The sequence below is a fragment of the Candidatus Leptovillus gracilis genome, from assembly GCA_016716065.1.
GTDB lineage: Bacteria > Chloroflexota > Anaerolineae > Promineifilales > Promineifilaceae > Leptovillus > Leptovillus gracilis.
The window spans coordinates 1-57,671 of sequence record JADJXA010000011.1; the positions used below are offsets into that span (position 1 = coordinate 1).

Annotated in this window: 48 protein-coding genes and 2 tRNA genes (1 of these 50 running past the window's edge); 26 read left to right on the forward strand and 24 right to left on the reverse strand. The window is 57.0% G+C overall.

What is annotated here, in order from left to right:
- The first annotated feature begins 132 nt into the window (after positions 1-132).
- Both IPM39_21130 and IPM39_21135 read left to right on the forward strand, forming a co-directional pair.
- Positions 133-462 (forward strand): hypothetical protein, encoded by a 330-nt coding sequence (locus IPM39_21130; protein ID MBK8988540.1) that lies wholly within the window; start codon positions 133-135, stop codon positions 460-462.
- 294 nt (positions 463-756) lie between these two features.
- The gene (locus tag IPM39_21135; GenBank protein ID MBK8988541.1) at positions 757-2,034 is read left to right on the forward strand and encodes a COX15/CtaA family protein; all 1,278 of its coding nucleotides are present in this window, start codon (positions 757-759) and stop codon (positions 2,032-2,034) included.
- Here the strand turns inward: IPM39_21135 and IPM39_21140 are convergent.
- The 3 genes from IPM39_21140 to IPM39_21150 form a co-directional block, all read right to left on the reverse strand.
- Positions 2,000-2,383, reverse strand: a complete 384-nt coding sequence (locus IPM39_21140; protein MBK8988542.1) for a hypothetical protein — start codon at positions 2,381-2,383, stop codon at positions 2,000-2,002. The two genes, IPM39_21135 and IPM39_21140, sit on opposite strands and share 35 nt — an antisense overlap.
- The gene (locus IPM39_21145; protein MBK8988543.1) at positions 2,344-2,814 is read right to left on the reverse strand and encodes a hypothetical protein; all 471 of its coding nucleotides are present in this window, start codon (positions 2,812-2,814) and stop codon (positions 2,344-2,346) included. Before IPM39_21145 ends, IPM39_21140 begins: the two co-directional genes overlap by 40 nt.
- 83 nt (positions 2,815-2,897) lie before the next feature.
- Entirely contained in the window at positions 2,898-3,137 is a 240-nt protein-coding gene (locus IPM39_21150) for a hypothetical protein (protein ID MBK8988544.1), read from the reverse strand.
- Positions 3,138-3,351: 214 nt separating this feature from the next.
- On the opposite strand from IPM39_21150, the gene IPM39_21155 reads away from it, so the two are divergent.
- The 3 genes from IPM39_21155 (at position 3,352) to IPM39_21165 (ending at position 5,988) form a co-directional block, all read left to right on the forward strand.
- The gene (locus IPM39_21155; GenBank protein MBK8988545.1) at positions 3,352-3,783 is read left to right on the forward strand and encodes a hypothetical protein; all 432 of its coding nucleotides are present in this window, start codon (positions 3,352-3,354) and stop codon (positions 3,781-3,783) included.
- A gap of 375 nt (positions 3,784-4,158) precedes the next feature.
- Positions 4,159-5,151 carry a SurA N-terminal domain-containing protein gene (locus IPM39_21160; GenBank protein ID MBK8988546.1) on the forward strand — a complete coding sequence of 331 codons (993 nt, stop codon included), beginning with the start codon at positions 4,159-4,161 and terminating at the stop codon, positions 5,149-5,151.
- A 63-nt stretch (positions 5,152-5,214) separates the two neighbouring features.
- On the forward strand, positions 5,215-5,988 hold the full coding sequence (locus tag IPM39_21165; protein ID MBK8988547.1) for a hypothetical protein: 774 nt from the start codon (positions 5,215-5,217) through the stop codon (positions 5,986-5,988).
- Positions 5,989-6,134: 146 nt separating this feature from the next.
- On the opposite strand, the gene IPM39_21170 is transcribed toward IPM39_21165, so the two are convergent.
- The 5 genes from IPM39_21170 to IPM39_21190 form a co-directional block, all read right to left on the reverse strand.
- Positions 6,135-6,464, reverse strand: coding sequence for a hypothetical protein (locus tag IPM39_21170; GenBank protein ID MBK8988548.1), 330 nt, complete (start codon positions 6,462-6,464; stop codon positions 6,135-6,137).
- Positions 6,443-8,251, reverse strand: a complete 1,809-nt coding sequence (locus IPM39_21175; protein ID MBK8988549.1) for a PPC domain-containing protein — start codon at positions 8,249-8,251, stop codon at positions 6,443-6,445. Before IPM39_21175 ends, IPM39_21170 begins: the two co-directional genes overlap by 22 nt.
- A 44-nt stretch (positions 8,252-8,295) precedes the next feature.
- Positions 8,296-9,732, reverse strand: a complete 1,437-nt coding sequence (locus IPM39_21180) for an LCP family protein (protein ID MBK8988550.1) — start codon at positions 9,730-9,732, stop codon at positions 8,296-8,298.
- 186 nt (positions 9,733-9,918) lie between these two features.
- A complete protein-coding gene (locus tag IPM39_21185) occupies positions 9,919-10,899 on the reverse strand; it encodes an aldo/keto reductase (GenBank protein ID MBK8988551.1) in 981 nt (326 codons plus the stop codon).
- Between the two features lie 35 nt (positions 10,900-10,934).
- Positions 10,935-11,258: a cupin domain-containing protein gene (locus IPM39_21190; GenBank protein MBK8988552.1), complete on the reverse strand. Its 324-nt coding sequence runs from the start codon at positions 11,256-11,258 to the stop codon at positions 10,935-10,937.
- 163 nt (positions 11,259-11,421) lie between these two features.
- Here IPM39_21190 and IPM39_21195 point away from each other — a divergent pair, with 163 nt between their 5' ends.
- The 4 genes from IPM39_21195 (at position 11,422) to IPM39_21210 (ending at position 15,260) form a co-directional block, all read left to right on the forward strand.
- Positions 11,422-12,594 (forward strand): MFS transporter, encoded by a 1,173-nt coding sequence (locus tag IPM39_21195; protein ID MBK8988553.1) that lies wholly within the window; start codon positions 11,422-11,424, stop codon positions 12,592-12,594.
- Between the two features lie 148 nt (positions 12,595-12,742).
- Positions 12,743-12,985, forward strand: a complete 243-nt coding sequence (locus IPM39_21200) for a hypothetical protein (GenBank protein MBK8988554.1) — start codon at positions 12,743-12,745, stop codon at positions 12,983-12,985.
- Positions 12,986-13,045: 60 nt separating this feature from the next.
- Complete coding sequence (locus IPM39_21205; GenBank protein ID MBK8988555.1) at positions 13,046-14,203, forward strand: hypothetical protein; 1,158 nt, start codon at positions 13,046-13,048, stop codon at positions 14,201-14,203.
- A 100-nt stretch (positions 14,204-14,303) separates the two neighbouring features.
- On the forward strand, positions 14,304-15,260 hold the full coding sequence (locus IPM39_21210; GenBank protein ID MBK8988556.1) for an alcohol dehydrogenase catalytic domain-containing protein: 957 nt from the start codon (positions 14,304-14,306) through the stop codon (positions 15,258-15,260).
- A gap of 94 nt (positions 15,261-15,354) precedes the next feature.
- On the opposite strand, the gene IPM39_21215 is transcribed toward IPM39_21210, so the two are convergent.
- The 6 genes from IPM39_21215 to IPM39_21240 form a co-directional block, all read right to left on the reverse strand.
- Positions 15,355-15,792: a response regulator gene (locus IPM39_21215; protein MBK8988557.1), complete on the reverse strand. Its 438-nt coding sequence runs from the start codon at positions 15,790-15,792 to the stop codon at positions 15,355-15,357.
- Positions 15,793-15,986: 194 nt separating this feature from the next.
- Positions 15,987-18,446, reverse strand: a complete 2,460-nt coding sequence (locus IPM39_21220) for a leucine--tRNA ligase (protein ID MBK8988558.1) — start codon at positions 18,444-18,446, stop codon at positions 15,987-15,989.
- A gap of 124 nt (positions 18,447-18,570) precedes the next feature.
- Positions 18,571-18,643: transfer RNA gene (locus tag IPM39_21225), tRNA-Ala, on the reverse strand.
- Positions 18,644-19,103: 460 nt separating this feature from the next.
- Positions 19,104-19,176 (reverse strand) — tRNA-Ala (locus IPM39_21230).
- A 92-nt stretch (positions 19,177-19,268) separates the two neighbouring features.
- Complete coding sequence (locus tag IPM39_21235) at positions 19,269-20,618, reverse strand: hypothetical protein (protein ID MBK8988559.1); 1,350 nt, start codon at positions 20,616-20,618, stop codon at positions 19,269-19,271.
- A complete protein-coding gene (locus IPM39_21240; GenBank protein MBK8988560.1) occupies positions 20,611-21,189 on the reverse strand; it encodes a GNAT family N-acetyltransferase in 579 nt (192 codons plus the stop codon). The genes IPM39_21235 and IPM39_21240 overlap by 8 nt, the downstream gene beginning before the upstream one ends.
- A 211-nt stretch (positions 21,190-21,400) precedes the next feature.
- Between IPM39_21240 and IPM39_21245 the strand changes: the two genes are divergently transcribed.
- On the forward strand, positions 21,401-23,149 hold the full coding sequence (locus IPM39_21245) for a hypothetical protein (GenBank protein ID MBK8988561.1): 1,749 nt from the start codon (positions 21,401-21,403) through the stop codon (positions 23,147-23,149).
- A gap of 82 nt (positions 23,150-23,231) precedes the next feature.
- On the opposite strand, the gene IPM39_21250 is transcribed toward IPM39_21245, so the two are convergent.
- Positions 23,232-25,295 carry a hypothetical protein gene (locus IPM39_21250; protein ID MBK8988562.1) on the reverse strand — a complete coding sequence of 688 codons (2,064 nt, stop codon included), beginning with the start codon at positions 25,293-25,295 and terminating at the stop codon, positions 23,232-23,234.
- 97 nt (positions 25,296-25,392) lie between these two features.
- On the opposite strand from IPM39_21250, the gene IPM39_21255 reads away from it, so the two are divergent.
- Positions 25,393-26,115 carry a beta-phosphoglucomutase family hydrolase gene (locus tag IPM39_21255; GenBank protein ID MBK8988563.1) on the forward strand — a complete coding sequence of 241 codons (723 nt, stop codon included), beginning with the start codon at positions 25,393-25,395 and terminating at the stop codon, positions 26,113-26,115.
- A 97-nt stretch (positions 26,116-26,212) separates the two neighbouring features.
- Positions 26,213-26,830, forward strand: a complete 618-nt coding sequence (locus IPM39_21260; GenBank protein MBK8988564.1) for an SDR family oxidoreductase — start codon at positions 26,213-26,215, stop codon at positions 26,828-26,830.
- A gap of 44 nt (positions 26,831-26,874) precedes the next feature.
- On the opposite strand, the gene IPM39_21265 is transcribed toward IPM39_21260, so the two are convergent.
- On the reverse strand, positions 26,875-27,540 hold the full coding sequence (locus tag IPM39_21265; protein ID MBK8988565.1) for a TetR/AcrR family transcriptional regulator: 666 nt from the start codon (positions 27,538-27,540) through the stop codon (positions 26,875-26,877).
- 156 nt (positions 27,541-27,696) lie between these two features.
- Here IPM39_21265 and IPM39_21270 point away from each other — a divergent pair, with 156 nt between their 5' ends.
- The 3 genes from IPM39_21270 to acs all read left to right on the forward strand — a co-directional run bounded on the left by IPM39_21270 (position 27,697) and on the right by acs (position 31,339).
- Positions 27,697-28,236, forward strand: coding sequence for a polyisoprenoid-binding protein (locus IPM39_21270; protein MBK8988566.1), 540 nt, complete (start codon positions 27,697-27,699; stop codon positions 28,234-28,236).
- Positions 28,237-28,431: 195 nt separating this feature from the next.
- Positions 28,432-29,286 carry a VOC family protein gene (locus IPM39_21275; GenBank protein ID MBK8988567.1) on the forward strand — a complete coding sequence of 285 codons (855 nt, stop codon included), beginning with the start codon at positions 28,432-28,434 and terminating at the stop codon, positions 29,284-29,286.
- Between the two features lie 148 nt (positions 29,287-29,434).
- On the forward strand, positions 29,435-31,339 hold the full coding sequence (gene acs / locus IPM39_21280) for an acetate--CoA ligase (protein ID MBK8988568.1): 1,905 nt from the start codon (positions 29,435-29,437) through the stop codon (positions 31,337-31,339).
- Positions 31,340-31,413: 74 nt separating this feature from the next.
- On the opposite strand, the gene IPM39_21285 is transcribed toward acs, so the two are convergent.
- Positions 31,414-32,178 carry a hypothetical protein gene (locus tag IPM39_21285; protein ID MBK8988569.1) on the reverse strand — a complete coding sequence of 255 codons (765 nt, stop codon included), beginning with the start codon at positions 32,176-32,178 and terminating at the stop codon, positions 31,414-31,416.
- A gap of 326 nt (positions 32,179-32,504) precedes the next feature.
- Here IPM39_21285 and IPM39_21290 point away from each other — a divergent pair, with 326 nt between their 5' ends.
- From IPM39_21290 to ndk, 4 genes are all read left to right on the forward strand, one after another.
- Complete coding sequence (locus IPM39_21290; protein MBK8988570.1) at positions 32,505-34,799, forward strand: sodium-translocating pyrophosphatase; 2,295 nt, start codon at positions 32,505-32,507, stop codon at positions 34,797-34,799.
- 172 nt (positions 34,800-34,971) lie between these two features.
- Positions 34,972-36,006 (forward strand): histone deacetylase, encoded by a 1,035-nt coding sequence (locus IPM39_21295; protein MBK8988571.1) that lies wholly within the window; start codon positions 34,972-34,974, stop codon positions 36,004-36,006.
- Positions 36,007-36,126: 120 nt separating this feature from the next.
- Positions 36,127-40,821: a tetratricopeptide repeat protein gene (locus tag IPM39_21300; protein MBK8988572.1), complete on the forward strand. Its 4,695-nt coding sequence runs from the start codon at positions 36,127-36,129 to the stop codon at positions 40,819-40,821.
- A 1,074-nt stretch (positions 40,822-41,895) separates the two neighbouring features.
- Entirely contained in the window at positions 41,896-42,345 is a 450-nt protein-coding gene (gene ndk / locus IPM39_21305) for a nucleoside-diphosphate kinase (GenBank protein MBK8988573.1), read from the forward strand.
- Between the two features lie 66 nt (positions 42,346-42,411).
- Here the strand turns inward: ndk and rsfS are convergent, their stop codons facing one another.
- Positions 42,412-42,759 carry a ribosome silencing factor gene (gene rsfS / locus IPM39_21310; GenBank protein ID MBK8988574.1) on the reverse strand — a complete coding sequence of 116 codons (348 nt, stop codon included), beginning with the start codon at positions 42,757-42,759 and terminating at the stop codon, positions 42,412-42,414.
- 170 nt (positions 42,760-42,929) lie between these two features.
- Between rsfS and IPM39_21315 the strand changes: the two genes are divergently transcribed.
- From IPM39_21315 to prfB, 6 genes are all read left to right on the forward strand, one after another.
- The gene (locus IPM39_21315; protein MBK8988575.1) at positions 42,930-43,406 is read left to right on the forward strand and encodes a DNA-3-methyladenine glycosylase I; all 477 of its coding nucleotides are present in this window, start codon (positions 42,930-42,932) and stop codon (positions 43,404-43,406) included.
- 9 nt (positions 43,407-43,415) lie between these two features.
- Positions 43,416-44,642 (forward strand): exodeoxyribonuclease VII large subunit, encoded by a 1,227-nt coding sequence (xseA, locus tag IPM39_21320; protein ID MBK8988576.1) that lies wholly within the window; start codon positions 43,416-43,418, stop codon positions 44,640-44,642.
- Between the two features lie 199 nt (positions 44,643-44,841).
- Positions 44,842-45,216, forward strand: a complete 375-nt coding sequence (locus IPM39_21325) for an NUDIX domain-containing protein (GenBank protein MBK8988577.1) — start codon at positions 44,842-44,844, stop codon at positions 45,214-45,216.
- A gap of 33 nt (positions 45,217-45,249) precedes the next feature.
- On the forward strand, positions 45,250-45,474 hold the full coding sequence (locus IPM39_21330) for an exodeoxyribonuclease VII small subunit (GenBank protein MBK8988578.1): 225 nt from the start codon (positions 45,250-45,252) through the stop codon (positions 45,472-45,474).
- A 114-nt stretch (positions 45,475-45,588) separates the two neighbouring features.
- A complete protein-coding gene (gene ftsY, locus IPM39_21335; protein MBK8988579.1) occupies positions 45,589-46,506 on the forward strand; it encodes a signal recognition particle-docking protein FtsY in 918 nt (305 codons plus the stop codon).
- Positions 46,507-46,735: 229 nt separating this feature from the next.
- Complete coding sequence (gene prfB, locus IPM39_21340; GenBank protein MBK8988580.1) at positions 46,736-47,782, forward strand: peptide chain release factor 2; 1,047 nt, start codon at positions 46,736-46,738, stop codon at positions 47,780-47,782.
- Between the two features lie 276 nt (positions 47,783-48,058).
- On the opposite strand, the gene IPM39_21345 is transcribed toward prfB, so the two are convergent.
- From IPM39_21345 to IPM39_21360, 4 genes are all read right to left on the reverse strand, one after another.
- Positions 48,059-49,186: a sodium ion-translocating decarboxylase subunit beta gene (locus IPM39_21345; protein ID MBK8988581.1), complete on the reverse strand. Its 1,128-nt coding sequence runs from the start codon at positions 49,184-49,186 to the stop codon at positions 48,059-48,061.
- 55 nt (positions 49,187-49,241) lie between these two features.
- Entirely contained in the window at positions 49,242-49,676 is a 435-nt protein-coding gene (locus IPM39_21350; protein MBK8988582.1) for an acetyl-CoA carboxylase biotin carboxyl carrier protein subunit, read from the reverse strand.
- Positions 49,673-50,002 carry an OadG family protein gene (locus IPM39_21355; protein MBK8988583.1) on the reverse strand — a complete coding sequence of 110 codons (330 nt, stop codon included), beginning with the start codon at positions 50,000-50,002 and terminating at the stop codon, positions 49,673-49,675. Before IPM39_21355 ends, IPM39_21350 begins: the two co-directional genes overlap by 4 nt.
- Positions 50,003-50,073: 71 nt before the next feature.
- Positions 50,074-51,627, reverse strand: coding sequence for an acyl-CoA carboxylase subunit beta (locus IPM39_21360; protein ID MBK8988584.1), 1,554 nt, complete (start codon positions 51,625-51,627; stop codon positions 50,074-50,076).
- 453 nt (positions 51,628-52,080) lie between these two features.
- Between IPM39_21360 and rpoC the strand changes: the two genes are divergently transcribed.
- On the forward strand, positions 52,081-56,424 hold the full coding sequence (gene rpoC / locus IPM39_21365) for a DNA-directed RNA polymerase subunit beta' (GenBank protein ID MBK8988585.1): 4,344 nt from the start codon (positions 52,081-52,083) through the stop codon (positions 56,422-56,424).
- Between the two features lie 105 nt (positions 56,425-56,529).
- Here the strand turns inward: rpoC and IPM39_21370 are convergent, their stop codons facing one another.
- Both IPM39_21370 and IPM39_21375 read right to left on the reverse strand, forming a co-directional pair.
- Positions 56,530-57,555, reverse strand: coding sequence for a polyprenyl synthetase family protein (locus tag IPM39_21370; protein ID MBK8988586.1), 1,026 nt, complete (start codon positions 57,553-57,555; stop codon positions 56,530-56,532).
- A 56-nt stretch (positions 57,556-57,611) separates the two neighbouring features.
- A protein-coding gene (locus tag IPM39_21375; GenBank protein MBK8988587.1) for a type 2 isopentenyl-diphosphate Delta-isomerase crosses the window boundary here: on the reverse strand, positions 57,612-57,671 show its 3' portion. 1,032 nt of this gene lie beyond the right edge of the window; the window shows 60 of its 1,092 coding nt (coding positions 1,033-1,092); its start codon lies off the right edge, out of view; its stop codon occupies positions 57,612-57,614.

Sequence of the window (57,671 nt, forward strand, 5' to 3'; positions counted from 1 at the left end):
AAAACGGGGCGTGGCAGGTCGGCTTAAATTCGATTTTGGCTATAATGCGCCGGAAATCGGGGCCAATCAGGCTTCACCGGCTCCATCCCCGACCCGCGCTCTACGGCCTACGACATCTTGTCGGCGCGTTACGTGGTTGCGCCGGTTCCGTTGGATGATTACATAGCGGGTGAACGGCCGTTAACCCTCATCGGCAACAGGGGGGCGGCCTGGGTGTATGAGCGGGCGCGGGTGCTGCCTTTGGCGCGGCTGGTGGGCAGGGTGGAAGTGATCGGCGACGAGGCGGCGGCCATCGCCCGCGTCCATGCGGCCGATTTTGACCCGGCGGTAACGGTGATTTTGGACACGCCGCCGCCGTGTGTCGTGGATGCGGGCGGAGGGCACGGCCGTCATCCGGGAACAGCGCGACGGCTACTGGCAAATCGAAACGGACAGCCGCCGTGGCGGTGCTGTTGGTCCTGAGCGAGACCGATTACCCCGGCTGGCGGGTGACGGTAGATCGGCCGTCCGGCCCAATCATTAACGGCGTATACCACCATCCGCGCCGTGTGCGTGCCTGCCGGGGCGCACGTTGTGGAATGGTCGTTTGTGCCGACGGTGTATGGCTGGGGTGGGCTGTTGACGTTGATGGGATTGGTGGTGGTGGGAACGGCCGTCTGGCAAATCCGCCGCCGACAATAGAGCATTTTGGGAGCGCAGGCGTCTGGCCTGCCAGGAGCGGGCGGGACGCCCGCGCTCCTATTTTTCGAGGAGTCTATGCAACATCATTCAAGTAGAGCGATTACTATTTGGCTGACGATCGTTGGTTTTTTGGTAGTGTTTTTGGTGCTGTTTGGCGGCTGGGTGCGCCTGACACGCTCTGGGTTGTCGATTGTGGAGTGGAAGGTGATCACCGGCATCCTGCCGCCGCTGACGCAGGAAGCGTGGGAGCGCGAGTTTGCCGAATATCAGCAAACGCCGGAATTCCAGAAAATTCACTACGCCATGACGCTGCCAGAGTATGAGTTCATCTATTACAACGAGTATATCCATCGCCTGGTGGCACGGCTGACGGGGCTGCTGTTTGTGCTGCCGCTGTTTTACTTTCTGTGGCAAGGCATCATCCCCTGGCGCAAGTCGGGTATTTATTTGCTGATTGGGCTGGGTTTTGCCTTCCAGGGATGGTTGGGCTGGTACATGGTGAGCAGCGGGCTGGTTGACCGGCCCAGCGTAAGCCATTACCGGCTGACGGCCCATTTGCTGGCGGCGCTGACGCTGTTGGCGCTCTGTTTTTGGGCAGGGTTGGACAATGTGTATGGCCGGGAACGGCCGTTAGACCGTCCCCAACGTCGCAGCGCCCAGGCATTGGCCGTATTGATGGTCGCTATTTTGCTGCTGCAAATCGCTTATGGCGGGCTGGTGGCCGGTCTGAAAGCTGGCCATGCCTCCAGCACCTGGCCGTTGATGTTTGGCCGTCTTATCCCGCCCGGTCTGCTATCTTACGTGGAACCCTGGTGGAAGAACCTGGTCGAAGTGCCGGTGACGGTGCATTACGTTCACCGCTGGTTGGCCTTTGTTGTGCTGCTGGCGGTATTTCTGGTCTATTGGGTGGCGCGCAAACGGGGATTTTATACGGCCGTGCGCCAGGGGCTTTTCTGGTTGTTGGGATTGGTCAGCCTGCAGATCGCCCTGGGCGTCAGCGTGATCTGGTTCCGCGTGCCGGTTTGGTTGGCTTTGGTCCACCAGGGCACAGCCATCACCCTGCTGCTGCTGGCCCTGTACCTGAACCATCGAATTCGGTATGCTCAACCCTGTCCCAGCCATCGCGACCGGCACCGGTCGCCGCCCGGCCAGAAGTGTGTCGAAAAAGGTTGGACGCAGATTTGCGATTTGGCTTTTGAAATGGTCACGATTTGGCCAAATCACCTTCGACAGACAAGGACAGTTCCGAGGGAGTTCGTCACCGCTCCGGCTATGCGTCCTTTTCCTTCGAAGACTCGTCAATGCAGTCCACAAACGGTTAAAAACCCCGCCGGGCGGCGCTTTGCTGGCTGACGCGCACGGTAGACATGGAAACCATGTGGAAGAGGCGGCGCAGTTCTGATTGATTCAATCCGGCGCTGAGCGCCTGGTAGAAACCGATTTCGTCGGCCAGCTTTGCACTTGGCTTGGGCGCTGCTGGCGGCTTGCCTTTGGTTTTGAAGCCCAACGCCGGTTGGTTCAGCCCATCGACAAAACCCACATAAGCCAGGGTGTACAATTCTTGCTTCAACAATTCGCGGGCGGTGCGGGCCACTTCCTGGGCGCGCTGCCGGGAGGTGTTGTCTTCGCCGTCTGAGTAGACGATGACGATGCAGCGTACCATTACCCCACTTTGGCGTAACTGCTGCGTGTAGAGCAGCATGTTGGCCAGCCCGCCAGCCACGGCGTCGTACAGGGCGGTGCAGCCGCGGGTCTAAAGACTTGGCGCGTCCAGCCGGGGGCATCCGGCAGCCCGACGTACCCGTGAAGCAGCTTGACGCTGTCGTTAAACAGGATGGTGCTGACCAGGATGTCTTCGGCGTCCAGGGAATGGCTCAGGGCCGCCAGGTAGTCGTCGTTGTAAGCCTGGATCAGGTCGGCGGCGTGTGGGGTCATCGAGCCGCTGACGTCGATGATGTTCATCGCCAGGGTGACCTCGTTGGTTGCCAGTTGATCGAGGGGGACGCCAACGGCCGTGGCCATTGTCGGCCCGTGCAAATTCGCCACCACCAAATCCAGCGTATCCTCCGTCAACCCGTCATCCAGCGCTCCGGCGAATAAGTCCTTTAAGTTACCAAGTCCGTTGTTGTTCATGTTATCTCCGTGGTCCGTAATCCGTAATCCGTGGTCCGTAATCCGTGGCCCGTGAACCGTATTCCGAAATCCCAAATCCGAAATCAAAACGGCAGTTTGTCCGTGCTGTTGATAAAGTTCACGCCTTGCTGCTCGAAGTCGGCGAAGCGCTTCAGGGCGATGGCGTGAAAATCCACGTCCGGGTGGACGACCGGCGAGGTGCAGTCGCGCAGGAAGTAGATTTTTTGCAGCGCGTCGGGCTTGGCGCTGAAATCTTCGACCAGGTCTTCGACCGTTTCCAGCACACAGTGGCTTTCCGCTTCGCCGGCCATCAAGTACCACATCGGCGTCGGCCAGGGTGTCCAGGAAGGCTTTGTTTTTGCCGCCCAGCGGGTGATTGGGCACGGGCACTTCCGGCTGGATGATGGAGTAATGTTCGGTCAGCGGGATGCTGCCCTTGGTGAGCCAGGTGGGCTGTGTTTTGCGCGCCAGGCTGTGCCACATCACCGCGGCAAAAAGTTCCGGGTCTAGCGCGTTGCCGATGCTGCCGATCATGACGTGATAGGGCCAGATGGTGAGGGTCTTTTTGGCCTCCTCTTCCAGCTGCTTGACATAATTGGTGGACTGCACGGGGGCGACCAACGGCCGCCATTTGCCGTCTTTGATGTCCTGGTAGGTAATCATGGTAAAGGGCGGCGGGTGATGGCCCTGGTCGTCGGCCCACCAGGCCGGATGGAAAATCTGGTGCGGCAGGTGCGAATCCAACGAACAGGTGATGTTGGTGATACGGTCGGCGTGAGTGTAGATGAACTCGATCAGCCGCTGAATGTCGCCGGCAGCGCCGGGAACGTGCAGGCTGCCCTGGGCATGGCAAAAATCGACCTGCATGTCGATGATGACCAGGTGGATTTTTTGTTTGTCCTCTGTAGCTGGGGGCAAACCGCTCTGTTGGGCGGCCGCAGCGATGGTGGCTACGTCGGCGTAGTATAATGTTCCAATGCGGTTGGGGTCGTAGAAATCGGGAAAATTGTTCATGGGACGGTCACTCCTTTGATAGTGTTTTTATTACACTAATTGATATACGGCCAGTATAGTGTATATCTGACACTTTGTCAACTATCAAGTTTCATCATCGCCAGAACCAGGTGAGCGATGGATATCCCAGTACGTGAGTTTATGATGTGAAAAGAGGGTTGTCTGGGATGGGGAAGGGTTGGTCAATTTGCTGACCAGATATGCCTGGGTATAATCTTATCAGACATATAGATGAACATTATGTCATTTTTGGGTAACGAGTTGGGCAGGCGGCTGAAATGCGCTGAGGGTTTTTTGCACTCGGATACCTCATTTATACGAGTAATGAACATGCAACGATTCTATCATATCTTTTTTGTGGGGTTGATGGCCCTTTTGTTGGTCGCTTGTGGGCAAGATGATGCCACTCCGATGCCGACTAGCCTGCCTACGGCCGTAACTGAAAACCCTTCTGTCGCCGCCGTGTCTTCAGAAACTGTGCCATTGGCTGCGCCCGCGGATACGGCCGTGCCCCCCACACCCACACCCAGCGCTCCGTTAGCGGCTACTGTGAATGGCGCGCCGCTCTATTTGTCGGATTATGAAGAGGAATTGGCTCGTTATGAACAGGCCCAGGCCCAAACCGGGCTAACAGGCGACAACGCTGATTACCGTGACACTGTTTTGCAGGTCCTTATCGAACGCCTGCTGATCTTGCAGGCCGCCGAAGCCGCCGGCATTGTCGTATCGCCAGAGATGGTGGATAACAAACTGGCCGAACTGCGCGCCTCTGCGCGTGGCGACGACAACTTTAGCGCCTGGCTGGAAGCCAACCGCTGGACAGAAGCGCAGTTCCGCGAGGCGTTGATGGCCGAAATGGTCGCCGGGCTGATGCGCGACCAGGTGACGGCCGACGTGCCCCGCGTGGCCGAACAGGTAAACGCCCGTTACCTTCAGGTAGATGACGCCGCGCTGGCTCAGGAATTGTGGCAGCGCGCCAAAAATGGCGATGATTTTGCCTTTTTAGCCCGGCAAAACTCGTTGGATCGGGTGACGGGTGAGTTGGGTGGCGAATTGGGCTTTTTTGCCCGCGGTTGGTTGTGGGTTCCCCAGGTGGAGGAAGCGGCGTTTGCTTTGCAGCCCGGCGAAGTGAGTGATGTGATCACGGTGACGGGGGAAGACGGCCGTCAGACTTTCTATTTGGTACAGGCGATCGCCCGCGAACCACAGCGCGCTTTAGACTCGAACGTGCTGTACACCCTGTTGTTGGCCGACTTTGAAGCGTGGCTGGCCGATTTACGGCAGCAAGCGGATATCGTGTTGTTGGTGAATCCCAACACCTGATAGTATTGGAAAAAGGAATTGAGCCGAACAAACAAACAGCGGACAGGATGTGTTGGTAGTTTTTTGAATGTACTCACAGCGGCGCTGCTGTTTATGGCGCTGCTGTTGATGGTTGGTTTTGCCCTTGTTGTATTCTGGCCTGGCGGACGAGCGGCGGCGGTAGACCTGACGGCCGTTGTCCGGCAGCGATGGCAGGAAGCGGCGGCTACCACCACACCCCTGCCCACCGTCGCTGGCCTGGCTTTGCTGCCCACGCTGACGCCCACGTCATTGCAACCTACCTGGACCCCCCAGGCTCCAGACGCCACAGCAACGCCGCAGCCCACCACAACGGCCCGGCCCACTTATACGCCATCGCCTGTGCCCACATTTCCCACGCGCACACCGACGCCCACCCAAACGCCGACGCCAACCAACACTCCCACAGAAACGCCGCCCGGCCCTTCGCCCACAGCCAGCGCCACGCGGTCGCAGTATCTTTTCACCAGGTCAGATAACAGCCCGTTTTACCTGCAAAATTATGCCAACGCCGCTGGCTGTGGTTGGATGGGCGTTGCCGGAGAGGTGTTGGACCTGAATCGGAATCCGGTACCGCCGGGCAGCTATCAGGTTCATGTGTGGGGCAGCGGCGTAGATGTGCGGCTGCAAGTAGGCAGCTCGCCGGCGTACAGCCCGTCTGGTTGGGAGCAGTTTTTATTTGATTCGCCGGTGATTCGGGATTATGAAGTGCAGTTAGAGTCGTCTAACGGCACGGCCGTTTCTCTCGCTTATCGGGTGCAGACCCGCGCTAGCTGCAACCAGAACCTGGTTCGTATTGATTTTGTACAAAACCATTAGTACCCGTATTCGGTAATCCGTATCCAGTATTCCGTTTCTGGCAAATGCCACCGGAAAACCGTATATGGACTTCGGTTTGCGGTTACTAGCGGCAGCCGGGAGATGAAGAAGACACCGGCAGATCTCCGTCCTCCATGCCGTTGTGCCTAACGGGAGATGGTTAAGGTATAACGGCCGCCTTCGTCGAAAAATTCACTGAGAACAATGCCCCAACGGCCGTTTTCCGGCAATGAGATGGTGTAGCTCTCTGGCTCGCCGGCCTGTCCCTGGTCTATGCGTAGATAGGCACGGCCGTTAGGCGACAGCAGGGTTAGGCTGAAGTCGCTGGTAGCCGTTTCTGTGGTTACGTCCAGGGTAATGGTTTCGTTTTGACTGCCATCAAAGTAGTAAACCAGGCTTTGTTTGGGTTCCAGCGTGCCGGAGACAGGGCTGCCGAAAGCCAAAACACCCCCATTTACCGGCGCGGCGACAGGCATGGCCGCCAGCCGAATTTCATAATTGCCAGCGCGCCATTAAAATCGCGCACCAGGATCAGGTATTGTCCATCACCGGGCAGGGTCACATCAATCAGTTCATTTTCGTTTTGCAGGAAATTGTCTTGGGTAGCAAGGCGGTTGATAGATTCGTCCAGCAGCCAGAGTTCCAGGTCCAGCGTAGGGTTTAGCGGTTTCACTTCAATCATCACCAGGTCGCCGCTCTTGCCGCTGAAGAACCAGGCGTGGGCTTCGTGGGCGCGCAGCGTTTCTTGCCGCAGGTCGCCATAGGTCAGGTCCCCGGCGTCGTAGAAATTAGCTGTGCTTTCGCCGCCTTCGTTTAAGGAAAGGGTGTACGGGCCGCTGTTGCCGGCGAAGCTTTGCACCAGGATGGTGTATTCGCCGCTGGCCGGTAGTTCAAACCCGGAGATGAGTTCGGCGTCACCGCTGAACCCTTCGTCCAGGGCTACCAGTTGACGGCCGTCTGGACCGTACAAGTTGAGCAGGGCGTCGAACCCCTGGTTGGGGGTGACGACGATGCTGATCAGCGTTCCGGCTGTGCCGCTAAACGTCCAATAATGCTGGCCGTTGGGCGGCAGATCGCTTTGGATGCTTTGCCCGGCGCGAATTTGCCCACCGCCACCATAGATGGGGCTGTTGGAGAGGATGAGGTCCAGCACATAACGGCCGGACTCGCTGAAAAATTCGCTGACTTCGATGAGGTAACGGCCGTTATCCGTCAGCAGCAGGTCGGCGGCCGTTTCAATGTCTCCGGCATACCCATGATCAATACGGGCGACGGTTTGCCCGGCCGGGTCTATCACGGTTAAGGTGAGGTCCAGGTTGTTGGTCGCCGGCCGCAGCGAGATGGTGGCGTAGGCTGGCCCGGAATTGGTGAAGGTCCAGACATCGTTGGTGGTGGGTTCTAAACGGCCGTTGACCGATTCGCCGCTGGCTATTTCCCCCACCACCCGCAAACGGCCGCTGCTGTTGGGCAGGCCGCTGTCCAGATCATGGACCAGGATGGTTTCCATCATCTGGCTAAACAGGGTTTGATAGCGTTCCCATTCTGGCAGGGTGGCGCTGAAAACGTAAATGGCCTGGGTGTTGTTGAGCGGGGAAACGGCCGTGTCGTCGGTGGTGAGAAACAAAATGCGGGTGACAAGATTTTGCCCCCGTTCCGGTGGGAACAAAATCGGGTTCCCCAAAATATCCACGTAGGCCCCGGCTATGCCCGGCAGCAAGACGGGCGTGATCTCGCTGACCCGCCGGTCTGCGGCCTGAATGTCGGCCAGAATCAGTTCCAGGGCGGCCGCCGGTTGGCCGGGCGGTAGATTGAGGTTAGTGACCAGCCCGGCCAGAAAGGCGCCGGTCTGGATGTCTTTACCGGCCAGCACGCTGCTGCCCACGCGCTGCGAGTTGGCAGCCATCAGGTTGATCAGACCCAGGGGGCTGTTGAGTACGGTGCTGTCTAGCTGCAAACTGCCGGAAAGATTCTCCCATTCTGGCGGGATGGCGATTTGCAAACCGGTGGTATCGTTGCCCAGGCGCTGCCAATTTTTCAGAAAGCTGCTGGTTGGTTCGGGGGTTGGTTTGGGCGGAGGGCTGGGGGTTGGTTTGGGGCTGTTGCTGGTGGCGGTTGGCTGTTGGGCAACGGCCGTTGTCCCGGCTGAACTGGTGACGGCTGGTTCGAGAAAGGCCTGGCTTCCGTTTCTATCGGCAATTGGTTGGCAGGCTATCGTTGTGAACAGGAGGGCAATAACCAGGCCCGACCAGCCCTTTTTGTGCATCGATCTCCTCTGCTAAGGTGTGCAATTTTGTCGCAGACAGGCAGTTATTGTCCGGGTACTTGCCAATCGCTGCCTAGAATAATCAGCAAATCATAATCCCCGTCTGGGCTGCTGCCGCTGCTGACGTTCAGCGGCGGGATGCCCATCAATTGAATCAGGAAGCGTTGGGTGTGTGGATGGTTCCCATAATCAATGATTTGCGTCGCGCGATAGGTGGCTGCATCTGCGTTGCCCACCGCAGTGACGTTGACATTTTGCGTTTTCAGGTAGGTTTCGGTCAGGCTGGCCAGACCAAAAACAGGCGTGCCGTTATAAACGGCCACCCGCGCATTTTCGGCGGCCATCAGGCCAGGGAGATTCTGGATTTCCGGCGTGGGTATAACTGGCGGTGTGAACAGCTCGTTCCGCAGCTGGCGGATATTTTCGCGGTTGGGCACTAAAACCTGACGGCCGTCTGGCGTTGTTTCCGCATAGACATAATCGTAATTGATCACCGAGGTTTTGATGCTGCTGCGCGGGATGTCTTGTACCAGCAGCGCCAGTTGCAGCGCTTCTTCCAGCGACATATCGGTGCGCACGTTGGCTTGCAGCGCCTGCCACAAAACCGGCGCCCTGCCGACCAGGGTTGGCAGCATATTCAGGCTTAAAATGCGGTCGCGCACGGCCAATACCACCGCTTGCTGGCGGCCGGCGCGGTCCACGTCACCGCCAAAGGTCGCCCGCGTCCGGGCATATTTCAGGGCGCTCGCACCATCCAGATGTTGGTCCCCAGCTTCAATCTGAAATGGCTCATACCCGTAACAGCGGTCAGGATAGGTCGGATCGTCAATAGCTTCCGGCACAACAATGTCAATGCCGCCAATTTCGTTCACCACGGTCACGAATCCGTCAAAATTAACGGTCGCATAATAATCTATCTTAACGCCCAAAAAGGCCTCGACCGTTTCCACCGCCAGCGCCGCGCCGCCGCCGGGATATTCATAGGCTTCGCCGTAGTAATTAGCTTGGTTGATGCGGTCCACCCCTACGCCGGGGATTTCGACCCACATGTCGCGGGGCAGCGAAAGGATACCCGCCGAAAGCCCTACCGGGTCTACCGTCACCAGCATCATGCTGTCTGTATGATTGGGGCCATCTTCGTCGCAGCGTTGGTCAATACCCAGCATCAAAATGGTCACCCGCTCCTGTCCACTCCAGGGCTTGACGGCATCTGTTACCAGATTGATGGGAGACGTGTTATTACCAGGGGTTGCAGGAATAGAAGCGTCGGCCGCCGTTTGTGGCTGGTTGGCTGCTTCTTCTACCAGTCCAAAATCGGGGTTGGTCACTTCCCAGGAAGAGGTCATCTCGCGGACTGTACGGAACAACCAGATAGAACTCCCTACCACAATGACCAGAAGCGTCAGCCCAATGAGGGCGACGGCCCAAAGAGGCAGTCGTACCCCAGATGGGGATCGGCGTTTAGGTGTACTTGATGTCATATCATTTCAAACCTTAAAGCAAATCTGCGGCAGGCATTATAACATAAAATGTGAATGTGGCAGACAAAGGGTAGTCTTGCCTGTGCGCGGCGTGGTTGAATGGGTCTGGATGGCAAACCCTTGTGGTAAATAAAGGCGAATGTGGGGGGGTGAATTCAATCGTCTGTCTATTTTGGTGAACGGCCGTTAGCCATGCCCCAAAACCGGGTGGGGTTGGTAAGGTTCCACCAGGTGCTGCAGCTCTTCGCCCGACAGGATGATTTCGCTGGCCGCCACTGCTTCTTCCAACTGATACATCTTGCTGGCGCCGATGATCGGCGCGCTGACGCCCGGTTGGTGCAGCAGCCAGGCCAGGGCGATTTGTGCTGGTTTGACGCCCCGTTCTTCGGCCACCGATACCACCCGGTCCAGAACGGCAAAATCGGCATCGGCGTAATACATGCTTTGGGCGTACGCATCGCTTTTTGCCCGTTGGGTTGAGCCTTGCCCTTTCACGCGCCGGTTGCCGGCCAGGAAGCCCCGCGCCAGCGGACTCCAGGGGATAATTCCCACACCCTGGTCAATGCAGAAAGGAATCATTTCTCGCTCTTCTTCCCGATAAACCAGGTTGTAATGGTTCTGCATCGCCACAAAGCGCGTCCAGCCGTGTAAATCGGCCGTATATTGCGCTTTGGCGAACTGCCAGGCAAACATGCTGGATGCGCCGATATAGCGGGCTTTTCCGGCCTTTACCACGTCGTGCAGCGCTTCCATCGTTTCTTCGATGGGGGTGTCGTAGTCCCAACGGTGAATCTGGTACAAATCCACGTACTCCATGTCCAGCCGGCGCAGGGAATTGTCTATGGCTTCCAGGATGTGTTTGCGCGACAACCCGCCGCCATTGGGTCCTTTGCCGATGGGGAAGTAGACTTTGGTCGCTACCACCACTTCGTCGCGCTGAGTCATCTCTTTGAGTAATCGCCCGGTTACTTCTTCGCTGACGCCCAGCGAATACATATCGGCCGTGTCGAAGAAGTTGATGCCGATTTCCAGAGCGCGTTGGATAAACGGCCGTGCCGCCGCCTCGTCCAACACCCAATCCCGCCACGTTGGCGTGCCATAGGTCATCATTCCCAAACAGATACGCGAAACCTTTAATCCCGTTTGTCCCAATCGAACGTATTTCATGACGCTATTCCTTGGCGAAAATGCCGGATACTGGCCTATGGTTGGCGGCGGGCTTCCAGGCAGACGACACCATCTGGCCCAACGGCCGCGTTGTGGCGCACGCCGGCCGGTAAGTCCAACCGGTCGCCGGGTCGCAAGATGGTGGGGTCATCTACAACAGGAAAGCCAAAGGTGATGGAACCAGACACCACGTAAACCACTTTGTGGTAATCGTGAACATGGGCGTCGTAATAATCGCCCGGATTGTTGGACCAGCGATATGGTTCCAGGTTCTCGCTCAGCATGAGCTGGCGCAGTTCTTCCTCGGTTGGCTGGTGTTTGTAAGGCCATTTGGCGACGTGAATGATATTGTCTTGCATGTTGTGCCTCGTCTCATGGGTGAACCTTGTGACCCCTTGTTGGTCTAGAGGATTATAACCCCTGGCTTCTTTCCTGGGCAACTTTGCTGCTGCCTTGATGGGTTGGGCCGCTGTTTTGGGGGTTAACTGTTGTTTTGTTTGCTTGTTGGTTACACTTCCGTTTGTGAATCAATCAAATGCACCTCGATTTCGCTGGCAGTTGGCAGCCATCACCCTGGCCCGCCTGTTTTTGAATACCGGTTTGCGCATGGTGTATCCCTTTGCCCCAGCCTTTGCGCGGGGGTTGGATGTGCCGGTGACGGCCATCTACCGGCTGATTGCTGTGCGCAACGTCGCCGGTTTTTTTAGCCCGGTCTTAGGACCATTGGCGCTGCGATACGGCCGTAAAGTCATGATGATGGCTTCCGTGCTGCTGTTTGCGTTGGGCTGTCTGTTGGTGGTGGTCTGGCCTGCTTATTGGTCTCTGGGGGTTGCCCTGACGCTGTTGGCGTTTGCCAAAGTCATCTTTGATCCAGCTATGCAATCTTATGTGAGCGATGCTGTGCCTTATCAGCAGCGCGGCAAGGCGTTGGCCGTTACCGAGTATGCCTGGTCGCTGGCTTTTATTGTGGGCGCGCCGGCCGTCGGGCTGGCGATTCAGGCGCAGGGTTGGTCGGCCCCGTTTTTTTGGTTGGGGGTGTTGTCGTTGACGGCCGTTTTTATTCTCTGGCGTATTCTGCCGCGCCGGGTGCGCCGGGTGCGCGAAGGCGCTGGTTGGCGTGAAACGGCCGTTGCGCTGCGCCGTAACCCGGTCATCTGGCTGGCTTTTGTTTACATTACCCTGGCTATTGCCGCCAATGAAATTTTGTTTATTGTCTATGGCGACTGGATGGAGAGCAGCTTTAACCTGACACTGGCCAGCCTCGGTCTGGCTTCCGGGGTAATTGGCGGCTCGGAGATTGTCGGCGAAACGTTTGCCGGGTGGTCGGTAGACAGGTTTGGCAAACGGCCGGTTATCATTACGACAGCTATTTTGAACAGCCTGCTCTACATCCTCATCCCCCACACCAGCGCCAGCCTGATGGCGGCGTTGATCACCCTCTTTTTTCTATTCCTTACCTTCGAGATTACGCTGGTGGGCGGGATGCCGTTGATGACTGAATTGGTCCCTCAATCGCGCGGCGTGGTGATGACGATAGTTCTGGCGGCCATGTCCATGGGGCGTTTGTTGGGTTCTACCATTGGCCCGCTGATTTGGGAGCATGGTGGGTTTGTGTGGAGCGGGCTGGCGTCTGGGGTGATTATGGGCACGGCCGTTTTCATCCTCTACCGCTGGATTCGTGAGGGGGAAGCGTGATGGCCGGGCTGTGAAGGGAGGGCGATTTTCCCAACCGCCCTACTCTGGGAAATGTCACCCTGCTGGTTTTGTGTTATGCTTTTAGCTGGTATACGGTAACGGCCGTTGGCCGCCTGTCTATCTTGTTTTCAGCAAGCGGCGCATAGTGATGGTTGTGAAATATTGTTACATCTGTAACCAAAACCCAGACCAGCGCGGCGACGAAGCCGCACTTGCCGCCGGTGAATACTGCCCTATTTGCAACCAGCCGGCCTGCCGCCGTCACCTTTCTGTGGTGCGTTGGCGTTGGCGCGAGACCGGCGCTCTGGGTTCGGCCCTGGTTTGCAAAGAGTGCGTGCGCACGTATGCTCACCGCGGTTGGGATGTGTTTCGCCGCGATTGGATTACCTGATGCCTGCTGGCTGTCAGGTGGTTGCTCGGCCTGGCACGGCCGTCAGATGGGTGAGAGAAGATGAAAAACCAGCAGCGTTTGCTTCCAGGCTCTATCGTGTTGAATGTCGTATTGCTCCTGGCGGTCATCTATTTATGGCTGCGTCCCGCGCCACCGACGGCGACGCCCATTGCTCAGGCGACTTCCGCTCCATTGGCCGCCACCGCCACCTTTACGCCATCACCATCGCCCACCCATACACCCTTGCCAACTGAAACGCCGCCGCCCAGCCCAACGGCCGTTGTGCCCACAGAGACGCCGCAGCCCAGCCCAACGGCCGTACCCACAGACATCCCGCTGCCAACCGAAACCCCACTTTCCACCGCCCCGGCTGAACCTACCATCGCCCCCACCATTGCCAGCGAAACCGTTACTGGCCCTGGTTGGCTGCGTTACGCCAATCAGTTCCGCCTCCAGGGCGGCGTGTCGCTGCTCTCCGAAAATACACTCTGGACGGCCGGCAGCCTGGCTCACAGCCGCTATATGGTCTTGCACAACATTGCCACCCACTTCCAAGACCCTGAACTCGAGGGGTACAGTTTGGAAGGGGCCCAAGCAGCAGCCAACGGCAATATCGCCATGAGCGGATCGGCCGGCGTCTCCCTTATCTGGCCTTTTGATTATTGGATGTCTGCTTCCTTCCACGCTTTGCCGATGCTGGATCCGCAGTTGCAGGATGTTGGTTACGGCGATTACCGGGACGCCAGCAGCGCCGCTGGCCTGACGGCCACGCTAGATGTTAAACGAGGCATCAACCAGTCGCTAACCGATTTCCCTTATCCGCTCACCTTTCCTAAAGATGGGGGGCAAACCTGGGTGACAACCTTCAACTTGCCGGAGTTTCCCGACTCGGCGGCCGGCTGCGCCGGATATACGCGGCCTCTGGGCGCGCCCATCATCGTGCAAATTGGCCCCGGCGACCAGACGCCAAATGTCAGCCAAACCGAACTACTGCGCGGCGGCGTATCGGTCCCCCACTGTGTGTTTACGGAGACCACCTATACCAACAGCAGCCCGTATTGGCAGGGTATTGGGCGGCGTATTTTGGATGAGCGTGACGCAATTGTTATTTTGCCTCGCTCACCGTTGGAAGTGGGACAGCGCTACACGGTGACGGTCGTCAATGGGCAGACGATTCAGTGGCAGTTTGACGTGGTGACGCGGCCAACGGACTATTGAATGCTGCGGAAAGGTTTGGTGACTGGTTTGATGGTTTGTTTGCCAGCCCACCAATAAATTAACAAACCAACCGACTGAGTAGTTACCAGGAGTTACACCGATGCAAGCAGTATGGTTGACCAACGGCCGTCTTGAATTTCGCACCGATTATCCCCAACCCGTACCCCAGGATGGCGAAGCGCTCGTCCGTGTCTTGTTGGCCGGTATTTGTTCGACGGACCTGGAGATGGTGAAGGGGTATAAAGGCGCTTTTAGCGGTGTACTGGGACACGAGTTTGTGGGAGTGGTGGAAAGCGCCCCAGATGCCGTCTGGCACGGCCGTCGTGTAGTGGGCAGCATCAACAGTGGCTGTGGGCAGTGCGACGTGTGCCGCAGCCAGGGGGCGGAACATTGCCCGCGCCGCCGGGTGCTGGGCATTTTGGACAAAGATGGTGTTTTTGCCGACTATGTGACCCTGCCGCAAAGCAATCTGCTGGCCGTGCCGGACGCCGTGTCGGACGAAGCGGCCGTTTTTACCGAACCATTGGCTGCTGCCCTGCGCATTCGGGAACAGGTGCAGGTACGGCCGTCGGCGCGCACGGCCGTACTCGGTCCGGGTCGCCTGGGGCTGTTGGTGGGGCAGGTATTGGCGCTGGCTGGCGGCGACGTGGTGATGCTTGGGCGCAGTCGGCATTCGTTGGAACGGCCGTTGGCTTTGGGCCTGGCCGCCGGCCTGGCAGATGAGTTCGCTGATCACAGTTTTGACTTTGTGGTGGAGGTGACGGGCAATGAGGCGGGGTTGGCGACGGCGCTGAGAGTGGTACGGCCGTTGGGCACAATCATCCTCAAAAGCACTTTCGTCGGTCGGCCGGCCGTCCATTGGAACGACGTAGTGGTTAATGAAATAACCCTCGTCGGCTCGCGCTGCGGCCCTTTTGCCCCGGCGCTGCGTCTGCTGGAGCAGGGCAAAATCAACGTGCAAGCCCTGGTGGAGGCAGAATACCCACTGCGGCAGGGACTTGTGGCTTTTGCCCATGCCGGCCAGCCAGCGGTGCGGAAGGTGCTGCTGCGGCCGTGATAACCGTCAACAGTTCATTGCGCCGGAGACGGCCGTCTCCCCCTCCACAATCCCAAATCGGGTGGGAAACGGCCGTATCCAACTAACCAACCAATCAGCTTCTATTCCGCGTCGCCACGTCAAAAATAACGGCAGCTGCCAGCACCGCGCCGCGCACCATATACTGGTAAGAAATGCCAATGCTCATCAAATTCATGCCGCTCGTCAGCGAAGCCATGGCAATGGCGGCTCCCGCTCTTAAAAGGCCCTGGACGTAAATGTCGTCGTCGTAGGCGCTGACAATGAGAATGCGCAGATGGGGATATTGGGTGCGGATGTGGTGGATTTCGGCCAGGGGTTCAAAACCGGGCATGTTGATGTCCATGATGAGCAAATCGGCCGGCTGCCCGGCCAGCGCCTGCATCAATTCCACCCCGTTGCCCACCTCGGCAATGATGGCTAGATTGTCCAGGTCTTGCAGCGCGTTGCGGATGCCAGCACGGACCAGGTCGTGGTCATCGGCCAGAATAATGCGGGTGGCTTGTTCAGTCATGGTTTGGTCATGCTGGGTGTGAGTGGAAGAATTTGTCGGCGGTCATCCGCGGCAAAGTTTCCAGACGACCTGATTGGGGCGGGGCTGTGGTCATTTCACACCGTCCTGCGCCAAAACTTAGAGGCGCGCAAGGCTGCCAGCCAAACGATATTGCAGCATAGAATTGGCAACGGCCGTTGCCACACCCCCGCCGCCTACATCACAATATTCACCAACCGCCCCTTCACCACAATCACCTGACGCGGCGATTTCCCCTCCAGGTAACGCTGCACATTCTCCGCCGCCAGCGCCGCCACCTTGATTTCCTCGTCGGGCGTCCCGGCGGGAACCGTCACCCGGTCGCGCACTTTGCCGTTCACCTGCACCGCGATGGTTATCTCTTCTTCTCTGGCGATGTCCTCGTCCCAAATGGGCCAGGGCTGTTGGTGGATGCTGTATGCCCCGCCGCGCTGCGCCCACAGCTCTTCGGTGATGTGCGGCGCAATGGGGGCCAGCAGCAGCAGCAGATTCTCGATGGCTTCGTTCCAGGCAACGGCCGTCACATGTTGGTGGCGTTGGGCTTCACCCAACAGATTGCGCAGTTCCATCAGGGCGGCAACGGCCGTGTTGAACGAAAAGCTCGCCATATCCTGTGTCACCTTGCGGATGGTCTGGTGGGTCTTGCGGCGCAGCCCCTTGGCTGCCGCCTCATCCACCTGGCCCGCCTGATAGGCGTGTATGCCCACCGACCACACATCATTCAATAAACGCTGCGGGCCGCGAATGCCATCGTAATTCCAGGGGCCGCCCTGGTCCCATTTGGTGAAGAACATCAAATAGGCGCGCACCGTATCCGCGCCATATTTTTGCACCAGATTGTCCGGGGCCACCACATTGCCGCGCGACTTCGACATCTTCTCGTTGTCTTCGCCCAGCACCATGCCCTGATTGTGCAGCGCCAGCATCGGCTCATCGAAGGCCACCAGCCCCATCTCGCGCATCGCCTTGGTGAAAAAACGGGTGTAGATCAGGTGCATGGTGGCGTGTTCAATGCCGCCGGTGTATTGGTCCACCGGCAGCCAATACGCTCCTTCGTCCGGGTCAAATGGTCCGTCGTCATAATCGGGACTCAGATAACGGTATTGATACCACGAGGAACACATAAAGGTGTCCATGGTATCCGTCTCGCGCAGGGCCGGTCCGCCACAGGTGGGGCAGGTGGTATGGATGAACGACTCGTGGAATTTCAGCGGGCTTTCGCCGGTGGGCATAAACTCAACGTCTTCCGGCAGCATCACTGGCAGTTCTTCGTCGGGCACGGGCACAGCGCCGCAGTTGGCGCAGTAGACCACCGGGATGGGCGCGCCCCAATAGCGCTGGCGGCTGATCAGCCAGTCACGCAGGCGGTAGTTGATGGCTTCGTCGCCGGCGTTGTGGGCCGTCAGCCAATCAATGGCGGCGGCGATGGAGGGATTTTTGCGACCTTTGTCATCGGTAACGGCCGTGCCATTAATTGCCGCACTGTTCACCATCACACCGGGGCCGATATAAGCGGCCGTCATCTCGTCGGCATTCAATTCGCCTGTCTCCGGGGCAATCACCGGGATGATGGGCAGGCCAAAGGTACGCGCAAACTCAAAGTCGCGCTGGTCGTGGGCCGGCACAGCCATAATCGCGCCAAAGCCATAGCCCATCAACACATAATCGGCCACCCAAATGGGGATGCGCTGCTCGTTGACCGGGTTGACGGCATACGCACCGGTGAAGACGCCGGTCTTGTCCCGGTCGGCCGCTTCGCGGTCTATATCTGTCAGGCGCTGCGCCTGTTCGCGGTAGGCGCGCACGGCGGCGGCCTGTGTTGGCGCGGTGATTTTATCCACCAGGGGATGCTCCGGGGCCATCACCATGAAGGTTGCCCCCCACAAAGTGTCCGGCCGGGTGGTGAAGATGGGCATCTCGTCACCAAATTCCGTCTTGAAGACGACGTTGGCCCCTTCAGAACGGCCGATCCAGTTGGTTTGCATCACCTTCACCCGCTCCGGCCACTCTATGCCGCTGAAGTCCAACAACTCTTCGGCGTAATCGGTGGTCTTAAAGAACCACTGCTCTAGCTCTTTTTTAATGACCGGTGTACCGCACCGCTCGCAGTGGCGGTCGTCGCCCCACACCTGTTCGCGGGCCAGGGTGGTATTGCAGTGGGGACAAAAATCTACGGCTGCTTTTTCGCGGTAAGCCAGCCCCAACTCAATGAGCTTTTTGAAGAACCACTGGGTCCATTTGTAATATTTAGGGTCGGCGGAGACCGCTTCGCGCTCCCAGTCGAACATGGCCCCCATGCTGCGCAGTTGGCCGCGCATCCGCTCGATGTTGGCGTAAGTCCATTTTTGCGGATGGACGTTGTTTTTGATGGCGGCGTTTTCGGCCGGCAGGCCGAAGGCGTCGAAGCCCATCGGGAACAGCACGTTGTACCCCTTCATGCGCATGAAACGGGCGCGGGCGTCGCTGGGCGTCATGGCATACCAGTGGCCGATGTGCAAATCGCCCGATGGATAAGGCAGCATGGTCAGGGCGTAATGCTTTGGTTTGCTTTTGTCCACCACCTGCCGGTACAGGCCCGTCTCTTGCCACTTTGCCTGCCATTTGGGTTCCAATTCTTGCGGGTTGTAGCTGCTCATTGCCTCTCCTGAGAATTTTGGATTTTGGATTTCCACACGCCGAAATTCCAAATAAAAAGCTCCTTTTTCGTTCAGAGACGAAAAGGAGCTTCCGCGGTACCACTCTGATTGATGGAAAATTAAATGGACCTGAAGGGGTTCGAACCCTTGACCTCCACAATGCCATTGTGGCGCTCTCCCAATTGAGCTACAGGCCCTAAATGATTTACAATTTGCGATTTCGGATTTACGATTGAGGATTTTACCCATAATTCCTAAATCGTCAATTCAGAAAACCGCAAATGGATTATCCATCCACTCTAGCACGTAACGGGTGCGACTCGGCAGGGGCTAATGTGCGTATTCGGTAATCCGTAGTAGTGTCCAGAAGCCAGTATTCAGTATTCAGTTTTCAGTGCGCGTTTTCCAGCGTTAACGCCGACTGAAAACTGGTCACTGGTCACTGGTAACTACTGCTTTCTTTCACCCCAGCAGCTCCCAGGCGAGTTCGGCGATTTGTTTGTTGCGCTTTCAGCCGGTGGCGCAACTCTCTACCGTTCACAATTGGCAATTGACCATTCACAACTGCCTATTTCTCCACGCTTACTACTCCTGTTCACAGCTTTTGTGTATGTGGTTGTCAAGAAAAACCGGGTTTGTTGCTAAAACCCGGTTTAATGGACCTGAAGGGATTCGAACCCTTGGCCTCTACAGTGCGATTGTAGCGCTCTCCCAGCTGAGCTACAGGCCCTTAGGCGAGCGGTATGTTAGCCCAGGCTGGGCGAGTTGTCAAGCGGTGATTGCCTTGTAGAGTGGCGGAATACGGCCGTTTCCATCCAGTTCTTATGGCGTAGGCGAAGGGGCAATGGTGGCGGGGGGCACGGCCGTTTCCCTCGCCTCAGGCAGGCCAATCAGGTCGGCCCACAAAGCGTCTAGCGTGGCAAATATGGCGTTGTCCGGCAGGGTCGTCCATTGACCATCCAGCAAGCCCGTTGGCCCACGCACCACCAACACCGTTTGTGGCGATGTGGCCGTCTGGCTGGTATTGAAGGTGCGCAAGCCGGGTTGCAGCAGGTTGCTTTTCACCAGTGTGGTCGTCAGGCTGATGGGGGATGTGGCCGTTAGTGTGCCGGTGAAGACGACCCCGGCCGTGTCCACGCCAATCAAAGCGCCATCGGCCAACAGCGTCAGCCTGGCGCCATCGGCGCGGCGGTATTGCACCAGGGCGTCCAGCGGGAAGAGGCGGTCCGGTTGGGGCAGGGCGCTGGGTTCTATTTTGGCCGCCAACCGCTCGTCCAACCACAGATACAAGGGCAGCAGTGTGTCTGGCAAGGCCAGTTCCGGGCAGGTGATCAACCCCTGCCAGGTTGTTTCGCCATAGGTTACGGCCAGTGTCTCCAATGGGCTGCCCAAACATTCGACGGTGTATTCACTTTGCCAACCGGCCGGCGATTGGTCGGTTAATCGCTCTAGTGGCAGGATGGGTGGGTTTTCCGGGGTGGGCGGGCTGATTTGCGGTTCGGTTGCCAGCCAGGTCCAGACACGGCCGTCACTTGTCAGGGCAATGGAATGGGTCGGGGCATAGGGCGAGGCCGAGCGGCGCAGTCCGACGATGGTATCGGGCGGGAAGTGGGGGCCTAAAGCGGCCGTCAGGTAGTTTTCAATGCTTGCCAAAAGGACGGAGTCTTGCAGCCAGCCTGCGCCGCTGAGTCCCTGGTTGGGCAGGCTGTATTCGACATAAACACAGGTATCGCAGCCTTCGGGCAGCGGCGCCAGGTCCATTTGCGGCAGGGCGCTGTTTAGCTCTAGCATGATGCCCGCCTGGTTGGTACGTTTGCGCGCTGCGCCAGTTGCCTCGTCCACGGTGATAATTTCGGCGGCGATGCTGCCCTGGAGCCGCCGGTCCAGGCCCAGGGCGGGGATCTGGTAGCGCAGTTCAACGGCCGTATCGCCAAAGGGGATGGGGGTATTGGGTACGGCCGTTGGCCGGGCCGGCGGCGGGGTAATGGTTGGCAGCGGACCGGCGGTGGGCTGCGGCGTAAAGGTAGGTTGCAGCGTCACAGGTGGACGCGGCAACAGCGCGCCCACCGCTTGTTCATTGGCATCCGGCGTAGCTGAATTGGCGCAGCCACTCAGCAGACCGGCGGCCAGCAGGAGCGCCAACCAGAATAACATACCGGGTTGTCTACGCATGGATTTCATCATCGGGAAACCTGACAAAAATCATTGAGTCGCGCAGTTCATGGGTGATGTGATTGCGCCGTTCGTGGCGCAGGGTGGCTTCGTGGACAAAGTTGGCGCGGCGGGCGACGGCGATGCTGCGGCTGTTCAGGGCGTCGCAGCGGATTTCTACCCGTTTGGCGCCAAGGGTGTGGACGGCAAAATGGTAGACGGCCGTTACCGCTTCCGCAACATATCCCTGGCCGGTGTATGGTGTACTCAGCCAGTAGCCAATCTCAAATTTGGGCACGTCCCAATCAATGCGGTGCAGCCCGCTGCCGCCGATGATGGTGTTGGTCCCTTTCAACAGCAGCATCAGCCACAGGTCTTCGCGGGTCAAAAAGCGGGCGTAACCGCGCCGGACATTGGCCTCGCTAGCCTCAAGGGTCGGTTCTTCCATTGCCCAGGGCATCCACGGCCGTAATTCCGGCAAGGATTCACGCACGGCCGCGTTCAAAGATGGCCCGTCTCCAGGCAAAGGGCAGCGGATCAGCAGTCGCTCTGTCTCAAATTCATGGGGGAAGTCGCGTAAAACAGGTTCCATACCGGCAATTGTCCCCTAAATTGTCACCGCCGCCAATGATGAATACGGCCGTGGGGTAGAAGCGTATAATCATTCGCCCCACCTCATAAAGTCGCAAAGACCCCTTAAGCGAAATGGACAGTTTACGTCGTTAAACTTTGGCGCTGTGGCGGTGCGTCAATGCCATGTCGTCATGTATACCCTGGCAGGGAGCGTCATTAAGCGGTTGAAAATGTCTGATTTCCCACTGTTCGCCAAAAAAGAGCCGGTGATGGTTGTGATTCTATGCACGCCACCGCTGTTTTTTCTGCTGCTCATCTTACTGCCGGCGCTCGATTCATTTCTCTGGATCAACATGCAGTTTGACCGGTATATCCATTATTACCTGACGGCTTTTTCTGGATTTGTCGCGTTAAACATCGCCCTTTATTCTAGCGGCGTTTTTGGGCAGCGCATACGGGCGCGGATGCAGTTTATCACCCTGGCGTTCAGCCTGATGGCCGGGCTGCTGCTGTTGAGTGGGTTGGCGACGCCGGGTGTGTTGTTTGCCGAAGCGGATGTTCAGGTTTCTCTCTGGTCTTTGTATCTCAGTTTACCGGTGGGGGCGCTGTTTTTTACGCTGGCGGCCATTCGTTGGTCGCCCCAGGCTGAGGCATGGCTGGCGCGCTGGCGATGGTGGTTGGTGACGGCCGTTTTTTTGTTGTTTGGCGGGTATGTCTGGCTGATTACGGCCGTTCCCCTTTCCTTCCTTTTCAACCTCCGCCTGGCTCGCATGGCCGGTTTGCTGCTGGCTGGTGTCACCATCGCCCTTTATCTCTGGTCGGCAGCGCGTATCCGGGTAGATTTTGACGCCCGGTACACCTTTAGCCAACGGCTTGCCCTGACGCTGGCGCTGCTGGCCGAAGCCCAATTCTTCCTGTGGATCGGCCGGTCGGAGGCATTGAGCAGGCTGTTTTTTTACCCGGTTACGCTGTTGGCGCTTTTGGTGGCCGTGTGGGCCATTTTGTCTACGCTCAGAGATACAGAAGATTTGCAGGTTTCCCGTTATTTTGCCGCGGCCGGCAGTGTTTTGATCGTCGGTTTTTCCCTGTTAAGCGCAGAATTTATCATTCGGGTGTTTGATCTGGAATCACACCGCCCGGTTGTCTTGTTTATGCTGCTGATGCAGGGCGTGTTGGGCTTTTTCATTCTTTATATTATTGTCGCCCATTTGGACCGGTTGGTGCATTGGCGTACAGATGAACTACAGCGCGAACAGCGGCTGCGCGCCGAATTGACACAAATGGTCATTCATGATCTGAAAAGCCCGCTGACGGTGATTCGCAGTGGCATTGGCATGTTGTCTAAAGGGCATTTGGGCGCAATAACGGCGCGGCAGCAGCAAGTTTTGGTACGAGCCGATGAATCCAGCCAGCGTATTTTGCAGTTGATAGATAATTTGCTGGACGTGGAACGTTTGGAGGCTGGCGCGCTGCCGCTAAAACTGCGCCACATCGAGAGTACAGATTGGCTGTGCAACGCCCTGACCCATTGGGAGGTTGTTTCCGAAGCTCAGGGTAAAAATTTGCGCATCACCATCCCGGAGGACCTGCCGGCGCTGCGCGGTGACCGCGAATTATTGCAGCGGGTTCTGAACAATCTGCTGACCAATGCGCTCAATTATGCGACGTCGGTCGGCGTTGTGGAAGTCCGGGCCTACCCCGCAGAGAAGCAGCTTGTGGTGGAGGTAATTGATGATGGGCCAGGCGTGGCGGATGCCGATAAGTTGCGTATTTTTGATAAGTTTGCCCAGGTTGATGGCACGCAGCGGCGCGGGACAGGCTTGGGGCTGACGTTTTGCAAGATGGTGGTGGAAGCCCATCAGGGCGGGCTGGCGGTGTCTGATAATCCAGACGGCGGCGCGATTTTCCGGCTGGCACTGCCCATTTGCGTGAATGGTACGGCAGAGGCGCTGGCCGACGAAACCACAATTAATTTCTGAGCTTTTGTGGTTGAACGGAAGATTGGACAAATCTCAGAAGATTTGTCCAATCTAAACGTGTAAATTATTCAGATCTCGTTCCTCAGCGACCGACGATGGGCAGGTAGGCGTGCTGGTCCAGGATGGGCGCGACTACGGTAACGGCCGTTCCCCCGCTTACATTCCCCGCACGGTCTCGCCCCAAAATCTGAAACGTGTAGGTGTGCCCCATTTGCAGCGGATAGACCCCAGACACGGCCGTTGTGCCCATCAGCCAGGTTGCCGGTAAACTGCCATCTTTGATCACAAACACATCATAATTCGCCATGCCGCTGCCCCAATCTTGCCCAAACCAGCTCACCTCAACCGCAACAGCCGCTGTTGGCGGCGCGTAGGCCATCACCTCCGGTGGCAGGGTGTCGGCCTCAATCAGCAGATACGGCCGTCCGCCGATGGGGTTGATGGGTTGGTCGGTGGGTGTGTTGGTGTTGCTGGCCGCCGGCAGCGTGATGGTAAAAACGCTGTTGGTGGCGGTGATCGTCTCCGTCAGGCCGTCTGGGTGGACCAGCAGGCCGGTCTGGGCGCTGTTGGTGGTGGTAATGACCGCCGTTTCGCTAACGGCCGTCAGCGCCCACAACCCCACAATACGCGCCTGCGTATCCGGCCGGTAAAAGGCCACCCATTCTTGCCCGCCCCCCGGCCGCAGCCGCCACAAAGCCTCGACATTGCGAAAATGGGTCGTCAGCGCCTGGAAAGCGGCCAGGCCAGGCCGGGCGATGCCCGGTTGTGGGTGGTGGGAATAACAGGCGTCGCCGGGCAAATTGGAGAAAAACCCAAAAGCGTCACCGGCATAATTGGGTGGTGGCGGTCCCGCGGCGCACTGCTCCGGCGGGAAATAGTCAGGATCAATCGCCACGTTACCACAGTCGTCGTAAAGCTGGAAGAAAAAAAAGTTGTCCGCCCCGGCGTAGGTGGCATACAACGCGCTCTGGATGATAAAGGCGGATTGTTCGTTCATGGTGGCGCGGAAAGGGCTTGTTGGGTCGCAGACCGGGCCGGGATAATCATCCCAAACCGGCACGCCGGTCTCGTTTAGCCAGATGGCTTTATCCAGATCGCGGGCGGCCAGACGGCGTTCGGCAATGTAGACGGCGCGCCAGGAGCGGTAGGCGTAGCTGTAGTTGTGCAGCGCCAGCACGTCGTGGTAGTAGCCGTGCTGCGCGGCGGCCGGGTCCTGGTCGAAGACGTTCAGGACGGCGCTGAGAAAGGGGATGTCGCTGGGGTCATAAACGACGGCCAGCCCGCCGAAAATAATCTGGGCGGCAGGGTCGTTGTTTTTGGCGGCCAGATAGCCAACCTTTAGCAGGCGGGCATAATCGGCGGCGGAGCCGTCCCAAAAATGGAGCAGGTCGGGTTCGTTCCACATTTCCCAGTGGGTCACGCCGACGCCGGCCGCCCAACCTTGCTGTTGGGCGATGAGGCCGCCTGGTTTGTAGCGAGCAACGACCGTATCTACAAAACGCGCCCACACGTTGGCCGGGTTGATGCTTTTGCCGGGGCCGGGGGTGTCGCTGCCATCGCTAAAGATGGGGGTATACAAGCCCAGCGGTACACCGGTATTGGGCGCGTTCAGGGCAAAGGGAGAGGTGGGCTGCTGCGGCGATCCGGCGGCGGTGGAACCGCCACCTTGTTGGTCGGTGCGGTAGAAACCGGGCGTGCCCAGCAAAATGGCGTTTAGTTTCAGGCCGTGGGCGATGTCGGCGCTGACGGCCGTATCCTGATAAGCCCAGGCAAACATGCCGGGCTGCTGCTCAATGTCGTGCCAATACATCGGCCAGCGGTTCCAACTGGCGCCTGTGGCCAGGCCGTTCTGATAGCGCTGCTCGCTGACCGGTTGGGCCGCCGGATAGCTGATATGGTTGACGCCGTAGGCAGGCAAGGTGTCGGTAATAGCAATGGCGGCCACGGCGTTGGCCGCTACGGCGTTGGCCGCCAACGCCGTGGTTTGAGCGGCGGCCGTGAATCCGCGCGCCGGGTCCAGCGGTCCGGCGGCCGAATCCAGCCAATATACCGTCAACGAGATGCACATCAGCAGGGCCAGCAGAAACGGCCGTGCCACTAACCAGATGTTTCGCGGCGCGTTGGTGAATTGAGAAGGGGTTTCCATGAGGCTAAGTTTAGCCTAGAATGGGGTTGGTGTCATCGGTCAAACGTCAGATGGATAATGGTTGACGGCCGTCGCTGCCGCTGTTACAGTTTCGCCCATGAACCAATACGAAGCCTTTATTTTTGATATGGATGGTACGCTGATTGACAACATGCCGTACCACATCCGAGCCTGGCTGTCGCTGTTTGCTCAATTGGGCCTGGAAATGACCGAAGCGGAGTTTCATCACCGGTTAAGCGGCAAGACCAATGCCGAAACGGTGCGTGAAATGTTGGGGACCGACGCGCCGACGGCGGAAATAGCGCGGCTCACCAAGCAGAAAGAGCTGCATTATCGGGCGATTTATGCGCCACAGCTACGGCCGGTGGCCGGGCTGCTGGCCTTTTTGCAGCGCAGTCGGGACGCGGGGTTGAAAACGGCCGTTGCCACTTCCGCCGGGCCGGACAACATCACGTTTATCCTGGAAAGGTTGGGATTGATGGAGACGTTTACGGCCGTTGTTGGCGCCCACGACGTGCAAAACGGCAAACCCCATCCCGACATCTTCCTGACAGCGGCGCAGCGGCTCCGGGTTGACCCGGCTGCTTGTCTGGTGTTTGAAGATTCCCACGCCGGCATCGAAGCCGCCCGCCGCGCCGGCATGGATGTGGTGGTTATCACCACCGGTCTGACAGACCAGGAAGCCCGCGCGTATCCCCACGTCATCCACAGCGCCGCCAATTATGAAATGCTGCCACCCGGCTGGCTGAACGGCCGTAAGGCGATTCAGCACGCCGACGCGGCGATAAGTGAAACAGATCGGCCAATGGCCAGGGCCTGAGCGCAAGATGAGGGTTCCTGCCGTCTGATACCCCGATTTGTTAGAATCCGATTCGTTACCATTCCATAGTTCATCAAACAAAATTGGAGAGTATACGATGAAAATTGCACTTTTCGGCGGCAGCCGCGGCGTGGGGCGTCGGGCGATGGAACAGGCGTTGACGCTGGGCCACGAAGTCCGGGCGCTGCTGCGCCAGCCCGACGGATTCGACTTCACCCACCCTGGTCTTACCATCATCCAGGGCAATGTATTACAGCCCGACGACGTGGCCGCTTGTCTGGCGGGAACCGACGCGGTGGTATGCAGCCTGGGGGGCACGTCCAACAATCCGGGCAATGTGGTCTCAACCGGAACCGGCAACATCATTGCCGCGATGCAGGCCAGCGGCCTGAAGCGGCTGGTGGTGGTCAGCTCCATCGGCGTGGGCGACAGCAAAGATCAGGTTCCTTTGGCATTCAAAATGCTGATGAAAACGGTGCTCAAAGCGGCGATGGAGGAAAAAGAGAAGCAAGAGGACCTGGTGCGCGCCAGCGGGTTAGATTGGGTGATTGTGCGGCCGGGTGGCCTGACCGATGGTCCGCTTACGGGCAGCTATGCCGCCGGCACGGAAAAAACGATTAAGGCGGGGCAAGTGTCTCGCGCTGATGTGGCCGATTTCGTGCTGAAGCAGTTGACCGACGACACCTTTTTGCATCAGGCTCCGGCCATTTCCTAATAGCAATGAGGCTGGAGACGCTAACGTTTCCAGCCTCATTGTTTTTACTCGCAAAAGCGCAGGCCGCTGACCAGAACGCGCAGCCCTTCGCTGATTCGCTCGATAGAAAACCCCCGTACCTGGCGCTGAAATTGAAAAATGTCTGCTGTTACCGGGGCTAAAATGGCGTCGGACAGGTAGGCTACGTCCAAAGCCTCAGGGATTTCGCCGGCTTTCACGGCCGTTTGCAGCAGCCCATTCACCGTCATGTATTGCCAGAAGTGGGGCAGCTCGGTGTGGTGATCCTCTTGAATCAGCCCGGCTCGCTGCACTTCGCTCAGCAGCGGCGCGTGGATTTCCGTAAAGCGCACCAAAGCGTCCAGGAAAAACTCAAGTTGGGTCATGTAGGGTACACTGCCGGCCGTCATTTGGCGGAACTGGCTGAGCATCTGGTTTTGGAAAGCCGACATCTGTTCATCCATCAGCCCCAGGCATAATTCCGCTTTGCTGGCGAAGCGGCGGTACAGCGTGCCTTTGCCCACGCCGGCCGCCTGGGCAATGTCGGCCATGTTGACGGCGGGTACGCCACGCTCGGCGAAAAGCGCTTCGGCCGTCTGCAGAATGAGGAGGCGGTTGGCCGCTGCGTCGCGCCGTTCTGTTCTCTGTCCGTCGTCAATTTGATCTAAAAGGATGTTGTCTGAAAACGGATCGTTTGTTGGGCGTAAGTTCATCTAAATTTCCTGCTTATAGGTGATTTCGCGGATTTGGTGTCAACAAATCCTTGACAAGTGGACTCTAGTCCGGTATTATTCTAACAGAAATACGGACTGTAGTCCATTTATTGACAGACGGACAGAGAAATTACCAATACGAGGAGATTATAACAAATGAACTGGCAAATTGATTACTCACATTCATATATCTATTTTACGGCGCGGCACATGATGATTTCGAAGGTACGCGGCCGTTTTGAAAAATGGGAAGGCAGTGTGGCTTTTGATGAAAACAATTTGGAGGCTACGGCCGTCTCCGTCACCGTAGACCTTGCCAGCCTCAACACCCGCGATGAACGGCGCGACGGCCACCTGGTTTCGCCAGATTTCTTTAACGTCGCCGAGTTCCCGCACATGACCTTCCAAAGCACTCGTGTCGAGAAAATTGACGATAAGACGGGTAAACTGTATGGCGACCTGACGATTCGCGGCATCACCAAACCGGTGGTATTGGACGTGGAATACGCCGGCCAGGCCAAAAGCCCGTGGGGAGCCGTCAGCAGCGGCTTTTCCGCTTCGGGCAGCATCAACCGCACAGATTGGGACCTGACCTGGAACCAGGCATTGGAAACCGGCGGCATGTTGGTCGGCGAAAAAATCAATATCGAGATTGAACTGGAACTGGTGCAGCAGCCGGAAGCCGTAGCGGCCTAAGCAATTTGGGTCTCTGATGAATTCTGTGGTTGCCCCCTCCCTAGCCCTCCCCCTCTGGGGGAGGGAACCGGCTCCCTCTCCCTTTGGGAGAGGGTTGGGGAGAGGGGTTTGTCACAGGAAAGCTCAGACAACCAGTATTCTTACAACAGACCTCACAGGCCGCGAAGACCTGTCAGGTCTATAATACCCATCCCTATGACCCACCAACTCCCCTCCACCGCTCATATGGGCCGCGTCGCTCTAACCGTAGCCGACTTGTCCCGTTCGCTGGCTTATTACCAGGAGCAAATTGGGCTGCAACTGCTGGCGCGCGAAGGGGAAACGGCCGTACTAGGCGCATCCCAACGCCCGCTGCTGGTTTTACAGGGCCAACCCGGCGCACAGCCGACCCGCCAAAACAGTGGCCTCTACCACTTTGCCCTGCTGCTGCCGTCGCGGCTGGCCCTGGCGCAAACCCTCTACCATTTCATTCAATCCCAAACGGCCATCGGCGGCGCGTCTGATCATGGCGTCAGCGAGGCGTTGTACCTGACCGACCCTGACGGGCACGGTATTGAGATTTACCATGACCGGCCGCGCGCTGAGTGGCCGATGGCTAACGGCCGTTTGGCGATGACCACCGAGCCATTCGACGTGGATGGGGTATTGGGCGAACTGTCGGCGGATACGGCCGTCTGGTCTGGTTTGCCCGCCAACACACTGATGGGCCATATTCACCTGCATGTCAGCCAGCTTCGGCCGGCGGTTGATTTTTATACTACCATTCTGGGCTTTGACCTGGTGATGTATCATGGCGGTACGGCCGCTTTTGTCGCCGCGGGTGGCTATCACCACCACCTGGGGTTGAACACCTGGGCCGGCGTTGGCGCGCCCCCGCCCACACCAGACAAGGCCCGGTTGCTGTGGTATGAAATACTCTTGTCGGATGAAACGGCCGTAGATGCCCTGGCTGGACGATTAACAGCCGCGGGTATGGGTTATGACTGGAACGGCCGTGTCCTCCACCTGCAAGACCCCTCCGCCAACCACCTCCGCATCCACGCCGGCTAAACGACGAACCCTCCCCAAAGCGTTTTACACTTTGCGATTTTGCCAATATACTTATATCGCTCTGCGTTTGACCGCACTTAATTCCCAAAACCAGCCAGGGCACTCACCCAACAAAACAATCTAAAGCAAACGTGAGGAGGACGACGCAATGGCAGACGATAAACAGATGGTTGGCGAAGTCTACTATCCGGCTCCAGAAGTGGTGGCCCAGGCACATATCCGCGACTATGATAAAGTTCACGCGGAAGCCTCCGCCGATCTGTCCAAATTTTGGGGCAAGATCGCGGCCGAAAACTTTGAATGGTATCAGCCCTGGGAAAGGACGCTGGATGACGACAACGCTCCCTTTTACAAATGGTACAAGGGCGCAAAAGTGAATATCATCCATAATGCGCTAGACCGGCACATGCGCACGGCCGTGCGCAACAAAGCCGCCCTTATCTTTGAAGGGGAAGCAGGTGATACGCGCGTTTACACCTACCAGCAGCTAAACTACGAAGTGTGTAAATTTGCCAGCGTCCTGCGATCCATGGGGGTTCACAAAGGCGATTGCGTTACCATTTACATGGGCCGCATCCCCGAATTGGTGATCGCTATGTTGGCCTGCGCCAAAGTTGGGGCCATGCACTCCGTGGTTTATGGCGGCTTCTCCACCGAAGCCTTGCACGAACGCATAGACGACAGCCGCTCTAAAGTCCTCATCACCTGCGATGGCGCCTGGCTGCGTGGTACCATTATCGAGCTGAAGAAAATCGCCAACGAAGCGGCTGAACGCTCGGAAATGGTGCAATCTATTATTTGCGTTAAGCGGACGGGAACGGCCGTAGACATGGTAGATGGGCGCGATTACTGGTATCACGACCTTATGGCCCTGGCGATTGCCGACCCCCACGCAGCCACCGAAGTTATGGATGCCGAAGACCCCCTTTTCATCTTATACACCTCTGGCACCACCGGCAAACCCAAAGCCATTTTGCACACACACGGCGGCTACATGGTCTGGACCGCCACCACTCTAAAGTGGGTGTTCGACATCAAGCCAGAAGATGTGTGGTGGTGCGCCGCCGATCCCGGCTGGATTACCGGCCACAGTTACATTGTCTACGCACCACTCATTTTAGGGACCACCAGTCTCATGTACGAAGGTGCGCCCACCCATCCATACCCGGACCGCTGGTGGTCGCTGGTTGCCAAATATGGCGTCACCATTCTCTACACCGCGCCCACCGCCATCCGCGGCCTCATGCGCTTTGGCGAAAGCTGGCCCGAAAAGCACGACTTGTCTTCCCTGCGCCTGCTTGGCACCGTCGGCGAACCCATCAACCCCGAAGCGTGGCGCTGGTATTACCGCGTCATCGGCAAAGAAAAATGCCCGGTCATGGACACCTGGTGGCAAACGGAAACGGGCGGTTTTATGATTACGCCCATGCCCTGCATCCCCCTGAAGCCCGGTTCGGCCACACTGCCATTCCCTGGCGTGGTCGTGGACGTGGTGGATGATGATGGCAACCCGGTTGCCGCCAATGAGGAGGGTTTCCTGGTGGTCAAGTCCCCCTGGCCGGGTATGCTGCGCACCATTTTGGGCGACCCCGACCGTTATGTCCACCAGTATTGGAGCCGTTTTGCCGAGCAGGGCTGGTATATGCCCGGCGACAGCGCCCGCAAAGACGAGGATGGTTATATTTGGGTCATTGGCCGGGTAGACGACGTGATCAAAGTGTCGGGTTATCGCCTGGGGACGGCCGAAATTGAAAGCGCCCTGGTCAGCCATTCGGCGGTGGCCGAAGCGGCCGTGATTGGCGTACCCGATGAACTGCGCGGCAACATTATCAAGGCATACTGCATTTTGCGGCAGGGTTGGGAAGGCAGCGAAAAACTGGAACAAATGCTCAAAGAGCATGTGTCCCACGAAATGGGACCAATTGCCAAGCCTTCGACAATTGACTTTGTAGATGGGCTGCCCAAAACACGCTCCGGCAAAATTATGCGGCGTATCTTAAAAGCGCGGGCTTTGAATCAGGACGTGGGGGATTTGTCTACGTTGTCGGATTAGCGGGCTGTAGTGGCCGACTTGCCAGGTTTATGGTCCCCGGCGCTTCCATAAGCGCCGGGGACCTTTTGTTTTATTTATGAATTAGCGGAGCGCCACCAGCGTGAATAGTTTTTGCGCAGTTCGTCACGCGAGGGGAGGGGGAAGTAGGCCAACTCTTGCCTGTTGCCCAGGTAAACCCCGTTATTGATCATGCGGTAGGGATATTCAACGGTGTGGGTGCGGTCAATCATTTTGGTGTGGATGGTTTTGGTTTTTAGTTCTAACAAACCTTCACGCAGTTGATGCATGTAATCGTAAGGCAGGTCGCCCACGGAGCCGTTTTCCGGGTCTCTGGCCAGGTCGCCCAGGCGCAAATCTACAAAGCAGACGGCCGGTAAATGAACCAGGCTTGTGGCGTCTTGGGTAAGGAACTGGTGCAGCGCCACCGGGTTGAGGGTACTGACCACCAACGGCGAAACGGGCGCGATTTCCTGGTACATATACAGCCCTGTTTTATCTTGGGGGTAAGTGTTGCTGCGCTGCAAGGCGATGGTTTCGCCGAATCTTGTTACCAGATAGAGGGTATTGATATTGGTCAGGGGAATGTGTTCCAAGACACGGTAGGTGGAAATATAGACGGATTTTTTCGGACGGCCGTCATCATGCGGCACACAACGGGCAATCCCTTCCTCTATACGGAAGAAATCGTGACGAAAGTCAGGGTCTAGTTCAATAAACATGGCCTGCCCGCGATTCTTCTTGCTGTAGCCTACGGTGTAGTAAACGCCGAACTCTTCCGGCGGGTACATTGAGGCGATGAGCGCCTCAGGGATCAGGGACAGGTAGAGATGTACAGTCATGGAAATTTCCGCTCCTTTTGCTTCTGGTGAGATGATGTTACCACCACACCTTAAATTATAACTATTTATCACAAGCCTACCACAATTGGAACCAGGGCTGGTGGAACCAGTGAGTTTTGTCATGCTTTTGCCAGTAAAGTGTCACCCGGTTTGACACGGTTTGTGCAATTCGTTACAATCTCCGCCCCGTACCATCCTGAATTCTGGGTCAAAATTCGTCACCCCAAATGGACAAATTTGCCCTATAAGTGCGGTTATTAACGGCACCAAAACCACAAAACCTTGCAGGAGGCGAAAGAATTATCCACATGGAACAAACAATGTTAATGGCGCAAGAGGCTGCTTCTGGTCGCGCAGCCTTACCCTGGCTGTGGTGGCTGGGCCCAATTGGCGCAATCATCGCGCTGGGTTACGCTTTTTATTTTTATCGCCAGGTGATGGGCTACAGTGAGGGTACCCCGCGCATGATCGAAATTGCCCAGGCAGTTCGTGAAGGCGCTATGGCTTATTTATCTCGCCAATATCGGGTTGTGGCGATTGTTTTTGGCGCTTTATTTCTAGTGTTTTTGCTCATGTCGTTTCTGAAGCTGCAAAATCCCATCGTGCCGTTTGCCTTTATCACCGGCGGCTTGTTCTCGGCGTTGTGTGGCTTTTTTGGTATGAAAACGGCGACCAATGCCTCGGCCCGCACTGCCCACGCTGCCAGCCAAAGTCTGAACAATGGCCTGCAAGTTGCTTTACGCGCCGGGGCTGTCATGGGTCTGGTGGTGGTCGGTTTTGCCCTGCTAGACATTACCGTTTGGTTTCTGATTTTGTATTATGGCTTCCCGGCCGTGCTGCCCAACAGTTTTGTTAGTGTGGCGGCCAACCCGCTGCCCACCATCACCGCGACGATGCTCAGTTTTGGCATGGGCGCGTCTACACAGGCGTTGTTTGCGCGGGTAGGCGGCGGCATCTTCACCAAGGCGGCCGATGTCGGCGCGGACCTGGTGGGCAAGGTGGAAGCCGGTATCCCTGAAGATGACCCACGTAACCCGGCGACCATCGCCGACAACGTGGGCGACAACGTGGGTGACGTGGCCGGCATGGGCGCGGACCTGTATGAATCTTACGCCGGGTCTATTTTGGCGACATCGGCGCTGGGGGTGGCGGCGGTGGCGACATCTGGGGCTGTGTTGGAAGGCTTAACCGTCATGGAGATGCAGCTTCGTTACCTGTCGGCGCCCATTGCGCTGGCGGCCGTGGGCGTTGTGTTGTCTATCATGGCGATCTATCTGGTACGGGCGGACGAAGGTGCGTCGCAGGTGGAGTTGATTGGCGCGTTGAGCCGGGGGCTGTATGGCAGTTCCATCGGTATCGCCGTTTTGGCCCTGCCGATTTTGTATGTTTTGGGGCTGCCGAATTGGTGGCAGGTGTGGACGGCCGTTATCATCGGCCTCATCGTCGGTATCATCGTGGGCAAAGCCACCGAGTATTACACCTCCCATGCCTTCAAACCCACCCGCCGCATCGCCGCCCAGGCCGAAACAAGCTCGGCCACCGCCTTGATTGAAGGTCTGGCGGTGGGCATGGAATCCAACGGCATCCCGGTCATCGCCATTGTTTTTGGCATTGCCGTCAGCTTCTACATTGTTGGCGGCAGCAGCAACATCCTCATGGGCCTTTATGGCGTGGGCATTGCCGCCGTTGGGATGCTTTCCACCCTCGGCTTCACCCTGGCCACAGACGCCTACGGCCCCATCGCCGACAACGCCGGTGGCAACGCCGAAATGTCTGACCTGGACCCCAAAGTCCGCGACCGTACAGATCAGCTAGACGCGGTGGGCAACACCACAGCCGCCATTGGCAAGGGGTTTGCCATTGGCTCGGCGGCCTTAACCTCCCTGGCGCTTCTGGCAGCCTATTTGGAAGAAATTCGCCTGGTGCTGACTGAACTGCGCCATATCGAAACGATAGAAATTGCCGGACGAACTGTGGCTGTAGCCACTATGACCATGGAAGATTTTATGGTCTACTACAATGTGACGCTGCTCAATCCGTCCGTGCTGATTGGCTTATTTCTCGGGTCGGCCACCGCCTTCTACTTCTCGGCCCTGACCATGCGTGCCGTAGGCCGGGCGGCCGGCGGCATGGTGGAAGAAGTTCGCCGCCAATTCCGTGAAGACCCTGGCATCCTGGCCGGTACGTCTCGCCCCGATTATGCCCGTTGTGTAGACATCAGTACCGTTTCTGCCCAGCGCGAAATGGTGCTGCCTTCGGTCATCGCCATTGCCGTGCCGGTTGTCGTGGGGATTTTATTTGGCGTGGCCGGCGTGTTAGGGCTGTTATCTGGTGGTCTGGCGGCCGGGTTTGCGCTGGCAATTATGATGGCTAACGCCGGTGGTTCCTGGGATAACGCCAAAAAATATATCGAGGAAGGGCATCATGGTGGCAAAGGGTCGCAGGCGCACAAAGCGGCCATCGTTGGCGATACTGTCGGCGATCCGTTTAAGGACACCTCTGGCCCCTCGTTGAATATTCTGATTAAATTGATGTCCATGGTCTCTGTTGTTTTTGCCGGTTTGGTGGTCGCTTTTGCCGGTGGCCAAGGTTTGCTTTATATGTTGGTGAATGGTGGCTAGACCACCACGTTAGACCAGACAGGTTTTCGCAAAGCTGTCTGGTCTTGTTGATTCAATGTGAAGAAAGGGTGCAGCACAATTGCTGCACCCTTTTTGTTTCAGGCGTATAATTGGCTGCCCGATGAATCATTGGTCGTATGGTTGAGACAAAACTCATAGACGAGGATGCTTGATGAGTACCTTGCTGGTTTACGCCCCGGCGTTATCCCATACCAAACCTTATCACCCGGAAAGTCACCACCGGTTAGCCACCACAATGACCTATCTGGAGAAGTATGGCGTTTTGCCAGACCTGACGCCATTGGAGCCGATGGCGGCTACCATAGAGCAGTTGATGCGTGTGCATACACCCAACCTTATCGAACAGATTCAGCAGACTTCCTGGCAGGGTGGCGGCTTGTTGGACCATGGCGATACCTACGCAACGGCCGATAGTTTTCGGCTGGCGCGGCTGGCGGTGGGTGGCTGCTGTGAAGCGGTGGATAAGATTATGACCGGGCAGGCGAAAAATGGCTTGGCGCTGGTGCGACCGCCTGGCCACCATGCCGGGTCGAATCAGGTGGGTGGCTTTTGTTTGTTGAACAATACGGCCGTTGCCGCCCGGCAGGCGCAAGAAGTGCATGGCGCGAAACGAGTGGCTATTGTTGATTTTGACGTTCATCACGGCAATGGGACACAGGAGATTTTTTATCTGGATGATTCGGTCTTGTTTGTCTCGACGCACCTGTTTGCGCCATTTTTTTATCCGGGCATTGGCTTGTCGCATGAGGTAGGCGCGGGGCATGGCTTTGGATTCACGCTGAATGTGCCGCTGCCTCCTTTTGTTGGCGATACTGGCTACTACCAGATTATGAAGGAATTGGTGCTGCCCAAAGTCTTCACCTTCCAACCGGATTTGATTCTGGTTTCAGCCGGTTTTGACGCCCATTGGCAAGACCCTTTGGCGCAGGGGGGGTTGAGTTTGATAGGTTATGCCCAAATTTGCCGCTATCTGATGCAGATGGCCGATGCGTTGTGTAACGGCCGTATCCTCTTCATCCTTGAGGGTGGCTATGAACTTAACGTTCTGAACAACGGCATTCTCAATACCATTTACGCGTTGCTGCGCCGTGACGAAATACGCGACACCATCGGCCCTATGCCCCAGCAAGAACAAGACGTGACTGATCTACTACGCCAACTGCGCGACCGTCACTTGCTTAATTGACGGAAACTTTGCATAATATCGCAATAAGTTAACCATAATAAACACGTAAGACGTAAAACTCGCCCTCAAATACGTGACCATCTTGTTCGTTTTACGTTTTGCAGGAAGAGGGGTTACCCTGTGACAACCATTACCCTGCACGCTTATCATCAACAAATCAACAAACTTCTGGATGATAACCAGTACGGTCTGGCGATTGAACACTGCCGCCATATTTTGCAGCAGCAGCCGCAGCATATTGCTACTTATCGCCTTTTGGCCAAAGCGCTGTTGGAAAAAGGGGAATACACCGGCGCGACGGAGTTGTTCCAGCGCATCCTCAGCGCAGCCCCCAGCGATTATATTGCCCATGCCGGTCTTTCGATTATTTACAAAGAAGAAGACGTGCTGCCCCAGGCTATCTGGCATCTGGAACGTGCCTACGAGATTGAACCGTACAACGCCACGATTCAGCAAGAACTGCGCGCTTTGTATACCAATCACCACCTCGATGCCAGGCGCAGCGGGCCAAGAAATGGGGACACGGCCGTTATCCCCGCCACGCTCTTTCTGACTGAAGGCGCTCTGTCCCGCCTGTATTTACGCAGCGAATTGTATGACCAGGCCGTGACCTTGCTGCGCGCAGCCATCGCCAAAGATGAAGAGCGCGTAGATTTGCGCGTGCTGCTGATGGAAGCCTTGTGGCGTAACGGCCGCCGCATGGAAGCGGTCAACGCCGCGCTAAATATCCTCGACCACCTGCCCAACTGCATCACCGCCAACGCTATCCTGGCCGAAATCTGGCTGCGTACCGGCCGTGTGGACGAAGCCCAGGCTTACCTTCAGCGCGTACACGGCCTACTGCTGCTAGATACCCAACACCTGGACCCCGAAACGCCGGAAGGCAGCGCCTTTTGCGCCGAGGGCGCCTTCCCTCTACCGCCGGTCATCGAATTGGATTACTTAGGCATGGAAGGCGGCCAGGCCGATTTTGAGGAGACAGGCGTTTGGTCGCCAGTGACGCCTGCGCTCGCCGGCCAGCCCGAAACCGAAACGGAGACCGACGACGACATGTACCAATGGCTGGAAGGGCTGACCGGCGAACTGCCGCCCGTCGCGGCCGCCACGTCGGCGATGCTCGCCCGGACAGACGAAGACGAAGATACGGCCGAAGGAGACGCCCTGATTCCCGAAGTAACGGCCGTAACCAAGCCTCAGTCCGATTGGTTAACCAGTCTGGTTGGCCCCGACGAGGACGAAACATCAGAGTCCGACCTGTTCGCTGCCGACCAAAACGAAGCCGCCCTGGATTGGTTGGCTGGGGAGGATGCTGGTTTGTTTGTGGCCCCAGCCGCCGGGCACGATACCGACGAGGATGATCTCGCACCCGATTGGCTGTCCGCAATCAACCAGGATGATCTAGAACCTATCCAACTAGATACCCTGACGGCCGCTGCCTGGATGCGTGAAAGCGAACCTGCCGCCGAAGCGGATGACGGTGCGGCGCAGGATGAGTACGAGTGGTTAGAAATTGACCCTGACGATGCCCCAGACGACGCCGCAGCCGGAGAAATTGATCTCAGCCAATTTGGCGACTTCCAACGGAGGTCGGACAGTTCCCGGGATGATGAAGAGGTGGTATGGCGTCTGACTGACGAATTGAAACAGCGAGACGTCGAATCAGATGCCGAAGCTGAGGCAGCGGCCGCCTCAGAAGATATTTTTGCTGGGATGGATCTGTCGCTCCCCGCCGACTTGCACGCCGACGTGCCGACCTGGCTGATGGGTGGCAGCGAAACCGGCGACCTTTATGACGATACGGCCGCCACAAGCGGCGAAGTGGCCCAGGAGTTGGCCGCGTGGGTAGCCGCCAGCAATCCAGCCGACCCGGAAACCGATGACGCCATGGATTGGTTCCGCGACGACGCGCTTGAAGAGGATGATGAGGATGAATACGAAGACGAGGACGAGTTTGAAGACGAAGAGTTCTTTGCTGATGAACCGGAAGTCGCCACAACCTCGGCCGCGTATGATACGGCCGTTGACCGCGAATTAGATTTGCCCGACAGCGGCAGCTTGCCGGAGTGGTTAAGCCATGCCGCCCCTTCTCGTGTAGATTCTGACCTTTTGGGAACCGGCAGCCTGGCGCAGGCAGACGACCAACCGAGTGACGATCTGATAAGCGATGAATTGCCAGATTGGCTGCAAAGTGAGGCCGCGGCCATTCCTGCTAAACCCGTGCCAACCGGCAGCTTACCAGATTGGCTCGTGGGCGCCAGCCTGGATACGATGGATTCTGCCCCACTCGATGAAACAAAAGCGGCGCAGTTCACGGACCAACAATCCGAAGTAGATTCGCCACCGGCTGATGCCTGGGAAGAACAAGGATTGGGAACGCCGGTGATGAGCGGCATGTTGAGCGCCGCAGCCAGGATGGACGACTTGCCCCCAGTCGTTCAAGACGATGACCTGGACCTGGGCGATACGTTACCTGATTGGCTGATGTCTGACGACGATGCGGCGCCATTTGCAGCAATATCCAGCCTGGACGTGGATTTGGAGGAAGTTGTGAGCGACGATAAAGAGGAAACAACCACCGGGCCAACAAAAGAACCAGAAACGCCCACCGATCAACCGGCGCAGCCGGATGAAGAATTAGACTGGCTGGACGATCTGGCAAGCCTGTCACAAGCGGCTGTCGGCGGCGCGGAAGCCTTGCAGGACAGCGGCGAACTGCCAGAGTGGATGGGGATGGACCTGGACGAATTAGCCGAGGAAACGGCCGTATCGCTCGATGAACCTGAACCAGCTATAACGCTCCTGGATGAAGAACCAGAACTAGATTGGCTGGATGCCCTGGCTGCCAGCGAGACAACCGCCGAACCTCAGGACGAACTGCCCACCTGGCAGTGGCCGGAAGCCCAACCCGGACCCGACCAACCCGCCGACAAACTGGCTGCTGCTGCGGAAACAGATTGGGACGCAGCACTTCTAGAGATCGGCCAGGAACCCGCAGCCGTTCCCGGTGAACTGGACGATGCCATGGCCTGGCTGGAGGAATTGGCCGGCGAACCTGGCGCGCCGGTAGAAGAGCTGCCCACTGTGGCCCAAGACCCAGACCTCGATGACCTGTTCACCTCCCTGGATGTTTCAGAGACAATTCTGGCGTTGGATTCGCCCGAAGAGGCGTTCGACCTGCCGCCAGAAGACCCGGATGAAGCGATGGCCTGGCTGGAGCGCCTGGCCGCCCGCCAGGGCGCGCCCCTGGATGAACTGCCCTCTGTGCCCACCGATAGCCAGCCTGTGGAAGGTATAGCCGACTGGATGTTTGCAGCCGACGCAGTGGAAACTGCGGCGGACGAGGGGTTTGAACAAGGATTATTTGATAGTATGCCGACCGGCGACGCCGATTGGACAGCCGATGGCGCCGAATTGGAAGGTATCGAATTAGAAGAGCTTGACATTGAGCCGGTCGAAGTGCTGTTGACGGCCGCCGCAATCACCGAAGAGCCAGAGGACGCCATAGAAGATGATCTGAGTCTAGCCGTGCCCGACGACCCGGATGAGCTGATGGCCTGGCTGGAACGATTGGCTGCCCGTCAGGGCGCGCCTCTGGACGAACTGCCTTCCATTGACGCTGAAACCTGGTTGGATGAGCCGTTGACTAAGACGCCATCCCTGGAAGCTCTGGAGCCGGAACTCGAAGCTCTGGAATCGGAAGATGAGTTCTGGCCAGCGGCGATGGGGTTGGAAACGGCCGTCTCAGACGCCTCTCAGCCAGACCTGCTGCCCGAAGCCCTGGAAGATCTGGACGAGACGATGGCCTGGTTGGAAGGATTGACGGCCGGTCAGGGCGCAGCCAGCGCCGACCTGGACCTGTTCGGCGATGAAATCGGCGACGAACTGGGTGATGAAATCGGCGATAAGATCGCTGTTGAAATCGCCGGCGATTTATCCCTCGCCACGCCGCCCGCTCCCCTGGACGACCTGGCCGACACCATGAGTTGGCTGGAAAATCTGGCGGAGGAAGAAGGAGAGGATGAAACGGCCGTTCCCGATTGGCTGCCCAACGACGAAGATGTCGCCCCGGAAACACGTCACGTTCCGCCTGTCGCTCCGGCGCTGCTGGCCGAGCTGGCCTGGTTAGAAGAAGAGACCGATTGGTCATCGGCGGCTGCCCCCACACCGGATAGTGACCTGGATGCGCTGATAATTTCCGACGAAGAATTGGCCGCCGCTCTGGACCAACTTGAATCTCTGGTCGGCCTATCGCCGGTCGAAGAAGAACCGCCTGCCCCGCAACCAAAAGATCTGCCTGCAGACATAGCGGATGAGGCTGACGATTTGCTTGTCGGCGAGTGGTCTGACGATGAATGGTCTGACGATTTGTGGGACGATGCCTTGCTAAACGACGCCCTGGACGAGGATGGTGATTTGCTGGAACCCACCGTCGCCAAGATAGAATCGTCTGAGTCTGCTGCTGGCGACGATTTACTAGAGGCCATACCGGACGACCCCGATGAGGCGATGGCCTGGTTAGAACGATTGGCCGCCCGCCAGGGTGCGTCGCTCGATGAACTGCCATCCCTGTACGATGCCGATGAAGCGACATTGGCGGCGCTAACGGCCGTACCTCCCCTGGACGACGCCCCTGCGCCGGCAATAGCCCCGAAGCGGACATCGCCGACAACATTGACGATGCGATGGCCTGGCTGGAGCAGTTGGCCGCCCGCCAGGGCGCATCTCTGGACGAGCTGCCCAGTGTGCAAGACCCGTTGGATGACATTCAGGCCCCGGCCTGGATTGTTGCCCAGCAAGACGCCGCCGCCGAAATAGCCGCCGCGCTGCCGGACAGCGACAATTTGGACGATTTCGACAATTTAGACGATTTGCTGGAAGGAATGGTTGATTTGGACACGGCCGTTGCCGAACCGCCCCAGGTTGAAACCGCCGAATCATCTGCGCCCGACAACATTGAGGACGCCATGGCCTGGTTGGAACAATTAGCCGCCCGGCAAGGCGCCTCGTTAGACGAGCTGCCCACCGTCACCGAACCGATCCAGGCCGATGAAGAGCTGGCTATGCCAGACTGGATTGTCGCTGCCCAGACAATGGCCCTGGCTGATGAAGCAATCGAAGATGCGGTGGAAGAGGTAGAAGCAGAGGAACGGCCGTCAGACGAATGGGACGATGTTTTCTCAGATGATAGCAAACTCGATAGCGCCCTGCTAAACGCCTTTGCGGCCGACACTCAAGCCACCGACTTCGACGACGAGGACGAGGATTCGCTGCCCGATTGGTTGACTACAGAGGGCAACGAGAGCCAGACCCGCGTCGTGGGACACACCGATTGGTTAGTCGCCCTGCCCGAACCAGACCTGGATGGCTGGCTGGCCGCCGAAGAAGAAGCGACGGCCGCCGGAACCGGTGCATTAGATTCCGGACCAGAGCCGGCTTCTTCTCGCGCCACCGGCAAAACCGGCCCGCTGTCTTCGCGGGTGCAGACCGGCCCACTCAGCCCATTATCGCTGCCAGATGAGATGGACTTCGACGACGACTTGCTGGTTCCGGATTTAGACTTGGGTGTTTCGGCGGTGGAATTAGACGCCAACCGGCTCGATGCGGCGCGGCACGCCCTGGCCAGCGGCGAAGTTGATGCCGCCATGCAGGATTACGCCTGGCTTGTGGAAAGAGGCGAGGGCTTAAATACCCTCATCGCCGACCTGGAAGTGACGGCCAACCAACACGCCGGCCAACCGTTGGTACGCCGCATGTTGGGCGATGCCTATATGCGCAACGGACAGTTGCAAAAAGCGCTGGAAACGTATCGCCAGGCGCTTGACCAGATGTAAAATCAGGGCGGTGGCGGATTCGCTGCTGCCCATAATCATATTTTGGGAGTAGATTTGAATGGAACGTACATTGATTTTGGTAAAGCCAGACGGCGTACAGCGCGGTCTGCTGGGTGACATTGTCGGCCGTTTTGAACGCCGAGGCTTGAAGCTGGTGGGCATGAAATTCATGCAAATGTCCCAAGAACTGGCCGAGGCCCATTACGCGGTGCATAAGGAACGGCCGTTTTACAACAGCCTGGTTCAATACATCACCTCTGGACCGGTGCTGGCGATGGTTTGGGAAGGCAAAGACGCCATCGCCGCCGCCCGCTCCACCATGGGCGCCACCAATCCCGTTGCGGCGGCGCCGGGAACCATCCGTGGCGATTTTGGCATGGAAATTGGCCGCAACCTGGTGCATGGCTCAGACAGCCCGGAAAATGCGGTCAAAGAAGTGAACCTGTTCTTCTCGGCGGCTGAATTGGTAGCCTGGAATCGCGTCACCGACGGTTGGATTCGGGAATAGACGCTCTGTTGTGGCGGTTCGCGCCAAGAATGCGACCAAAAAGAGCGCTGTTGTCAGCGCTCTTTTTTATTGCATTCGTAAGACCACGTGGGCGTCGGCCCACAAATCTTCCAGGCTGTAGTAATCTCGCTTGTCCGGCGAAAACACGTGGACGATCAGGTCGCCAAAATCAATCAGAATCCAACCGGCTTCAGGAACGCCTTCGATGCCGGAAGCGATGATGCCGGCTTCTTGTTTGGCTTCCGTGCGCACACTTTCGGCCAGGGCACGGATTTGCCGGTCGTTTTCCCCACTGCAAATCAGAAAGTAGTCGGCGAATACGGTTTGTTCGCGCAAATCGAGCAGTACAATGTCGCCGCCTTTTTTATCCAGGATGGAATCAACCAATATGTGAGCAAATTCTAAACTTTCCAGACGTCACCTCCAAATGTGATAATAGAAAATTTTAGCATGATCCGCAAAACAAAGACAACTGCGTTTGCCAGCAGCGAAAAAGACGCATAAAATCAGAGCGTATGTTCTATCGTGAGGCGTGACGCAGTTCAAAGGTGCTGCGCGCCTGTATGGTTCTCAGCGAGGTAACAATGGCTGCACCGGATGAGTATGAGATTCCGCCACGAGCAGTGCCGGCAGATGACGCCGGTTATCTGGAAAAGATAACCCAGGCTGTGTTTCAGGCTGGGTTTAGCTGGCGAGTGATTCGCCAGAAGTGGCCCAATTTTCAAGCTGCCTTTGCCGGGTTTGATGTGGACAAACTGGCCGCGTTTACAGAGGAAGATGTGGAGCGCTTGGTCGAAGATAGGGGAATTGTGCGCAACGGCCGTAAAATCGAGGCCACCATCCACAATGCCCGCGTCTGTCGGGACCTCATCGCCCGGCATGGCTCCTTTTATGCCTATTTGCGTTCCCTGGATGGTGCGGACTACAATTCACGCGCTGCAAAGTTTAGCCGGGAATTCAAATTTATGGGACCGATGGGCGCATACTTCTTTTTTTGGTCGGTAGGCGAAGATGTGCCCGACTATGAAGTGTGGCGCGCCGGGCAAGGGCAGCAGCGTTAGGGAGGAAGCGTGGGACTTTTCGCTCAGGCTGGCGACCCATTCCAGCCATCTACGTGGACTGTCAGCGAACTGACGGCTTATATCCGCGAATTGTTCGCCATTGATTACCGGCTGCAAGACCTGGAAGTCAGCGGCGAAATTTCCAATTTTACCCAGGCGCGTTCCGGTCATTTTTACTTCACGCTGAAGGATGCCGGGGCGCAGATTAAATGTGTCATGTGGCGCTCGGCGGCCGAGCGGCTGCTTTTTCAGCCCCGTGAAGGGGATGCGGTGGTGGCGGACGGCCGTATCTCCATCTACGAAGCCGGCGGCGTATACCAACTCTATGTGGAGCATATGCAGCCCGCCGGCCGGGGCAGTCTGGCCGTCGCCTTCGAGCAGCTAAAGCAGCGCCTCGGCGATGAAGGGCTGTTCGACCCGGCGCACAAAAAGCCTATTCCGCCGACGCCGCGCAAAATAGGCATTGTCACCTCGGCCGACGCCGCCGCCCTGCGCGATATCCTTAATGTGTTGAATCGGCGCTACCCGCTGGCCGCCGTACTCATCGCCCCGACATTGGTGCAGGGGGCCGACGCGCCGGCGCAAATTGTGCGCGCCTTACAATGGCTGGACGGCCGTACCGACATTGATACCATCATCCTGGCGCGCGGTGGCGGTTCTATCGAAGACCTGTGGGGCTTCAACGACGAGCGGGTGGCGCGAACTATTTTTGCCGCCCAACACCCCATCATCACCGGGGTGGGCCACGAAACCGACTTCACCATCGCCGATTTTGTCGCCGACCGGCGCGCGCCAACACCATCGGCGGCGGCCGAATTGGCGACGCCAGACATTGAGGAGATACGGCCGCTGCTGCAAGCTCTGCAGACGCTGCTGCGCTCCGAACTGGATGACCTGATCCGGCAAAAGCGGTGGCGGGTGCAAACATTGGTGCGGGCGCTGGCGCACCTCAGCCCGCAGGCGCGGCTGGAAAATAACCAGCAGCGGTTGGATGTGACGGTGGCGCGGTTGGACCGGGCAATGGGCAACCGGCTGGCGCGCCAGCGTGGGCGGTTGGCAGTTTTACAGGCCGGGTTAACGGCCGTTAGCCCGCTGGCGACGTTGTCGCGGGGATATGCGATTGTGCGCCGGGCCGACGGCCGTATCATACGCGCCGTCGCCGATGCCGCGCCGGGCGACGCCCTGATGATACAGGTGTCCGATGGGCAAATTGACGCGCAGGTGAAGGCATCATGATGACAAGACAGGCGGGGGATGGGTATCGGTTTGCTTCAGTTGTGCCCGGTAACGGCCGTGCGGCTGGTCTGGTACACCTTTGAACACCAACATCAACAAACCAGGGTTGGATTCCTTGCACCTTAAAGCGCGTCTGCTGTACAGTCTGGGTAGAATCTATTGGCGCATATTCAGGCCGCTCTCCTGGGGCGTCCGGGTAATGCTCATTCAAGATGACGCCGTTCTGTTGGTCTGGCACACTTATCGGCCGGGCTGGTTTTTTCCCGGCGGCGGCCTGAAGCGCGGTGAATCCTTTGCCGACGCCGCTCGCCGTGAAGCCCGCGAAGAAGTGGGCGCCACACTGGGCGAACTCCGTTTTTGGGGCCTTTATACCTATCTCAGCGAGTACAAAAGCGACCATGTGGTCATGTTTCTTTGCGAAGATTTTCAACTGAACGGCCAGACCGACTTTGAGATTGCCGCCTGCCAATATTTTCCCCTGACAGCGCTGCCGCCAGACGTTAGCGAAGGCATGAAACGGCACATTCAGGAGTATTTGCAGGGCGATCATCAACCAACCATTGAAGCGCATTAACCATGCCCTTAACAAGCAAAAGAAAGGTACAGGATGGAAAAAGAGATAGATGCTTTAACGTTTGAAGAAGCCTTAAAAGAATTAGAGGTGATTGTAGCCCGTCTGGAAGCCGGCGAGTTAACGTTGGATGAATCTCTCGCCCTCTTTGAGCGCGGGCAAAAATTGGCCGAGCTGTGCAACAAACAGCTTAATCAGGCTACCTTGCGCGTCGAACAATTAACGTCTGATGGCGAAATCATCGAATTGCCTTCACCCTGATCATTGTTATACTTCGCCTTTGTTTTGCATCCCTAAAAGCAACTGTTCACCACAGAGGCACGGAAAACACGGAGATGAAATTTGTGGCGAGTGGTGATTTTGAATTAGAAGAGGATTGCCTTGTTCAAAAGTATTCGTGAATCATTAAACCGTACCCGCCAAACTGTTTTTGGGCAGATTGTTAACGTCTTGGGTATGGGGGAAATTACCGAAGAGACCTGGGAAGACCTGGAAGCGCTGCTGATTCAGGCCGATGTGGGTGTGCCTACAACCATCGATCTGGTTTCGGCGATGCGTGAGCGCGTTGAGGCCGAAGGGCTGTTCCGGGCCGACCAACTTCTGGCGGCCATGAAACAAGAAATGCGCGCCATTTTGGTGGATCCACCGGTCTATGAATTACATGAACCACGCCAACTGACGGTGGTGATGGTGGTTGGCGTGAACGGTTCTGGCAAGACTACCACCATTGGCAAGCTGGCCTATCGCTATAAAAACCTGGGCAGAAATGTGCTGCTGGCGGCCGGCGACACATTCCGTGCGGCGGCCATTGACCAGCTAAAAATCTGGGGCGAGCGTTCGGGTGTGCCGGTGATTGCCGGCCAACCCGGCGGCGACCCGGCGGCCATCGCCTACGACGCCATCCGGGCGACACGCGCGCGCGGTTATGATTTGCTGTTTGTGGACACAGCCGGCCGCCTGCACACCAAATTCAACCTGATGAAGGAGTTGGAAAAGGTATATGGCGTCTGTCGTAAAAGCGTCCATGCTGCGCCCCATGAGGTGTTTTTGGTACTAGACGCGCCCACCGGCCAAAATGCCCTGGTGCAGGCCGCCAAGTTCAAAGAATCGGTGAAAGCGACCGGCGTCATTTTGACCAAGCTAGACAGCACGGCCAAAGGGGGCATGGTTTTTGCCATTTACCGCGAGTTAGGTTTGCCAGTGCGTTTTATCGGCACGGGTGAAGCCATTGAGGATTTGGCCCCATTTGATCCCGACCAATTTGTTAACGGTCTGTTCGCCACCGAAGGATAAGTGATTCTACACATGGACACAGATTTTCTATCTGTGAAATCTGTCAAATCTGTGGACTATTTTCAAGGGAGACTTCTTGCAGTGGGGCACACTACCACGAATGAACACCCTGGGAGCGCAGGCGTCTCGCCTGCCAGAACGGACGGGACGTCCGCGCTCCCATTTTCGAAGGAGTTTAAGATGGAAACATTAATAGCGCAGTTAGGCGAGTTACAGGAAACGGTCAACCATTTGCGGAGGCGTCTTTGACGTAGCCGCCAAACTTGAGAAGATTGAACAACTGCAATACATTGCCGGGGAGCCAGACCTCTGGGATGATCCAGAAAAAGCCCAGGTGGTGATGCGCGATTTGACGCGCCTGAAGGACCAGGTGACTGTTTGGGAAGGTCTGAGCAGGGCGTTGAGTGATACGCTGGAACTGGCTGAACTGGATGATGATGAACTGGCTCCTGAACTTGAACGGGAAACAGCCGCATTGGCAAGTCAGGTAGCCGATTTGGAATTTCGGGCGCTGTTTTCCGGCGAGTATGACAGTGAAAACGCGATTATGGCGATTCATGCCGGGGCGGGGGGAACCGAAGCGCAGGATTGGGCGCAGATGTTACAGCGGATGTTTGTCCGCTGGGCGGAGTCGCACAACTTTGTGGTGACAATTCTGGACGAGAGCAGCGGCGATGAAGCGGGCATTAAGAGCTGCCTGATGTCGGTGGAGGGGGATTATGTGTACGGCCGTCTCCAATCTGAACGCGGCGTGCATCGTCTGGTGCGCATCTCGCCCTACGACGCTTCCAAGCGCCGCCACACTTCTTTTGCCAAAGTGGAAGTGTGGCCGGATGTGGCTGGGGACATTGAGATTGAGATTGACGAGAAGGATTTGCGCATAGACCGCTTTCGTTCCAGCGGCGCCGGCGGCCAACATATGCAAAAGAACGAAACGGCCGTGCGCATTGTCCATCTACCCACCGGTATTGTTGTTGCCTGTCAAAACCAACGCTCCCTCACGCAAAACATGGAAGTCGCCATGGGCATCCTCAAATCGCAGTTATTCGACCTGGAGCGACGTAAACAAGACGCCGAAATGGCCGAACTAAAAGGGGAAGACGTGGACGCCGGTTGGGGCAGCCAGATACGCTCCTACGTCCTCCACCCCTACAAAATGGTCAAAGACCACCGGTCGAACTATGAAGTGGGCAATACGCAGGCGGTGCTAGACGGCCGTTTAGACGACTTCATGGAAGCCTATCTCAAACACATACTGGGCGAACCGGTCGCCTAAATGATGGCATGGTTCGTCGAGCGGAACATCTTATTTACAAATTCAGACTGAATTGTCATTCCTTCGGCGTTGCTCAGGACAAGGTCTGAGCAACGCCGAAGGAATGACACGCTTTTTTGTTAAATTTGTAAAAGCCCATATCGCCTGAATTGAACCATGCCAAAAACCGGAATTTTTCTTAGGCGATTACCAAAGGGGCGAGGAATCGGCTTGCCCGGATCTGGATAAGCTGATTCCAATTCTTGTGCGCTGAACGAGGAGTAAGCCGGTAAATTGCTACATTGCCCCTGAGACGAGCGCCAACAGCACCCCCCCAGCCATAACGCTGGCTAACTGCCCCGCCGTATTTGCGCCCATTGCGTGCATCAACAAAAAGTTGTCAAAATCTTCATCTTGGGCCATTTTGGCCACCAGGCGGCCAGCCATTGGGAAAGCGCTGATGCCGGCCGCGCCCAGCAGCGGATTGATCTTTCCCCCGCTCAGGACGGCCATTGTTTTGCCCAACAGCAGTCCGGCCACTGTATCCAAAGCAAAAGCCACCAGGCCCAGAACAAGAATGCCCAAAGTATCCAGGTTTAGAAAGGTGCTGGCGCTCATGGTCGAGCCAATTGTCACACCCAGGAACAGCGTTGCCACGTTGGCGATCTCGTTTTGCGCCGATTTGCTCAGCCCATCTACAACAAGACTCTCGCGCAGCAAATTGCCCAACATCAGCATACTGATCAAGGGTGTGGCCTCGGGAACCAGAAGGCCAACAACCAGGGTGACAACCACCGGAAACAGCACGCGCCCCCGCCATGAGACTGGTCGCGGCGCATAGGCCATGCGAATGCGCCGTTCACTTGGGGTTGTTAGCAGCCGCATCAGTGGCGGCTGGATGATGGGAACCAGGCTCATGTAGGAGTAAGCGGCGACAGCGATGGGGGCAAGCAGCCGGGGCGCCAATTTGGTCGCTACAAAAATGGAGGTCGGCCCATCAATTGCACCAATGACTCCGATGGAAGCTGCTTCGTTTAGCGGGAAACCGAGCAGGGTGGCTAAAATCAGCGTGCCAAAAATGCCAAACTGTCCAGCTGCGCCCAGCAAAACCATTTTGGGCTGCGCCAGTAAAGGACTAAAGTCAATCATCGCCCCAACGCCGATAAAAATCAGCAAAGGGAACAGTTCTGTGCTGATGCCGACACGATACAGAAGGCTGAATAAACCATCACCATCTGTCATGCCCGCCATAGGAATGTTGCCCAGAATGCAGCCAAAACCAATGGGCAGCAAAAGAACCGGCTCGTATTTTTTGATGATGGCCAGAGCAATTAAGATGCCCCCCACCAGAATCATCAAGGCATTACCGAGAGTAAAATTGGCGATGCCCTTGAAAAGCTCAGGAAGAAGCTGGGTGAAGTCCATTGTTAAATAAGGAAGCGTTCAGGCCCCTGATGCCTACGAAGCGCCGGGGACTGCATTAATCTGCATATTCAACCAATACGTCGTTGTGTTTGACATGCTGCCCAACGGTTACGGTTACGCCAGCAATCGTTCCGGCGCGGGTAGCTCGAATTGTATTGCTCATTTTCATGGCATCCAGAGTACACAAGGGTTGCCCAACCACCACGACCTGATCGACCTGTACCATGACTGCGCTTACCATCCCAGGGATGGGTGCGCGAACCAATCTGGCGCGTTCGCTTTTTGCCGCAGGCGCTGCGGCTGCCTGCGTTGGCGAGGCGGGAAATGGCCGGGCGGCCCCAACCTGACCATTTTGTGTCGTGCTGGCGGTTTCCATTTCGGGCCAGACTTCAAACTGCGTTTCACCAATCGTGGCGATAATCGGTCGGGTCCGTAAGTCGCCGACTTCTACGGTAAATGATTGGTTGTCTATTTTAACGGTTAGTTTCATCGTACAGACCCCCGTTTTTCCAGAATGCTGCTGCGCATAACAGCCTGCCAGGCGCTGACGAGGGGCGTGGGGGGCGTGGGAAGGATATGAGGTTTGGCGTCTGTTTCTAAGGCCAGGGCAATGGCAACGGCCGTTGCCGCAGCCTGCCGCTTCCTTTCCAACCCAACTGCCTGATCAGAATCGGCCGTTTGTGTCTCTTCTGCCTGTCGATCGGCCGTTCCATGGACCAGGAGCGACATAACCAGCCACAGCAAAAGAATCGAGGCAAAGACAAGCCCCATTCCCACGATGGCAATTTGCCCGGCAATCAATAAATCATCAGACATTGTTGTAATTCCTTTTTCAGATACAAAGCGGAACGTTTCAGAAAGGCCACGCTCCTGATCCTTCCAATACGTTATACGGGGATATTCCCATGTTTGCGGCGCGGCGCAGTGGTGAATTTATCACGCAGGGCCGTCAGCGCAGCGATGATTTTGGGCCGCGTTTCCCAGGGTTCCAGAATGTCGTCTACATAGCCGGCCCTGGCTGCGTAATATGGATTGCTGAACTGCGAACGATAATCATCTGCCAGCCGTTCGCGTTCGGCTACCGGGTCAGGTGCGGCCATGATCTGCTTCTTAAACAGGATGTTGACAGCTCCTTCGGCCCCCAAAACGGCGATTTCAGCGCTGGGCCAGGCATAGGTCACGTCTGTGCCCAGGTATTTGCTGCCCATTACCACGTAGGCCCCGCCATACGCTTTGCGCGTGATGACCGTTACTTTGGGCACGGTGGCTTCCGAATAGGCATACAACACTTTGGCGCCATGGCGGATAATGCCCCGATGTTCCTGATCGACGCCTGGCAAAAAGCCCGGCGAATCTACAAATGTAACCAAGGGTATGTTAAAGCAGTCGCACATGCGGACAAAGCGCGTCATTTTGTCGGCCGCGTCTATGTCAATGACACCCGCCATCACGCTTGGTTCTTGAGCGATAATGCCTACACAGTGCCCGCCCATGCGCGCGAAGCCGACAATGGCATTACAGGCCCAGGTCGGATGGAATTCCAGAAAGGTCCCCTGGTCCACAACACGTTGAATGACTTCGTGCATCCGGTAAGGCTCGGAAGAGTCCAGGGGGACAATGTTGTTGAGTTCAGGGTCCATGCGCAGGGGGTCGTCTGTGGCTGCGACGAGGGGCGGGTTTTCGACGTTGTTGGACGGAAAGTAACCAATGACCTGGCGACACAGGGCCAGCGCTTCTGTTTCTGTTGGGGCGCACAGCGAAGCCGTGCCACTGATGGACATGTGTACCTCAGCCCCACCCAGGTTTTCTGCATCAATTACTTCACCGGTGACGGCCTTGATAACATCCGGCCCGGTGAGGAACATGAAGGATGTTTTCTCGACCATGATGATCAGGTCGGTCAGAGCCGGGGAATAGGCCGCGCCGCCGGCGCATGGGCCAAGCAGCAAGCTGATCTGGGGGATGACGCCGGAATAAAGCGCGTTGCGCCGGAAGATTTCGGCGTAGCCGCCCATGCTCTTAACGCCTTCTTGGATGCGAGCGCCACCGGAGTCTAACAAGCCGATGACGGGGACGCCGTTGCGCACGGCCAGGTCCATCATCCGGCAGATTTTGCGGCTTTGCATTTCACCCAGGGTACCGCCGTAGACGGTGAAATCCTGGGCATAGACGTAGACAGTACGGCCGTCAATCAGCCCATACCCGGTGACAACACCATCACCCGGATATTTTTCGGCGGCAATGCCCATCTCGTCGCCCTGATGAACGATGAAGGGTTCCAGTTCGTTGAACGTACCGGCGTCTAACAGCAGGTCCAGTCGTTCGCGGGCTGTTAACTTGCCTTTGGCATGTTGGGTGGCGATGCGTTCCTGACCTCCACCCTGTCGAACCTTCTCGCGCATGGCGCGCAGTTCAAGAATACGCGGATCATTTGCAGGCATAAATACCTCTAAAGTGGCTGCGTTTGCCACAGCCGCTGCTAATATTTTAATCTTACCAACCCAGTACAGGGCAAAAGTGTAACGGATGTATGGTATTAGGGGAGTGCCAAAAGTAACCTTTGGCCCAAACGGTTGTCATAGGATTTCGACTCAAGGAACGGCCGTTACACCTGAGCTTTTCGGTCCTCCCCATTTTTGACAAATTCTTATTCTCTGCTACTATAGCCAATTGGCTTTTTTAAGGAATCTCTAACGGGGATACTCTTGACATATCCCTGTTTACTAATAAAATAATTGGCTTATGTTATAAAGTGTTCTGTGTCACTTCAAGAGCGTTGGCTGTTTTGCCATACGCTCTTTTATGTGTTTATACACACTTTATCCCCTCAGGCGCGCGTCGCCACTTGATAATCATACAAATTGGTCCGAGCTTCAAATTTTTTGGGAGGTCACCTGGTGGATACAACAGAATTCCGCTCGCTTAGAATCAGCCTAGCATCCCCCGAACAAATCCGGTCTTGGTCTTACGGTGAAGTCACCAAGCCGGAAACAATCAACTATCGTCGTTTAAGACCAGAAAAGGATGGCCTGTTCTGCGAAGCCATTTTTGGTCCGACGAGGGATTGGCAATGTTACTGCGGCAAATATAAGAATATTCGGTACAAGGGTATCGTTTGCGACAAATGTGGCGTAGAAATTACCCGCTCTTCGGTCAGACGAGAACGACTGGGACACATTGAATTAGCCGCGCCCGTGGCCCACGTCTGGTACACCCGCCGCGTCCCCAGCTACATGGGGCTGCTCCTAAACGTATCACGTCGTAATCTGGACCGCGTACTTTATTTTGCCCAATATGTCACCACCAGCGTAGACGACGAAGCGCGCCAGCGGGCCATCAAGCGCCTGGACGACGAATTAGAAGAAGCAGAACTGCGCCTGGAAAAAGAGATGCAAGGCGAAGTCGCCGACGCTACCGTAGACGTTGCCTCCCGTCTGGCCGAATTGGAGGAGCAGTTGGCGATGTTAAACGCTACCTTCGATGACCGCCTGTCGGAAATGACCGATAATATCGTGCGCGAAGCGAAAATGATGGAACAGCGGTTGGGGAACTTGAAAAAAGGACCCGCCCCTGAAGACTTCATATTAGACGGCGAAATTATCGCCCAAAAAGGGGAGACGGTTGGTCGTGAACACGTGGTTTTGGTGCAAGAAATTACCACCGACCGCCTGACCCGCGTGCAGCAAGAACACGAAGAATCCCACCAAACCCAGGTGGCGGATTTGCGGAAAGAGATTGAGGAACTGCGCACGGAAACACAAGTTGTCGGGCAGGAAAAGCGTGACGTAATTGGTCTGAAAACTTCTCGCCTACGCCAGCAGTATCAGGCAAATAAAGAACAACTAGAGTCGTTGGCGCAAATGCAGTTTCTGAACGAAACAGAATACCGCGAACTAAAGAGCAAATTTGGCAACGTCTTCAAGGCTGATATGGGCGCTGAGGCGTTGTACGAAATTCTGCGGCGCATGGACCTGGAGAAATTGTCGCGCGATTTATGGCGTGAAGTACGCACGACGCGCTCCAAGCAAGCCGCCAAACGAGCCACCCGCCGTTTACAGGTGGTAGAAGCGCTGCGCCAGAGCGCCAATCGGCCGGAGTGGATGATTCTGACTGTTTTGCCGGTAATTCCTCCTGATTTGCGCCCGATGGTGCAGTTGGATGGCGGCCGTTTTGCCACCTCTGATCTGAATGATTTGTATCGCCGGGTTATCAACCGCAACAACCGTCTGAAGCGTCTGTTAGAATTGGGCGCGCCAGATGTAATCGTGCGCAACGAAAAGCGTATGCTGCAAGAAGCGGTGGACAGCCTGATTGACAACAGCCAACGGGGCAAGGCGCTCAGCCGGCGTGGCCGGCGCGAGCTAAAATCTCTGTCCGACATGCTGAAAGGCAAGAAGGGGCGTTTCCGCCGCAACTTGTTGGGCAAGCGTGTGGACTATTCCGGCCGTTCGGTCATTGTGGTGGGTCCCAAGCTGAAGCTGGGCCAGTGTGGTTTGCCGAAGACGATGGCGTTGGAACTTTTCCGCCCCTTTGTCATTAGCAAATTGGTGAAGTATGGACACGCCAGCAATGTGAAGGGCGCGCGCCGTTTTATCGAGCGGCAGCAGCCAGAAGTGTGGCAGGTCCTGGAAGAGGTTATTGTTGGCCGGCCGATCATGTTGAATCGCGCGCCGACGCTGCACCGCCTGGGTATTCAGGCGTTTATGCCCATGTTGGTAGAGGGCAAAGCCATCAAACTGCATCCGTTGGTGTGCGCCGCTTTTAACGCGGACTTTGACGGCGACCAGATGGCGGTTCATGTGCCGTTGTCGGATCGGGCGGTTGAAGAAGCCAAAACGTTGATGATGGCCACGCGCAACCTGTTGAAACCAGCCAACGGCGAGCCAATTGTGGGGCCGTCTAAGGATATGGTGTTGGGTGTGTATTACCTGACACTGATGCAAGACGGCCGTCATGGAGAAGGCCGCATCTTCAGTTCCATCGAAGAAGTCCTGACCGCCTACGACCTGGGCTACGTAGATATCCATGCCCGCATCCGGCTGGAAACCACCGATTATTACAACGACAACCATGAGCGCCACGCCGACGGCAAACCGCGCGAGCGCATTGTCGAGACATCGCCGGGACGGGTTATCTTTAATACAGTGTTGCCGCCCGAAGCCCGTTTTGTTAACCGCGTGTTGGATAAAGGCGGCGTTACGTCTTTGATCAACAAGGTGTACCGCCTGTTGGGTGACGATGCCACCATTGAATTGGTAGACAGCATCAAGAACATCGGCTTCAAATACGCCACTATTTCCGGTACGACCATTGCCGTATCAGATCTGACTGTGCCGGAAGAGCGTGAAGAGATTTTGCTGACCGCCCGTAAGCGCGTGGACGAGATTGACCGCCAGTACCGTCGTGGTCTGTTGACTGAAGACGAGCAGTATCAGCGCACTGTGGAACAATGGAACAGCGCCAAGGATCAGGTGGAAAAAGCGGTACGCAACGCCATGGATCCCGGCAGCCCGATTGCCATTATGGCTTTGTCCGGCGCGGGTAAGGGTGGATTTGGCCCCATTACCCAGTTGGCCGGGATGCGCGGTCTGATGGCTGATCCCAGCGGCCGTATCATTGTCGTTCCCATCCAATCGAATTTCCGCATGGGCCTGAATACGCTGGAATACTTCATCTCCACACATGGCGCGCGTAAGGGTCTGGCGGATACCGCGCTGCGCACAGCCGACGCCGGTTATCTGACTCGTCGCCTGGTGGATATTGCCCAGGACATCATCATCATGGCCGATGATTGTGGCACGAAAAAAGGTATTTACGTGCGCCGCGCCGATAACTTTGGCAAACAGACATTGGCCGAACGGTTGTACGGCCGTGCCTCAGCGCAAAACGTGGTTGATTCAACAACGGGCGAAATTATCATCCACGAAGATGAATTGTTTACCGATGAATTGGCTCAGGCGGTTGACGCCTCTGGTATTGCTGAAGTCTACGTTTATTCGCCCATGACTTGTGAACTGCGACGTGGTGTATGCAAGAAATGTTATGGGATTGACCTAGCGCGCGGTAAGCTGATAGAACTGGGTACGGCCGTTGGTATAGTGGCGGCCCAATCCATCGGTGAACCGGGAACCCAGTTGACTCTGCGAACCTTCCACACCGGTGGTACGGCTTCTGCGGCCGGCGACATCACCCAGGGTTTGCCCCGCGTGGAAGAGTTGTTTGAGGCGCGCCAACGGCCTAAGGGCGAGGCCGTGATGACCGAAATTGGCGGCATCGCCGAAATTCGCATGGTGGATGGCGTGCGCCACGTCTTTGTCACTGAAAGCAAACTGGTAGAAGACGTCTACGAAATCCCTGGCGATTGGCAGATTAAATTTGACGGTGAAGAAGAAGTAGACCCCGGCGCGATCATCGCCGAAAAAGATGACGAAATCATCACTGCCCGGCATGGCGGACACCTGGTGCGCGACGCGCGCGGTTTGCGGGTGATCTGGGAAAGCCGTGACGAGCGCGATTACGAAATTCCCGCCGGTATGCGTATGTTGATCTCCGACGGCCAGATGGTAAACGCCGGTGATCAATTGACCGAAGGTTCCAAGAATCCGCACCGCATTCTGGAAATCTTGGGCCGTGATGCCGTAACCCAATACCTGCTGCGTGAAATGCAGATCGTTTACCGCCCGCAAGGCCAGAACATTCACGACAAGCATTTCGAGGTCATCATTCGCAAGATGTTGAGCAAAGTGATTGTGACCGCTTCGGGTGACACGGAAATGCTGCCCGGCGAACTGATCGATCTGGCCCTCTTCCAGGCCAATAATGAGGAAATCATCGAAGAAGGTGGCATCCCGGCCCAGGCAGAGTCGGTGTTATTGGGTGTTACCAAAGCGGCGTTGAACACGGAGAGCTTCCTCTCGGCCAGTTCCTTCCAGCACACCATCAAAGTGCTGGCTGGCGCGGCCATTGGCGGCCGTGAAGACCACCTGCATGGTTTGAAGGAAAACGTGATCATCGGTAAGTTGATACCTGCCGGGACCGGCTTCAATAAACATCAGCAGCAGTTGGTAGCGCGTGAAGAGATGCGTGTAAGCGCCCTGGCTGAGGACATTGATCTGAGCAAAACGCTGATCGGTGACGATACGGATGAGGATATTCTGGCGGCCATTGCCGCGGCGGCGGCGTTGGATGTGGCCGATGCCCAACGATTGTCCGGCAAGCTGGATATGGACCTGGATTAAGCAGCGCAACAAAAACCAGGCATAGCTCATATCGAGGGCCATGCCTGGCTTAAGAAGGTAAAAAGGCGACCTCAACAGGTCGCCTTTTTTGTGTCTGGTTTGTGGTCAGGCGCTGCGTTGTAAGAGCATTTCTGTGAGTTCGTGCAGGGCTGTGGCGGCACGGCCGTTTGGTTGGGCGGCCTGCAAATGGTCAACGGCTCCTTCTGAATATTCGCTGGCTTTGCTTTGCGTGAATTCACGGGCGCCGTGCGCATCCAACAGGTGAATGGCCTGCTGCACGAAAGCGGCATCTGGCGCTGCTGCGGCATAAAGCTGGCGCAGTTCAGCGCTGCGCTCCAGCCCATAGAGAACCGGCAGCGTCTTCTTCTTGGTGATGATGTCGGTGGCAGCCGATTTGCCGGTGACAGTTTCGTCGCCCCAGATGCCGAGGATGTCGTCTTTTACCTGGAACGCCAGGCCGAGGTCCAGGCCAAACTGCGCATAGTGAGCGACAATCGCTTCGTCGGCGCCGGCAATGCGGGCGCCCAGTTCGGTGGCAAGGGAGACGAGTACGGCCGTTTTGCCTTCAATCATCGCCATGTACTCGGCCACGCTCACTTCGGTCCGCTTTTCAAAGTCCATGTCGTCGTGTTGCCCTTGCGTCAGCCCCAGGCAGGTCTCGTCGAAACGGCGCAGCGCCTCCACGACGATGGGCGCAGTGACGCCGCGCTCAATGAGCCGGTTCAGCGCCAGGTGGGCCAGGGCAAACATGGCGTCGCCGGTGTTGATGGCCTGCTCAATGCCCCAGATCGTCCAGACCGTCTTGCGACCGCGCCGGGTAGGGCTGGCGTCTTCGATGTCGTCGTGGACCAGCGAGAAGTTGTGTAGGATTTCGATGGCGGCGGCCGCCGGCAGCGCCTGCCGCCAATCGCCGCCGGCCGCTTCACAGGTTAACAGGCAGAGTAACGGCCGTATCTGTTTACCAGGGTGTACCTGAGCCGGCTGCATCTGCTCATCTATCCAACCCATGTGGTAATGGATCATGCCGTAGAATGATCCTGGTGTGTTGTCATCGGTGTTCAGGACGGACTTCATTTCCTCGTTCAGAGCGGCTAACATGGTTTGCGAGAGGTTTTTTAGTTCAGAGGACATCAGACTTGTTCCCGTTTTTGTGGTTTTGTTCGTGTGGGTTTGAAGCGAACAGACCCCTAAAATTGGCGCAGCAGCGGCGTTTGGCCCAGCGCGGACACATCGGCCGCACCACTGCA

What these genes read in the sequence shown, in the direction of transcription:
- IPM39_21175 (MBK8988549.1), bottom strand. Translation starts at nt 8,251, where the DNA reads ATGCACAAAAAGGGCTGGTCGGGCCTGGTTATTGCCCTCCTGTTCACA.
- IPM39_21220 (MBK8988558.1), bottom strand. Translation starts at nt 18,446, where the DNA reads ATGAGCAGCTACAACCCGCAAGAATTGGAACCCAAATGGCAGGCAAAG.
- IPM39_21160 (MBK8988546.1), top strand. Translation starts at nt 4,159, where the DNA reads ATGCAACGATTCTATCATATCTTTTTTGTGGGGTTGATGGCCCTTTTG.
- IPM39_21325 (MBK8988577.1), top strand. Translation starts at nt 44,842, where the DNA reads ATGCTCATTCAAGATGACGCCGTTCTGTTGGTCTGGCACACTTATCGG.
- IPM39_21290 (MBK8988570.1), top strand. Translation starts at nt 32,505, where the DNA reads ATGGCGCAAGAGGCTGCTTCTGGTCGCGCAGCCTTACCCTGGCTGTGG.
- IPM39_21255 (MBK8988563.1), top strand. Translation starts at nt 25,393, where the DNA reads ATGAACCAATACGAAGCCTTTATTTTTGATATGGATGGTACGCTGATT.
- IPM39_21140 (MBK8988542.1), bottom strand. Translation starts at nt 2,383, where the DNA reads ATGCTGCTCTACACGCAGCAGTTACGCCAAAGTGGGGTAATGGTACGC.
- IPM39_21330 (MBK8988578.1), top strand. Translation starts at nt 45,250, where the DNA reads ATGGAAAAAGAGATAGATGCTTTAACGTTTGAAGAAGCCTTAAAAGAA.
- IPM39_21185 (MBK8988551.1), bottom strand. Translation starts at nt 10,899, where the DNA reads ATGAAATACGTTCGATTGGGACAAACGGGATTAAAGGTTTCGCGTATC.
- IPM39_21360 (MBK8988584.1), bottom strand. Translation starts at nt 51,627, where the DNA reads ATGCCTGCAAATGATCCGCGTATTCTTGAACTGCGCGCCATGCGCGAG.
- IPM39_21265 (MBK8988565.1), bottom strand. Translation starts at nt 27,540, where the DNA reads ATGAACTTACGCCCAACAAACGATCCGTTTTCAGACAACATCCTTTTA.
- IPM39_21180 (MBK8988550.1), bottom strand. Translation starts at nt 9,732, where the DNA reads ATGACATCAAGTACACCTAAACGCCGATCCCCATCTGGGGTACGACTG.
- IPM39_21345 (MBK8988581.1), bottom strand. Translation starts at nt 49,186, where the DNA reads ATGGACTTCACCCAGCTTCTTCCTGAGCTTTTCAAGGGCATCGCCAAT.
- IPM39_21135 (MBK8988541.1), top strand. Translation starts at nt 757, where the DNA reads ATGCAACATCATTCAAGTAGAGCGATTACTATTTGGCTGACGATCGTT.
- IPM39_21170 (MBK8988548.1), bottom strand. Translation starts at nt 6,464, where the DNA reads ATGCCTGTCGCCGCGCCGGTAAATGGGGGTGTTTTGGCTTTCGGCAGC.
- IPM39_21215 (MBK8988557.1), bottom strand. Translation starts at nt 15,792, where the DNA reads ATGACTGAACAAGCCACCCGCATTATTCTGGCCGATGACCACGACCTG.
- IPM39_21235 (MBK8988559.1), bottom strand. Translation starts at nt 20,618, where the DNA reads ATGCGTAGACAACCCGGTATGTTATTCTGGTTGGCGCTCCTGCTGGCC.
- IPM39_21200 (MBK8988554.1), top strand. Translation starts at nt 12,743, where the DNA reads ATGGTTGTGAAATATTGTTACATCTGTAACCAAAACCCAGACCAGCGC.
- acs (MBK8988568.1), top strand. Translation starts at nt 29,435, where the DNA reads ATGGCAGACGATAAACAGATGGTTGGCGAAGTCTACTATCCGGCTCCA.
- IPM39_21150 (MBK8988544.1), bottom strand. Translation starts at nt 3,137, where the DNA reads ATGTGGTACTTGATGGCCGGCGAAGCGGAAAGCCACTGTGTGCTGGAA.
- IPM39_21210 (MBK8988556.1), top strand. Translation starts at nt 14,304, where the DNA reads ATGCAAGCAGTATGGTTGACCAACGGCCGTCTTGAATTTCGCACCGAT.
- IPM39_21270 (MBK8988566.1), top strand. Translation starts at nt 27,697, where the DNA reads ATGAACTGGCAAATTGATTACTCACATTCATATATCTATTTTACGGCG.
- IPM39_21370 (MBK8988586.1), bottom strand. Translation starts at nt 57,555, where the DNA reads ATGTCCTCTGAACTAAAAAACCTCTCGCAAACCATGTTAGCCGCTCTG.
- ndk (MBK8988573.1), top strand. Translation starts at nt 41,896, where the DNA reads ATGGAACGTACATTGATTTTGGTAAAGCCAGACGGCGTACAGCGCGGT.
- IPM39_21350 (MBK8988582.1), bottom strand. Translation starts at nt 49,676, where the DNA reads ATGAAACTAACCGTTAAAATAGACAACCAATCATTTACCGTAGAAGTC.
- IPM39_21190 (MBK8988552.1), bottom strand. Translation starts at nt 11,258, where the DNA reads ATGCAAGACAATATCATTCACGTCGCCAAATGGCCTTACAAACACCAG.
- IPM39_21355 (MBK8988583.1), bottom strand. Translation starts at nt 50,002, where the DNA reads ATGTCTGATGATTTATTGATTGCCGGGCAAATTGCCATCGTGGGAATG.
- IPM39_21250 (MBK8988562.1), bottom strand. Translation starts at nt 25,295, where the DNA reads ATGGAAACCCCTTCTCAATTCACCAACGCGCCGCGAAACATCTGGTTA.
- IPM39_21240 (MBK8988560.1), bottom strand. Translation starts at nt 21,189, where the DNA reads ATGGAACCTGTTTTACGCGACTTCCCCCATGAATTTGAGACAGAGCGA.
- IPM39_21295 (MBK8988571.1), top strand. Translation starts at nt 34,972, where the DNA reads ATGAGTACCTTGCTGGTTTACGCCCCGGCGTTATCCCATACCAAACCT.
- IPM39_21205 (MBK8988555.1), top strand. Translation starts at nt 13,046, where the DNA reads ATGAAAAACCAGCAGCGTTTGCTTCCAGGCTCTATCGTGTTGAATGTC.
- IPM39_21285 (MBK8988569.1), bottom strand. Translation starts at nt 32,178, where the DNA reads ATGACTGTACATCTCTACCTGTCCCTGATCCCTGAGGCGCTCATCGCC.
- IPM39_21275 (MBK8988567.1), top strand. Translation starts at nt 28,432, where the DNA reads ATGACCCACCAACTCCCCTCCACCGCTCATATGGGCCGCGTCGCTCTA.
- IPM39_21145 (MBK8988543.1), bottom strand. Translation starts at nt 2,814, where the DNA reads ATGAACAACAACGGACTTGGTAACTTAAAGGACTTATTCGCCGGAGCG.
- IPM39_21260 (MBK8988564.1), top strand. Translation starts at nt 26,213, where the DNA reads ATGAAAATTGCACTTTTCGGCGGCAGCCGCGGCGTGGGGCGTCGGGCG.
- IPM39_21245 (MBK8988561.1), top strand. Translation starts at nt 21,401, where the DNA reads ATGTCTGATTTCCCACTGTTCGCCAAAAAAGAGCCGGTGATGGTTGTG.
- IPM39_21315 (MBK8988575.1), top strand. Translation starts at nt 42,930, where the DNA reads ATGGCTGCACCGGATGAGTATGAGATTCCGCCACGAGCAGTGCCGGCA.